At 73.6% G+C, this 56,382-nt stretch carries 52 protein-coding genes and 1 tRNA gene (2 of these 53 running past the window's edge); 21 read left to right on the top strand and 32 right to left on the bottom strand.

Annotated elements, in window-relative coordinates:
• The 3 genes from cbiQ to J5Y05_RS23630 form a co-directional block, all read left to right on the top strand.
• On the top strand, positions 1–352 hold the end of the coding sequence (gene cbiQ, locus J5Y05_RS23640; RefSeq protein WP_210875066.1) for a cobalt ECF transporter T component CbiQ. Its footprint begins 410 nt before the window's first position; the window shows 352 of its 762 coding nt (coding positions 411–762); the start codon falls outside the window, past its left edge; the stop codon is at positions 350–352.
• Positions 340–1,122: an energy-coupling factor ABC transporter ATP-binding protein gene (locus J5Y05_RS23635; RefSeq protein ID WP_210875065.1), complete on the top strand. Its 783-nt coding sequence runs from the start codon at positions 340–342 to the stop codon at positions 1,120–1,122. Before cbiQ ends, J5Y05_RS23635 begins: the two co-directional genes overlap by 13 nt.
• A 75-nt stretch (positions 1,123–1,197) precedes the next feature.
• Positions 1,198–2,370 carry a serine hydrolase domain-containing protein gene (locus tag J5Y05_RS23630; protein ID WP_210875215.1) on the top strand — a complete coding sequence of 391 codons (1,173 nt, stop codon included), beginning with the start codon at positions 1,198–1,200 and terminating at the stop codon, positions 2,368–2,370.
• A gap of 72 nt (positions 2,371–2,442) precedes the next feature.
• Here J5Y05_RS23630 and J5Y05_RS23625 read toward each other — a convergent pair whose 3' ends face one another.
• The 5 genes from J5Y05_RS23625 to J5Y05_RS23605 all read right to left on the bottom strand — a co-directional run bounded on the left by J5Y05_RS23625 (position 2,443) and on the right by J5Y05_RS23605 (position 7,392).
• Positions 2,443–2,718 carry a DUF1876 domain-containing protein gene (locus J5Y05_RS23625; RefSeq protein WP_210875064.1) on the bottom strand — a complete coding sequence of 92 codons (276 nt, stop codon included), beginning with the start codon at positions 2,716–2,718 and terminating at the stop codon, positions 2,443–2,445.
• A gap of 168 nt (positions 2,719–2,886) precedes the next feature.
• The gene (locus J5Y05_RS23620) at positions 2,887–3,732 is read right to left on the bottom strand and encodes an EamA family transporter (protein WP_210875063.1); all 846 of its coding nucleotides are present in this window, start codon (positions 3,730–3,732) and stop codon (positions 2,887–2,889) included.
• Complete coding sequence (locus J5Y05_RS23615; RefSeq protein ID WP_210875062.1) at positions 3,729–4,232, bottom strand: YbaK/EbsC family protein; 504 nt, start codon at positions 4,230–4,232, stop codon at positions 3,729–3,731. Before J5Y05_RS23615 ends, J5Y05_RS23620 begins: the two co-directional genes overlap by 4 nt.
• A 147-nt stretch (positions 4,233–4,379) precedes the next feature.
• Entirely contained in the window at positions 4,380–6,656 is a 2,277-nt protein-coding gene (locus tag J5Y05_RS23610) for an MMPL family transporter (RefSeq protein ID WP_210875061.1), read from the bottom strand.
• A gap of 133 nt (positions 6,657–6,789) precedes the next feature.
• Positions 6,790–7,392 (bottom strand): TetR/AcrR family transcriptional regulator, encoded by a 603-nt coding sequence (locus J5Y05_RS23605; RefSeq protein WP_210875060.1) that lies wholly within the window; start codon positions 7,390–7,392, stop codon positions 6,790–6,792.
• Positions 7,393–7,565: 173 nt separating this feature from the next.
• Here J5Y05_RS23605 and J5Y05_RS23600 point away from each other — a divergent pair, with 173 nt between their 5' ends.
• Entirely contained in the window at positions 7,566–11,099 is a 3,534-nt protein-coding gene (locus tag J5Y05_RS23600; RefSeq protein ID WP_210875059.1) for a S41 family peptidase, read from the top strand.
• 84 nt (positions 11,100–11,183) lie between these two features.
• Here J5Y05_RS23600 and J5Y05_RS23595 read toward each other — a convergent pair whose 3' ends face one another.
• The 4 genes from J5Y05_RS23595 to J5Y05_RS23580 form a co-directional block, all read right to left on the bottom strand.
• Positions 11,184–11,360: a hypothetical protein gene (locus J5Y05_RS23595; RefSeq protein ID WP_210875058.1), complete on the bottom strand. Its 177-nt coding sequence runs from the start codon at positions 11,358–11,360 to the stop codon at positions 11,184–11,186.
• A gap of 86 nt (positions 11,361–11,446) precedes the next feature.
• Positions 11,447–12,331 carry an SDR family oxidoreductase gene (locus tag J5Y05_RS23590; RefSeq protein WP_210875057.1) on the bottom strand — a complete coding sequence of 295 codons (885 nt, stop codon included), beginning with the start codon at positions 12,329–12,331 and terminating at the stop codon, positions 11,447–11,449.
• Positions 12,328–13,290 carry an alpha/beta fold hydrolase gene (locus J5Y05_RS23585; RefSeq protein WP_210875056.1) on the bottom strand — a complete coding sequence of 321 codons (963 nt, stop codon included), beginning with the start codon at positions 13,288–13,290 and terminating at the stop codon, positions 12,328–12,330. The genes J5Y05_RS23590 and J5Y05_RS23585 overlap by 4 nt, the downstream gene beginning before the upstream one ends.
• Positions 13,287–14,837: a flavin-containing monooxygenase gene (locus tag J5Y05_RS23580; RefSeq protein WP_210875055.1), complete on the bottom strand. Its 1,551-nt coding sequence runs from the start codon at positions 14,835–14,837 to the stop codon at positions 13,287–13,289. Before J5Y05_RS23580 ends, J5Y05_RS23585 begins: the two co-directional genes overlap by 4 nt.
• A gap of 131 nt (positions 14,838–14,968) precedes the next feature.
• Between J5Y05_RS23580 and J5Y05_RS23575 the strand changes: the two genes are divergently transcribed.
• The gene (locus J5Y05_RS23575) at positions 14,969–15,667 is read left to right on the top strand and encodes a MerR family transcriptional regulator (RefSeq protein WP_210875054.1); all 699 of its coding nucleotides are present in this window, start codon (positions 14,969–14,971) and stop codon (positions 15,665–15,667) included.
• A gap of 43 nt (positions 15,668–15,710) precedes the next feature.
• Here the strand turns inward: J5Y05_RS23575 and J5Y05_RS23570 are convergent, their stop codons facing one another.
• Positions 15,711–16,514: an exodeoxyribonuclease III gene (locus J5Y05_RS23570; RefSeq protein WP_210875053.1), complete on the bottom strand. Its 804-nt coding sequence runs from the start codon at positions 16,512–16,514 to the stop codon at positions 15,711–15,713.
• A gap of 67 nt (positions 16,515–16,581) precedes the next feature.
• Between J5Y05_RS23570 and J5Y05_RS23565 the strand changes: the two genes are divergently transcribed.
• Positions 16,582–17,067 carry a GNAT family N-acetyltransferase gene (locus J5Y05_RS23565; protein ID WP_210875052.1) on the top strand — a complete coding sequence of 162 codons (486 nt, stop codon included), beginning with the start codon at positions 16,582–16,584 and terminating at the stop codon, positions 17,065–17,067.
• A 37-nt stretch (positions 17,068–17,104) separates the two neighbouring features.
• Here J5Y05_RS23565 and J5Y05_RS23560 read toward each other — a convergent pair whose 3' ends face one another.
• The 3 genes from J5Y05_RS23560 to J5Y05_RS23550 all read right to left on the bottom strand — a co-directional run bounded on the left by J5Y05_RS23560 (position 17,105) and on the right by J5Y05_RS23550 (position 19,932).
• Positions 17,105–18,085 (bottom strand): alpha/beta fold hydrolase, encoded by a 981-nt coding sequence (locus J5Y05_RS23560; RefSeq protein ID WP_210875051.1) that lies wholly within the window; start codon positions 18,083–18,085, stop codon positions 17,105–17,107.
• Between the two features lie 171 nt (positions 18,086–18,256).
• The gene (locus J5Y05_RS23555) at positions 18,257–18,664 is read right to left on the bottom strand and encodes a DUF4259 domain-containing protein (RefSeq protein ID WP_210875050.1); all 408 of its coding nucleotides are present in this window, start codon (positions 18,662–18,664) and stop codon (positions 18,257–18,259) included.
• 98 nt (positions 18,665–18,762) lie between these two features.
• Positions 18,763–19,932, bottom strand: a complete 1,170-nt coding sequence (locus J5Y05_RS23550; RefSeq protein WP_210875049.1) for a nuclear transport factor 2 family protein — start codon at positions 19,930–19,932, stop codon at positions 18,763–18,765.
• Positions 19,933–20,027: 95 nt separating this feature from the next.
• On the opposite strand from J5Y05_RS23550, the gene J5Y05_RS23545 reads away from it, so the two are divergent.
• A complete protein-coding gene (locus J5Y05_RS23545; protein ID WP_247615191.1) occupies positions 20,028–20,960 on the top strand; it encodes a LysR family transcriptional regulator in 933 nt (310 codons plus the stop codon).
• 42 nt (positions 20,961–21,002) lie between these two features.
• Positions 21,003–21,212, top strand: coding sequence for a hypothetical protein (locus tag J5Y05_RS23540; RefSeq protein ID WP_307854058.1), 210 nt, complete (start codon positions 21,003–21,005; stop codon positions 21,210–21,212).
• 32 nt (positions 21,213–21,244) lie between these two features.
• Here the strand turns inward: J5Y05_RS23540 and J5Y05_RS23535 are convergent, their stop codons facing one another.
• The 9 genes from J5Y05_RS23535 to galU form a co-directional block, all read right to left on the bottom strand.
• Positions 21,245–22,525, bottom strand: a complete 1,281-nt coding sequence (locus J5Y05_RS23535) for a VanZ family protein (protein ID WP_210875048.1) — start codon at positions 22,523–22,525, stop codon at positions 21,245–21,247.
• Positions 22,526–22,890: 365 nt separating this feature from the next.
• Positions 22,891–22,964 (bottom strand) — tRNA-Ala (locus J5Y05_RS23530).
• Between the two features lie 60 nt (positions 22,965–23,024).
• Positions 23,025–24,248 carry a divisome protein SepX/GlpR gene (sepX, locus tag J5Y05_RS23525; protein ID WP_210875047.1) on the bottom strand — a complete coding sequence of 408 codons (1,224 nt, stop codon included), beginning with the start codon at positions 24,246–24,248 and terminating at the stop codon, positions 23,025–23,027.
• 3 nt (positions 24,249–24,251) lie between these two features.
• Positions 24,252–24,398: a hypothetical protein gene (locus tag J5Y05_RS23520; protein WP_210875046.1), complete on the bottom strand. Its 147-nt coding sequence runs from the start codon at positions 24,396–24,398 to the stop codon at positions 24,252–24,254.
• Positions 24,399–24,416: 18 nt separating this feature from the next.
• The gene (locus tag J5Y05_RS23515) at positions 24,417–25,091 is read right to left on the bottom strand and encodes a GNAT family N-acetyltransferase (protein ID WP_210875213.1); all 675 of its coding nucleotides are present in this window, start codon (positions 25,089–25,091) and stop codon (positions 24,417–24,419) included.
• A complete protein-coding gene (locus J5Y05_RS23510; protein ID WP_210875045.1) occupies positions 25,088–25,591 on the bottom strand; it encodes a MogA/MoaB family molybdenum cofactor biosynthesis protein in 504 nt (167 codons plus the stop codon). Before J5Y05_RS23510 ends, J5Y05_RS23515 begins: the two co-directional genes overlap by 4 nt.
• Positions 25,588–26,097 (bottom strand): cyclic pyranopterin monophosphate synthase MoaC, encoded by a 510-nt coding sequence (moaC, locus tag J5Y05_RS23505; RefSeq protein ID WP_210875044.1) that lies wholly within the window; start codon positions 26,095–26,097, stop codon positions 25,588–25,590. The genes J5Y05_RS23510 and moaC overlap by 4 nt, the downstream gene beginning before the upstream one ends.
• Before the next feature lie 85 nt (positions 26,098–26,182).
• Complete coding sequence (gene glp, locus J5Y05_RS23500; protein WP_210875043.1) at positions 26,183–27,538, bottom strand: molybdotransferase-like divisome protein Glp; 1,356 nt, start codon at positions 27,536–27,538, stop codon at positions 26,183–26,185.
• Between the two features lie 5 nt (positions 27,539–27,543).
• Entirely contained in the window at positions 27,544–28,446 is a 903-nt protein-coding gene (galU, locus tag J5Y05_RS23495; RefSeq protein ID WP_210875042.1) for a UTP--glucose-1-phosphate uridylyltransferase GalU, read from the bottom strand.
• Between the two features lie 92 nt (positions 28,447–28,538).
• Between galU and J5Y05_RS23490 the strand changes: the two genes are divergently transcribed.
• Positions 28,539–29,165, top strand: coding sequence for a 5-formyltetrahydrofolate cyclo-ligase (locus tag J5Y05_RS23490; RefSeq protein ID WP_210875041.1), 627 nt, complete (start codon positions 28,539–28,541; stop codon positions 29,163–29,165).
• 84 nt (positions 29,166–29,249) lie between these two features.
• Here the strand turns inward: J5Y05_RS23490 and J5Y05_RS23485 are convergent, their stop codons facing one another.
• Positions 29,250–32,054: a penicillin acylase family protein gene (locus J5Y05_RS23485; RefSeq protein ID WP_210875040.1), complete on the bottom strand. Its 2,805-nt coding sequence runs from the start codon at positions 32,052–32,054 to the stop codon at positions 29,250–29,252.
• 218 nt (positions 32,055–32,272) lie between these two features.
• Between J5Y05_RS23485 and J5Y05_RS23480 the strand changes: the two genes are divergently transcribed.
• The 6 genes from J5Y05_RS23480 to mscL all read left to right on the top strand — a co-directional run bounded on the left by J5Y05_RS23480 (position 32,273) and on the right by mscL (position 38,324).
• Positions 32,273–33,955, top strand: coding sequence for a potassium/proton antiporter (locus J5Y05_RS23480; RefSeq protein WP_210875039.1), 1,683 nt, complete (start codon positions 32,273–32,275; stop codon positions 33,953–33,955).
• Between the two features lie 314 nt (positions 33,956–34,269).
• Entirely contained in the window at positions 34,270–35,580 is a 1,311-nt protein-coding gene (locus J5Y05_RS23475) for an MFS transporter (protein WP_210875038.1), read from the top strand.
• 68 nt (positions 35,581–35,648) lie between these two features.
• A complete protein-coding gene (locus tag J5Y05_RS23470; protein WP_210875037.1) occupies positions 35,649–35,999 on the top strand; it encodes an FmdB family zinc ribbon protein in 351 nt (116 codons plus the stop codon).
• Between the two features lie 120 nt (positions 36,000–36,119).
• Positions 36,120–36,962: an S-methyl-5'-thioadenosine phosphorylase gene (locus tag J5Y05_RS23465; protein ID WP_210875036.1), complete on the top strand. Its 843-nt coding sequence runs from the start codon at positions 36,120–36,122 to the stop codon at positions 36,960–36,962.
• Positions 36,963–37,124: 162 nt separating this feature from the next.
• The gene (locus tag J5Y05_RS23460; protein WP_307854057.1) at positions 37,125–37,742 is read left to right on the top strand and encodes a hypothetical protein; all 618 of its coding nucleotides are present in this window, start codon (positions 37,125–37,127) and stop codon (positions 37,740–37,742) included.
• Positions 37,743–37,853: 111 nt separating this feature from the next.
• A complete protein-coding gene (mscL, locus tag J5Y05_RS23455; RefSeq protein ID WP_210875035.1) occupies positions 37,854–38,324 on the top strand; it encodes a large conductance mechanosensitive channel protein MscL in 471 nt (156 codons plus the stop codon).
• A 52-nt stretch (positions 38,325–38,376) separates the two neighbouring features.
• Here the strand turns inward: mscL and J5Y05_RS23450 are convergent, their stop codons facing one another.
• Entirely contained in the window at positions 38,377–38,553 is a 177-nt protein-coding gene (locus tag J5Y05_RS23450; RefSeq protein WP_210875034.1) for a hypothetical protein, read from the bottom strand.
• Between the two features lie 188 nt (positions 38,554–38,741).
• Between J5Y05_RS23450 and J5Y05_RS23445 the strand changes: the two genes are divergently transcribed.
• The 3 genes from J5Y05_RS23445 (at position 38,742) to J5Y05_RS23435 (ending at position 42,105) form a co-directional block, all read left to right on the top strand.
• A complete protein-coding gene (locus J5Y05_RS23445) occupies positions 38,742–40,010 on the top strand; it encodes a low temperature requirement protein A (RefSeq protein ID WP_210875033.1) in 1,269 nt (422 codons plus the stop codon).
• A gap of 39 nt (positions 40,011–40,049) precedes the next feature.
• Entirely contained in the window at positions 40,050–41,114 is a 1,065-nt protein-coding gene (locus J5Y05_RS23440; RefSeq protein WP_210875032.1) for a P1 family peptidase, read from the top strand.
• A 244-nt stretch (positions 41,115–41,358) separates the two neighbouring features.
• The gene (locus J5Y05_RS23435; RefSeq protein ID WP_210875031.1) at positions 41,359–42,105 is read left to right on the top strand and encodes a DUF6227 family protein; all 747 of its coding nucleotides are present in this window, start codon (positions 41,359–41,361) and stop codon (positions 42,103–42,105) included.
• A gap of 176 nt (positions 42,106–42,281) precedes the next feature.
• Here J5Y05_RS23435 and J5Y05_RS23430 read toward each other — a convergent pair whose 3' ends face one another.
• The 6 genes from J5Y05_RS23430 to J5Y05_RS23405 all read right to left on the bottom strand — a co-directional run bounded on the left by J5Y05_RS23430 (position 42,282) and on the right by J5Y05_RS23405 (position 50,492).
• Positions 42,282–44,429 (bottom strand): PTS fructose transporter subunit IIABC, encoded by a 2,148-nt coding sequence (locus J5Y05_RS23430; RefSeq protein WP_210875030.1) that lies wholly within the window; start codon positions 44,427–44,429, stop codon positions 42,282–42,284.
• Between the two features lie 175 nt (positions 44,430–44,604).
• Positions 44,605–45,552: a 1-phosphofructokinase gene (gene pfkB, locus J5Y05_RS23425; protein ID WP_210875029.1), complete on the bottom strand. Its 948-nt coding sequence runs from the start codon at positions 45,550–45,552 to the stop codon at positions 44,605–44,607.
• The gene (locus J5Y05_RS23420; protein WP_210875028.1) at positions 45,549–46,310 is read right to left on the bottom strand and encodes a DeoR/GlpR family DNA-binding transcription regulator; all 762 of its coding nucleotides are present in this window, start codon (positions 46,308–46,310) and stop codon (positions 45,549–45,551) included. The genes pfkB and J5Y05_RS23420 overlap by 4 nt, the downstream gene beginning before the upstream one ends.
• Positions 46,311–46,644: 334 nt before the next feature.
• Positions 46,645–47,283, bottom strand: a complete 639-nt coding sequence (locus J5Y05_RS23415) for a TetR/AcrR family transcriptional regulator (RefSeq protein ID WP_210875211.1) — start codon at positions 47,281–47,283, stop codon at positions 46,645–46,647.
• A gap of 947 nt (positions 47,284–48,230) precedes the next feature.
• Complete coding sequence (locus J5Y05_RS23410; protein WP_210875027.1) at positions 48,231–49,229, bottom strand: sigma-70 family RNA polymerase sigma factor; 999 nt, start codon at positions 49,227–49,229, stop codon at positions 48,231–48,233.
• 477 nt (positions 49,230–49,706) lie between these two features.
• Complete coding sequence (locus J5Y05_RS23405; protein WP_210875026.1) at positions 49,707–50,492, bottom strand: dioxygenase family protein; 786 nt, start codon at positions 50,490–50,492, stop codon at positions 49,707–49,709.
• Between the two features lie 155 nt (positions 50,493–50,647).
• Here J5Y05_RS23405 and J5Y05_RS23400 point away from each other — a divergent pair, with 155 nt between their 5' ends.
• Entirely contained in the window at positions 50,648–51,163 is a 516-nt protein-coding gene (locus J5Y05_RS23400; RefSeq protein ID WP_210875025.1) for a MarR family winged helix-turn-helix transcriptional regulator, read from the top strand.
• A 42-nt stretch (positions 51,164–51,205) separates the two neighbouring features.
• On the opposite strand, the gene J5Y05_RS23395 is transcribed toward J5Y05_RS23400, so the two are convergent.
• Together J5Y05_RS23395 and J5Y05_RS23390 are read right to left on the bottom strand one after the other, a co-directional pair.
• Entirely contained in the window at positions 51,206–52,744 is a 1,539-nt protein-coding gene (locus J5Y05_RS23395; RefSeq protein ID WP_210875024.1) for an MFS transporter, read from the bottom strand.
• Between the two features lie 263 nt (positions 52,745–53,007).
• Positions 53,008–53,679: a TetR/AcrR family transcriptional regulator gene (locus J5Y05_RS23390; RefSeq protein ID WP_210875023.1), complete on the bottom strand. Its 672-nt coding sequence runs from the start codon at positions 53,677–53,679 to the stop codon at positions 53,008–53,010.
• 572 nt (positions 53,680–54,251) lie between these two features.
• Between J5Y05_RS23390 and J5Y05_RS23385 the strand changes: the two genes are divergently transcribed.
• Positions 54,252–55,550: a M6 family metalloprotease domain-containing protein gene (locus J5Y05_RS23385; RefSeq protein WP_210875022.1), complete on the top strand. Its 1,299-nt coding sequence runs from the start codon at positions 54,252–54,254 to the stop codon at positions 55,548–55,550.
• Positions 55,551–55,599: 49 nt separating this feature from the next.
• Positions 55,600–56,382, top strand: the start of a protein-coding gene (locus tag J5Y05_RS23380; protein ID WP_210875021.1) for an IclR family transcriptional regulator domain-containing protein. Its footprint extends 927 nt past the window's final position; 783 of the gene's 1,710 nt are visible here — the first part of the coding sequence; it begins with the start codon at positions 55,600–55,602; its stop codon lies beyond the right edge, outside the window.

The following is a 56,382-nucleotide window of genomic DNA, read 5'->3' as shown; positions in this document are numbered from 1 at the left end:
CGGCCTGCAGCGGCTCCGGCTCCCCTCGCTGCTGGTCCAGATCGCCACCTTCATGATCCGCTACGGCGATCTGATCACCGACGAGATGCGGCGGATGCGGATCGCCCGTGCCTCGCGCGGCTTCGAGGCCCGGGGCGTGCGGCACTGGGGCGTCCTCGCCGCCTCGGCGGGCGCCCTGTTCATCCGCTCCTACGAACGCGGCGAACGCGTCCACCTGGCCATGGTCAGCCGCGGCTACACCGGTTCCCTGCCGGTGATCGACGAGGTGACCGCCTCCCGCGCCCAGTGGTCCCGCGCCCTCGCCCTGCCCGTCGCGGCCCTCGCGGTCTGTCTGCTGGGATGGACCCTGTGACCGACTCCGCGACCACCGCCGTGCCCGCCTCCCTCAAGGTCGCGGGCCTCGCCTTCGCCTACCCCGACGGGCACCAGGCCCTCTTCGGCGTCGACTTCCGCGTCGAGCGCGGCGAACGGGTCGCGCTGCTCGGCCCCAACGGCGCCGGCAAGACCACCCTCGTCCTCCACCTCAACGGCATCCTCACCCCCGGCGCCGGCACCGTCACGGTCGCCGGACTCCCCGTCGGCGCACGGAACATGGCGGAGATCCGGCGCCGGGTCGGCATCGTCTTCCAGGACCCCGACGACCAGCTCTTCATGCCCACCGTGCGCGAGGACGTGGCCTTCGGACCGGCGGCGGCCGGGCTCCGGGGCGCGGAGCTGGAGGCGCGGGTGGAGCGGGCGCTCGCCCTGGTCGGCATGGCCGGCTCCGGGAACCGGCCCCCGCACCACCTCTCCTTCGGCCAGCGGCGCCGGGTGGCGGTGGCGACCGTACTCGCCATGGAGCCGGAGATCCTCGTCCTGGACGAGCCCTCCTCCAACCTCGACCCGGCCTCCCGCCGCGAACTCGCCGACATCCTGCGCTCCCTGGACGTCACCGTCCTCATGGTCACCCACGACCTGCCCTACGCCCTGGAGCTGTGCCCCCGGTCACTGATCCTCTCCGACGGCGTGATCGCCGCCGACGGTCCCACCGCCGGGCTGCTGGGCGACGGCGAGCTGATGCGCGCCCACCGGCTGGAGCTGCCCTTCGGCTTCGATCCGCGGACGGTCGCCCCGCGCCCCTGAGGAATCGCCGGCCGGCCCGCGTTGTTGCTGCCTCTGTCGCAGGCGGCCGGGCGGGAAGGACACGGGGACGTGGAAGTGGACGTGCGGGGCACGGTGGACGAGGGTTTCGCGGGGGTCCGGGACGCCTTCGCCCGGAACTTCGCCGTCCTCGGGGAGCGCGGGGCGGCCGTCGCCGTCTACCGGGACGGGCGCAAGGTCGTCGACCTGTGGGGCGGCACGAAGGACGTCGACGGCACCGAGCCGTGGCAGCCGGGCACCGCGCAGATCATCCGCTCGGCGACGAAGGGCGTCGCCGCGGCCGTACCGCTGCTGCTGCACCGGCGCGGGGTGCTCGACCTGGACGCCCCGGTCGCCACCTACTGGCCCGGGTTCAAGGCGCACGGCAAGGAGCGCGTCCTCGTCCGGCACCTGCTGAACCACCGTGCCGGACTCCCCGTCCTCGACACCCCGCTCACCCCCTCGGAGGCGCTGGACCCGCTGCGGGGCATCGAGGCGGTCGCCGCCCAGGCACCCGTGTGGGAGCCGGGCACCGATCACGGCTACCACGCGCTGACCTACGGCTGGCTGCTGGACGGACTCGTCCGCCGGGCGGCGGACGGGCGGGACACGGGCGCGTGGGTCGCGGACGAGATCGCCGGGCCCCTCGGCGCCGGGCTGTGGCTGGGCCTGCCGCCCGCCGAGGAGGCGGCGGGCCGCGCCGGACGCGTCGGCCGCATCGAGGAACCCGAGCCCTCCGGCGGACTGCGGCTGCGCCCCAAGCGCTCCGTCTCCGAGGCCCACCGCGACCCGGGGTCGCTCACCCGCCGGGCCTTCACCGCCGTCTCCCCCTCCCCCGATCCGAACGACCCGGCTTACCGGGCCGCCGTCCAGCCCGCCGCGGGCGGCATCGCCACCGCCGACGGACTGGCCCGGTTCTACGCGGCCCTGATCGGCGAGGTCGGCGGCGTCCGGCTCTTCGACGCGGAGACACTCGCGCTCGCGCGTGCGGAGGAGTCGGCGGGCGCCGACCGGACCCTCGTCGTCCACACCCGGTTCGGCCTCGGCTACATGCTGCACGGCAGCGCGTCGCCGATGCTCTCCCCGGGCTCCTTCGGCCACCCCGGCAGGGGCGGCTCCCTCGGCTTCGCCGACCCGGAGTCGGGCATCGCCCTCGGCTACGTGACCAACGGCTTCCGCCGCACCGTCACCGCGGACCCGCGAGCACAGGCCCTGGTCAAGGCGGTACGGGCGGCGCTCGACGCGGGCTGAACGGGGCGGGCCGGCGCCCCTCGCGGACACCGGCCCCGCCGGGACCTGCCCGAACCGGGACGAGGCGGGAGATCAGACGTGGATGGGGTGGGAGATCCGCCCCGACGCCTCGTCGATCTCGCCGTGCGCCTTGGTGAGCAACTGCATCGCCAACTCGTTCAGCGCCCGCGCCCCGGCGACCTCCTCGCCGACGCGCGGCTGGTGGCTGTCGACCCGGTGACGGCTGGCGTGCCCGTGCCCACGGACCTCGGTGCCGTCGGGCAGGCGCACCATGGCGACGGCTCTGGTGTGCCGTTCGTCCTCCATGAACTCCATCTCGACGTGCCATCCCACCGTCGTGTGCATCATGACTGTTCACCTCCGGAAGACCTCCTTCCAGGGTGCGCCTCCCGAGCGCCCGGCGCAGCCCGCACCGGTCGGGGGCGTGCGGGTGCCGGTCGGGGGCGGGTGCCGGTGGGGGGCGGGTGCCGGTCGGGGAGGGCCGGTGCCGGTCGGCGCACCGCGCGCCCGTCCGGCTCACCCGGCGCGCAGCATCAGCCCGATCCCCACGACCAGCAGCCCGGCCGCCGCGATCCGGGGCCCGCCGAACCGCTCCCGGAAGAACACCGCCCCGATCGCCGCGCCGGCCAGGATCGACGACTCGCGCAGGGCCGCGATCGGGGCGAGGGGGGCGCGGGTCTGGGCCCACAGCACCAGGGCGTACGCGGTGACGGACAGGACCGCGCCGAGCAGGCCGAGGGCGGCGCTGGGCCGCAGCATCGGCCAGGCGGCGGCCCGGTGCCGGACCAGGAAGAAGACCGGCAGGACGGTGCCCTGGAGCGCCATCAGCCAGGCGATGTAGCCGAGGGAGGAGCCGGCGGCGCGGACGCCCAGCCCGTCGACGACGGTGTACGCGGCGATGGTCACGCCGGTCGCCAGCGCCGCGCCGATCGCCGCCCAGTCGGGCCGGCGCCCGCGCAGCCCCCACAGGGCGACGCCGGTCAGCCCCGCGCAGGAGAGCACGACGCCCGCGGCGGCCCAGCCGCCGGGCACCTCGTGGGCGAAGACGGCGGCGAGCAGGGTCACCAGCAGTGGCGCGGTGCCGCGGGCGAGGGGGTACGCCTGCCCGAAGTCGCCCAGCCGGAAGGACCGCATGAGCAGCGCGTAGTAGGCGAGGTGGATGCCCGCGGAGACCAGCAGGTACGGCCACGCGCCGGCCCGGGGCAACGCCGTGAACGGGAGCAGGGCGAGCCCGATCAGCACTCCCCCGCCCGAGATCAGCGTGAAGCCGGTCAGCTTGTCGGGGATGCGGTGCGCGATGGCGTTCCAGCAGGCGTGGGTGAGGGCGGCCAGCAGGACGGCTGCGGTGACGCCGGGGGTCACGAAGTGCGCTCGCGCACGTCCACGAGGGCGGCGCCGGCGGCGGTGATCAGCTCCTTGGGCTCCATCGGGAAGACCGTGTGCGGGTCGCCGGCGGCGGCCCAGACCACGTCGTGCGCGAGCAGGGAGCGGTCGGCGAGGACCCGGGTGCGGCTGCGGTGGCCGAAGGGCGGCACGCCGCCGATGGCGTACCCGGTCGTCTCCCGTACGAGGTCGGCCTTGGCCCGGGTGACCTTCCCGGCGCCGAGTTCCTCGCGGACCCGGTCCAGGTCGACGCGGGAGGCGCCGTCCATGAGGACCAGGACCGGGACACCGTCGGCGGCGAAGATCAGCGACTTGCAGATCTGGCTCAGCTCGCAGCCGATCGCGGCGGCGGCCTCGGCGGCGGTGCGGGTGGAGTCCGGGAAGCGGCGGGCCCGGCCGGCCAGCTCGCCGAGGCCGAGCGTGCGCAGGGCCTCGGCGAAGCGGGGGTGGGCGAGGGAGGTGCCGTCGGTCGTGGTCATGGACGGCACGGTAGCGGGGCGGGGGCGACTCGGGCGACCGAGTTGGCCAGGGCGCCCCGGTGGGGAGGAGACGGGAAGCCGGTGAGGGCCGTCCCGTCCCCACGGGGCCCTCACCGGCTGGTCTGCCGTCGGCGGCGGTGGCGCGCGTCAGACGCGGGCCGGCTCCCGGTCGCCGTCCGGGCCGACGGGACCGGGCTCGGCGGTGCGCAGCCCCTCGCCCTCGACGTCCACGTTGGGCAGCGCGCGGTCCAGCCACTTCGGCAGCCACCAGGCCCGCTTGCCCAGCAGGGCGAGGACCGCGGGGACGATGGCCATGCGCACGATGAACGCGTCGAAGAGGACGGCGACCGCGAGGCCGAAGCCGATCATCTTGACCATGGACTCGCTGGAGCCGATGAAGCCCGCGAAGACCGCGATCATGATGACCGCCGCCGCGCTGACCACCCGGGCGCCGTGCTGGAAGCCGGTGACCACGGCCTGGCCGGGCGACTCGCCGTGGACGTGGGCCTCACGCATCCGGGTCACGAGGAACACCTCGTAGTCCATGGCGAGTCCGAAGACCACGCCGACCATGAAGATCGGCATCATCGACATGACGGGGCCGGTCTCCTCGACGCCCATCAGCCCGGACAGCCAGCCCCACTGGAAGACCGCGACGACCGCGCCGAGCGCCGCCAGGACGGACAGGAGGAAGCCGAGCGCCGCCTTGAGCGGGACGAGGATCGAGCGGAAGACCACGATCAGCAGCAGGAAGGCCAGGCCCACCACCAGCACCAGGTAGGGCAGGAGCGCGTCGTTGAGCTTCTCGCTGACGTCGATGTTCATCGCGGTCGAGCCGGTGACCAGCACCTCGGCGCCGGAGTCGGCCTTGAGGGAGGTGCCCGCGTCGCGGATGGCGTGGACCAGGTCCTCGGTCTCGGTGGAGGACGGCTTGGAGTCCGGGATGACGGTGATCATCGCGGTGTCGCCGGCCTTGTTGGGCTGGGCCGGGGTCACCGCCATGACGTCCTTGAGGCCCTTGATCTCGTCGCCGACCTTGGTGAAGGCGTCCTGCGGGGACTTGCTGCCCTTGGCGTCGACGACGACCATCAGCGGACCGTTGAAGCCGGGGCCGAAGCCCTCCGAGAGCAGGTCGTAGGCCCGGCGCTGGGTGGTCGAGGTCGGCTGGGCGCCGTCGTCGGGCAGGCCGAGGGCGAGCGAGGAGGCGGGGATCGCGGCGGCGCCGAGGCCGATGACGCCCACCAGCAGGACGACGACGGGCCGGCGGATGACGAAGCGGGCCCAGCGGGTGCCCAGGTTGGGGCGAGCGGGTGCGGCGTCCGCACCCGGCGTCCCGCCCTCCGGCGTCTTCCCGCCCGGCGTCTTCCCGTCCGGCTTCCCGGCACCGCGGCGGCCCAGCAGCCGGCTCTTGGCACCGGCGGGCTTGACCTTGCCGCCGGCGTAGCCGAGCAGCGCAGGGATCAGGGTGAGGGCGATGAGGACCGCGATGGCGACCGTGCCGGCGGCGGCGACACCCATCTTGGTCAGCATGGGGATGTTGACGACCGCGAGGCCCACCAGGGCGATGACGACGGTGAGTCCGGCGAAGACCACGGCGGAGCCCGCGGTGCCGGCGGCCCGGCCGGCCGCGTCCTCGCGTTCGCGGCCCTCGGCCAGCTCGGCGCGGTAGCGGGAGACGATGAAGAGCGCGTAGTCGATGCCGACCGCGAGGCCGATCATCATCGCCAGGATGGAGGTGGTGGAGCCCAGCTCCAGCACACTGGCGAGCGCGGTGATCGTCGAGACGCCGATGCCGACGCCGATCAGCGCGGTGAGCAGCGGCAGTCCGGCCGCGATGAGCGAGCCGAAGGTGATGACGAGGACGACCGCGGCGACGGCGATGCCGATCACCTCGGTGGCGCCGGTCGCCGGGACCGCCTGGAGCGCGTCGCCGCCGATCTCGACGGTGAGTCCGGCGCTCCGGGCGCTCTGGGCGGCCTCCTGGAGGGCGTCCTTGCTGGAGTCGTCGAGTTCCATGCCGGGGGCGTCGTAGCGCACCGAGGCGTAGGCGACGGTGCCGTCCTGGCTGACGGCCTGGGACTGGTACGGGTCGGCGACCGCGACGACCTCGGAGCCGTCGGCCAGTTCGCCGACGGCCTTCTCGACCACGGCCTTGTTGGCCGGGTCGGTCATCTTCTGGTCCGCGGGCGCCTTGAAGACGACGCGGGCGGTCGCCCCGTCCGCGCTCTGTCCGGGGAAGCGCTGTTCCAGCAGGTCGAAGGCGCGCTGCGCCTCGGTGCCCGGGATGGAGAAGGAGCCGTTGCCGGCGGGTGGGGCCTGGGCGGCGCCGACCCCGGCGAGGGTCAGGAGCGCCACCCAGACGAGGGCGACGAAATGCCGTCGCCGAAAGGCGAACCGGCCGAGTTTGTAGAGGAACGTGGCCACGAGGACGTTCTCCCAGTCAGGTCGTGGGGTCTTCAGGGCAGGGGTGATCAGCCCGACGACGTTGGGGGATACCTCCCGTGCCCTGCGGGCTCGGCGAGGCGACGTCAGTGGGGGGCTTGTACTACGGGGTGGGTCAGGAGGTGGTGGGGACGCCGAGGGCGGGGAGGATCACGGCGTCGATGTAGGAGGACAGGAAGGCCCGGGTGGGCGGCTGGTCCTCCAGCAGGGTGCGGGTGGCGAACCCGCCGACCATCATGTGGACGAGGAAGTCCAGGGCGGGGCAGTCCGCTCTGATCTCGCCGCGCTCGACGGCCCGGTCCAGCACGCGCCGGAACTCCGTCATCTCCGGCTCGACGACCTGTTCCCGGAATGCCTGGCGCAGGTCCGGGTTCTGGTGGAGCGCCATGGCCACACCCCGCATCAGCGCGGAGTTCTGCTCCATGACGCAGTCGTCGTCACGGGAGGTCAGGGCGTGCAGGTCGCCGCGGAGCGATCCGGTGTCGATGTCGCCGATCTCGACGGGCTTGTCGTGCCGGATGGCGTTGACCACGAGTTCGGCCTTGCCGCCCCACTGGCGGTAGAGCGTGGCCTTGCTGGAGCGCGTGCGGGCGGCGACGGCGTCCATGGTGAGGGCGTCGTAGCCGACTTCGCGGAGCAGGTCGAGGACGGCGCCGTACAGCTCGGCCTCGCGTTCGGGAGTGATCCGGCTGCGGCGTGGTGCGGTGGCCCCGGCCATCTCGCTCTCCTCTCGTTCGGCGGTCGCTCGCTCCGCTGGAACGACACCGTTTCGTACACGACGACAGTAGCGCACCGCGCTAGCGAAACGAAACGGTTTCGTACGTGGCCTGGGTCACGGTTGTCGGTTACCCATAAGTTGCCGGGGCCCGGGGCGCGGCAAAGCATGGAGCGGTGAGTTATCTGCGCCTACCGCACCTGCACGGAGACCTGCTCTGCTTCGTCGCCGAGGACGACCTCTGGCTCGCGCCCCTCGACGGTCCGGGCCGGGCCTGGCGGCTCACCGTCGACCGCACCAAGGCAGGCCACCCCCGCTTCTCCCCCGACGGCCGGCGGATCGCGTACACGAGCTGGCGCAGCCTGGAGCCGGAGGTCCACGTGGTGCCGGTGGACGGCGGCCCCGGCCGGCAGCTCACCCACTGGGGCAGCTTCGACACCCGCGTCTGCGGCTGGACCCCGCCCGGTCCGGACGGCACCGCCGACATCCTCGCCGTCGCCTCGCACGGCGAGCCCTTCTCGTACCTGACCTGGGCCTACAAGGTCTCCCCCGACGGCGACCCCGGCCGCAAACTGCCCTGGGGGCCGGTCACCGACATCCAGTGCGCCGACCTCGACGGCCAGTGCCGCACGCTGCTCCTGACCGGCACCCCGCCGCACGAGCCGGCCGCCTGGAAGCGCTACCGGGGCGGGGCGACCGGCCGGCTCTGGCTGCACGGGCGGCGCCTGCTCCCCGGCCTCGGCGGGCACCTGCACTCCCCCATGCTCGTCGGCGGCCGGGTCGCCTTCCTCTCCGACCACGAGGGCGTCGGCAACCTCTACTCCTGCGCCCACGACGGCACCGACCTGCGCCGCCACACCGACCACGACGCCTGCTACGCCCGGCACGCGTCGAGCGACGGCACGCGGGTGGTGTACCAGTGCGCGGGCGACCTGTGGATCGTCGACGACCTCGCGCCCGACTCGCTGCCCCGGCGGCTGGACGTCCGGCTGAGCGGGCCGCGCGCCGGGCGGCGTCCGTACCAGGTGCCGGCCGCGCACCACGTGGGCGGGATCTCCGTCGACGAGACGGGCCGGGCGAGCGCCGTCGTCGTCCGGGGCAGCCTGTACTGGCTCACCCACCGCGACGGACCGGCCCGCACCATCGCGGACACCCCGGGGGTGCGGGTGCGGCTGCCCGAGATGCTGGGGGCGAGCGGCCGGGTCGCCTACGTGACCGACGCGGAGGGCGAGGACGCCGTCGAGATCGCCCACCTGCCCCGGGCGACCGGCGGCCGGGAGATGCGGCGGCTGGCCTCCGGGAAGCTGGGCCGGGTGCTGGAGCTGGTGTCGGACCCGGAGGGCGAACGGCTCGCCGTCGCCTCGCACGACGGACGGCTCCTGCTGCTCGACGTCGCGGACGACACCCAGGCCGCGGGACCGCCCTCCGGCACGGAGGGCACGGAGGGTACGGAGGGCACGGAGGGCACGGAGGGTACGGAGGACACCGAGGACACGGAGCGTACGGACGGCAGGGAGGGGGCGGAGGACCCCGGGGGCGCCGAGGACACCGGGGAGCCCGGGGAGGCCGGTCCGCTCGGTCCCGGCGGCGGGGTCACGGAGCTGATCCGCTCGGTCAACGGGCCGGTGCGGGACCTCGCCTTCTCCCCGGACGGGGCGTGGCTGACCTGGTCCCACCCGGGCATCGGCCGCTCGCTGCGCCAGATCAAGATGGCCCGCATCTCCGACGGGGACGCGCCGCTCGTCGTCGACGTGACCAACGGCCGCTTCGAGGACGAGAACCCGGTCTTCACCCGCGACGGCCGCTACCTCGCCTTCCTGTCCTGGCGCGGCTTCGACCCGGTCTACGACGTGCACACCGGCGACCTGTCCTTCCCGCTGGGCTGCCGCCCCTACCTCGTCCCGCTGTCGTCGGCGACCCCGTCCCCCTTCGCGCTGAACCCGGAGGGCCGGCCGGCCGCCGGGGGGCTGGACCCGGTGGAGGACGAGGGCGGCGAGGGCGGCGCGGTGACCGTGGAGACGGAGGGGCTGGAGGCGCGGGTGACGCCGTTCCCGGTGACCGCGTCCAAGTACTCGGCGCTGCACCCGGTCGCGGGCGGCGGGCTGGTCTGGCTGCGCTGGCCGATCTCCGGCGCGCTCGGCGAGACCTTCGCCAACCCGGACGACCCGAGCGAGCGGCCCACCCTGGAGCACTTCGGCCCGGCCAAGGCGAAGAAGTCCGAACTCGTCGCCCACCTCGACTGGTTCCAGGTCAGCGGCGACGGCAGCCGGCTGGTGGTGCTGGACGAGGGGGAGCTGCGGGCGGTGCCCGCCACCGAGCCCGGCGACGGCGACACCACCACCTGGATCGACCTGCGCCGCATCCTGCACCAGGTCGACCCGGCCGCCGAGTGGCGCCAGTCGTACGAGGAGGCGGGCCGGCTGATCCGGGCCTACTTCTGGGACCCGGGCATGTGCGGCATCGACTGGGACGCGGTGCTCGACCAGTACCGCCCGCTGGTCGAACGCGTCGCCTCCCCCGACGAGTTCGCCGACCTGCTCCGTGAAGTCCTGGGCGAGCTGGGCACGTCGCACGCCTACGTGTCCGCCGCCCGGCGCAACGAGGGCCCGGCCTCCTACCAGCGCTGGCAGGGCCTGCTCGGCGCCGACTTCCTTCCCCGGGACGGACGTTGGACGGTCAAGCGCATCCTGCCCGGCGACTCCTCGGACTCCCGGGCCCGCTCCCCCCTGGCCGGCACCGGCATCCGGGACGGCGCGGTCCTCACCCATGTCGACGGCCGTCCCGTGGACCCGGTGGCCGGGCCCTCCCCGCTGCTGGCGGGCGCGGGCGGGACGACGGTGGAGCTGACCTTCGAGCAGCCCGCCGCCCCGCCGCCCCCGGTCCGGGGCCTGCCGGACCTCCCCGGCAACCCGGAGGTCCCGGCGGCCACGGAAGGGGCGGAAGCCGCGCGGGCGTCCGGGGCGCCCCGGACGGCGGGGCCGCCGCGCCGGGTCGCGGTCGTCCCGCTCGTCGACGAACGCCCGCTGCGCTATCAGGACTGGGTCGCCAAACGCCGCGAGGTGGTACGGGAGTTGAGCGGCGGACGCTGCGGCTACCTGCACATCCCCGACATGGGCGGCTCCGGCTGGGCCCAGTTCAACCGCGACCTGCGCATGGAGGTGTCCCGGCCCGCCCTCATCGTGGACGTGCGCGGCAACGCGGGCGGCCACATCAGCGAACTGGTGGTCGAGAAGCTGACCCGCACCATCCTCGGCTGGGACCTGACGCGGGACGCCCAGCCGGTGTCGTACGCCTCCAACGCCCCGCGGGGCCCGGTGGTGGCCCTCGCCGACGAGGCGACCTCCTCCGACGGCGACATGATCACGGCCGCGTTCAAGCTGCTCTCGCTGGGACCCGTGGTCGGACAGCGCACCTGGGGCGGGGTGGTCGGCATGACCGGCCGGCACCGGCTCGGCGACGGCACGGTGATCACGGTGCCGATGAACGCGGCCTGGTTCGACGCGTACGGCTGGTCCGTGGAGAACCAGGGCGTCGCCCCCGACGTGGAGGCGCTGCGCACGCCGCTGGACTGGGCCGAGGGCCGCTACACGGTGCTGGACGAGGCGGTGCGGATCGCGCTGGAGCTGCTGGAGTCCGAGCCGCCGGCCTCGCCGCCCGACTACGGCGACGTACCGGACCGTTCCCGGCCGCCGCTGCCCCCTCGCCGGTAGCCGCCCCGGGCCCGGCCCACGCAGGCACGCGGAAGGGGCGCTCCCCGTGCGGCGGGGGGCGCCCCTTCGGTGCGGGACGGCGCGTCAGGCGTCGCGGTCCTGCGAGAAGCGGTCGTCCGCCTCGCGGCGCGAGGGCTGGTCCATCTCGTCGTCGTCGCGGCGGCCTCGGTCGCGCATCTGCTCCTTGGCCTGCTCCGCCCGCTGCTTGCCCTGCTGCTGCATGCGCTCGGCCTTGTCCTGGAACTGGTCCTTGATGCCCATGAGGGTCAACTCCTGTGCTGATCGGGGCCGGCCGGATCGGCCGGGCCCGATCAGATTCACACGGGCGGTGACCGCGCGCATGTCGATCAGTCACGCACCGTAGTGCGGTGCTTCTCGTCGGCCGCGCCGCCCGCCCCGACCAGTCCGGTGCGCATGCCGGTCAGCCGGTCTGCGAAGCGCCGCATCTCGCGCTGCCCGACGGTCCCGACGACCGCCGGCAGGCAGCCGCGCACGCCCTGCATGCCGCGCAGCCACCACTGTCCGTACACGTGGGCGGAGCGCCGCTCGATGCCCTCGACGAGGCGGTCGACGGCCGGGCCGAGCGGATACGTCTTGTTCGACGGCCAGGGCAGCCGCTGCCGCAACTCCCGCATCACGTCGTCCCGGTCGGCGCCGCGCACCATGTCGGTGTCGGTCCACGAGAGGTAGCCGACGCCGACCTTGACGCCTTGGTGCCCGACCTCGGCGCGCAGGCAGTGGGCGTACGCCTCCACACCGGACTTGGAGGCGCAGTACGCGGTCATCATGGGCGCGGGGGTGATCGCCGCGAGGGAGGCGATCTGGAGCAGGTAGCCGCGGCTGCGCAGCAGGGCGGGGAGGAAGGCGCGGGCGGTGACCGCGGAGCCGACCAGGTTGACCTCGATCACCCGGCGCCAGGACGCCGGGTCGGAGTCGGCGAACGGACCGCCGGTGGCGACGCCCGCGTTGGCGACGACGATGTCGATCCGGCCGAAGCGCTCCTCGGCCTCCTCGGCGACACGGGCCATGGCCTCGTCGTCGGTGACGTCCGCCTCCCAGCAGGCGCTCTCGCCGTGCAGCCGCCCGGCGACCTCCCGCAGGGCGTCCGGCTCCAGGCCGACCAGCGCGACGCGTACGCCGCGCGCGGAGAGTTTGCGGGCCAGCAGCTCCCCGACACCGCGCGCGGCCCCGGTGATGACGGCGACCCGTCCTTCCAGGTTCCCCCTGGTCATGCGTCCTCCTCGGCGGGTAGGGCCGGTTCGGCCGGGACGGCCGGCACGGCGGCCCTCGCGGGCAGATGGGCGGTGGCGAGGGCGCGCAGCGTCGAGGTGACGAGGTCGGGCGCCTCCACCGGGGTCATGTGGCCGACCCCGGGCAGTTCGGTGAGGCCGGTGCACCGGGGCAGGCGGGCGGCGAGCGCGCGGGCGTGCGCGGGCGGGGTGAGCCGGTCGGCGGTGCCGACGACGATCTCGACGGGCACGTCCAGCGCGGGCACCCGCTCGTCGAGGTCGAGCCGGTCCAGCACCCGCGACCAGGCGTGCCGCACGGTGCGCGGGCAGGCGTGCACGACGCGGGCGCAGGCGTCGACCATGTGGGGGGCCGAACCGGGGCCCATGGTCCCGTACTTGAGGATCGCGCGGGCGACGGGCGTGACCGGGCCGAGCGGGGCGCGGGAGCCGAGCACCCGCCGGGTGAGCCAGGTGCGGGCCCGGCCGGGCGGCAGCGGGAACAGGGTCGCGGAGGCGACCAGCCGCGAACCGCCGGTGCTGCACAGCAGGACGGCCGCGGCGCGGGTGCTCAGCGAGGGCCGGCCGGCGGCGGCCAGCACCGTCATGCCGCCCATCGAGTGCCCCCCGATCACGGCCTGTTCGCCGGGTGCGAGCACCGCCTCCAGGACGGCTTCCAGATCGTCGGCGAGGGCCTCGGTGCCGCACGCCGCGCTCGCCGGGCTGCGGCCGTGGCCGCGCTGGTCGTAGGCGATGACGCGGTGGTCGGCGGCGAGGGCGCGGATCTGGGCGGCCCAGAAGGCGGTGGAGCAGGTCCAGCCGTGCGAGAGGACGATCGCGGGGGCGCCCTCGGGGCCGTGTGTCTCGACGTGGAGCCGGGCCCCGTCGGCGGAGACGACGGTGAGTTCGCGGGCGGGGGCGGGCGGGGCGTAGGGCCCGTCGGCGGTGCGGGTCAGGCGGCTCACGCGCCCACCTCCACGCCCTCGTCGGCGCCGGGGGCGACGGAGTCGGCGGCGGAGGCGGGGGCGACGGCGGGCCGCAGCACCGCGTACTCGGCGAGGTCGACCCGCCGGGTCTCGCGCCGGAACTCGGCGGTGGTGCCGGGCCAGATGGTGGTGTTGCGGCCACTGGGGTCGAGGTACCAGCTCGTGCAGCCGCCGGTGTTCCACACGGTGCGCTCCATCCGCTTCTGCACCCGGTCGTTCCAGGCCCGTACGGCGGCGGGGCGGGCGTCGAGGGCCACCCGGCCGCCGAGGACGTCGAGTTGGCGCAGGTAGTCGGCCAGGTAGTTCAACTGGGACTCGATCATGAGGATCATGGAGGAGTTCCCCAGGCCGGTGTTGGGCCCGATGATCGTCATCCAGTTGGGGAAGCCGGCCGCGGCGGCGCCGCGCAGCGCCCGCATGCCGCCCTTCCAGGTCTCGGCGAGGGTGCGGCCGTCGGCGCCCACGACCCGGTCGGCGATGGGCATGTCGGTGACGTGGAAGCCGGTGCCGAAGACGATGGCGTCCGCCTCGGCCTCGGTGCCGTCGGCGGCGACCAGGGTGGAGCCGCGGACCTCGGCGAGGCCGGAGGCGACGACGTCCACGTTGGGGCGGGCGAGCGCCGGGTAGTAGTCGCTGGAGAGCAGGATGCGCTTGCAGCCGATGCGGTAGCCGGGGGTGAGCTTGGCGCGCAGGGCCGGGTCCTTGATGGCGGAGGCCATGTTGCGCCGGGCGATCCGCTCGACGAAGCCCAGTTGCCCGGGGTGCTTGGTGAACGCCTGCACCTGGAGTTCGCGGATGCCCCAGAGCAGTCCGCGGCGCAGCCTGGCGGTGACCGGCAGGGCCCGGTGCAGGGCGCGTTCGGCGCCGCCGATGGCCCGGTCCATGCGGGGCATGACCCAGGCGGGGGTGCGCTGGAAGAGGGTCAGCCGGGAGACGCGCGGCTGGATGGCGGGGACGATCTGGATGGCGGAGGCGCCGGTGCCGATCACGGCGACGCGTTCGCCGGTGAGGTCGTGGTCGTGGTCCCAGCGGGCGGAGTGGAAGACCTTGCCGGGGAAGGTGTCCAGGCCGGGGACGTCCGGGGTGCGGGGGTCGGAGAGCGGTCCGGTGGCGGAGACGACGACGTCGGCGGTGAGGTCGCCGCCCGCGGTCGTCAGCTCCCAGCGCAGTCGCCCGGGGTCCCACGCCATCCGCCGCACCTCGGCGCCGAAGCGCAGGTGGGGGCGGAGGCCGAAGGTGTCGGCGACGTGCTCCAGGTAGGCGCGGATGTGGGGCTGCCCGGAGAAGGTGCGCGGCCAGTCGGGGTGGGGCGCGAAGGAGAAGGAGTAGAGGTGGGACGGCACGTCGCAGGCGCATCCCGGATAGCTGTTGTCCCGCCAGGTGCCGCCCACGCTGTCGGCCCGTTCGAGGACGACGAAGTCGGTGATCCCCTCGCGGCGCAGCCGCACGGCGGCGCCGAGTCCGCCGAAGCCGGACCCGATCACCGCCACCCGTACGTGTTCTCGTGTCTGCTCGTGCCCGGCCATCCCGAAGCCTCCACGCGTCGCTGGAACCTTGCCAGTGAACACTGGCGCAATGGGAGCGTAGAACAGGGCCGTACTGATGGGTAGGGGGCGGGACGAGGAAAGTTACCGGCGGTACGACTTAAGGTCGGGGAGTGACCGAGAAGCGCGAATACCGCATGGAGGAGCTGGCCCGGCTGGCCGGCATATCGGTGCGCACCCTGCGCTTCTACCGCGAACGCAAGCTGCTCCCGCCGCCCCGCCGCGAGGGCCGTATCGCCTGGTACGACGACCACCACCTGGCCCGCCTGCGCACCGTCGCGGCGCTGCTGGAGCGCGGGCACACCCTGAACGGCATAGCGGAGCTGGCCGACGCCTTCGACCACGGCCGCGACGTCGGCGACCTGCTGGGGATGGGCGAGCCCACCGAGGAGACGCCGGTCCGCCTCACCCCGCAGGAGCTGGCGGAGCGCTTCGAGGGCGAGGTCACCCCGGAGAACCTGGCCGCCGCGATGGAGCTGGGGTACGTCGGCACCGACGGCGACCGGATCGTCCACATCAGCAACCGCCTGCTGGACGTCTCCTCGGCCCTGGTCCGCGAGGGCATCCCCCTCGCCGAGGTGCTCGACGCGGGCCGCCGGGTCCGCGAGCACGCCGACGCCCTGGCCGGACTCTTCGCCGACCTGGTCCTGCGCCACGCCCCCGACCCGGACCTGCACCGCCTGCGCCCCCTGGCCCGCAGCGTGGTGGAGGCGGAACTCTCCCTCGCGCTGGACCGCCGGATACGGCCGGCGGGCGGGGCGGGCGGTGGGGACGGGGCGGGCGACCGGCCGGGGACGCGCGACGACGCGTAGGGCGACGTACGACGAGAGGGAAGATCCCTACAGGTCGTGATCCCTACAGGTCGTAGACGACGGTGACGGGCGCGTGGTCGGACCAGCGCTCGGTGTGCGAGGCGGCACGCTCGACGTACGCCTTGACCGCGCGGGCGGCCAGGCCCGGCGTCGCCGCGTGGAGGTCGATGCGCCAGCCGGTGTCGTTGTCGAAGGCCCGGCCCCGGTAGGACCACCACGAGTAGGGCCCCTCGACGCCCGGGTGCAGGGCGCGCACGACGTCCACGTACCCGCCGTCGGCCGGGTCGAGGACCCGGCTCAGCCAGGCGCGCTCCTCGGGGAGGAAGCCGGAGTTCTTGGTGTTGCCGCGCCAGTTCTTGAGGTCGGCCTGCTCGTGGGCGATGTTCCAGTCACCGCAGACGACGACCTCGCGCCCGTCGGCGGCGGCCCGCTCGCGCAGTTCCTTGAGGTAGCCGAGGAAGGCGTCCATGAAGCGGATCTTCTCGTCCTGCCGCTCGGTGCCGACCTCGCCCGAGGGCAGGTAGAGGGAGGCGATCGTCACACCGGGCAGGTCCGCCTCGACGTACCGCCCGCTGCTCTCGAACTCCGCCGAGCCGAAGCCGACCCGGACCCGGTCGGGCTCGCGGCGGGTGTAGAGGGAGACGCCGGCGCGGCCCTTGTCGGCGGCGGGGACGTGCGTGACGTGCCAGCCCTCGGGGGTGCGCACGTGCTCGGGGAGCTGGTGCGGCTCGGCCCGCACCTCCTGGAGGCACAGCACGTCGGCCGGGGTGTCCGCGAGCCACTCCACGAAGCCCTTCTTGGCGGCGGCGCGCAGACCATTGACGTTGACGGAGGTCACGGTGAGCATCCCGGCACGATACCGGCACACTGGACGGGGTCCCGCTCCGGGATCGCATCGACCCACGGAAGGCAGCATGGACATCCGCCCGGTCCCCTTCGACCACCCCGACGCGCTGAAGCTCAACGACGAGGTCCAGACCGAGTACGACGTGCGCTATGGCGACGGCGGCGACGCCACCCACCTGAGCCCGTCGGACTTCACCCCGCCGAACGGGCTCTACCTCATCGCCTACGACGACAAAGGCGTCCCGGTCGCCTCCGGCGGCTGGCGCCGCCAGGACGCCAACGACGAGGGCAACCGCGACGGGGACGCGGAACTGAAGCGGATGTTCGTGATCGAGCAGATGCGCGGACGCGGCCTCGCCCGCCGCATCCTGGCCCTCCTGGAGGAGGACGCGCGCGCGGCGGGCCGCGTCCGCATGGTCCTGGAGACCGGCACGAAGCAGCCGGAGGCGGTCGCCCTGTACGCCTCCAGCGGCTACGCCCCCTGCGAGAAGTTCGGCTACTACCGCCACCACGAGGAGAGCCTCTGCTACGCCAAGCCCCTCCCCCGCCCCTGACCCGTGAGCCGGACGCGGCCCCCGTCACCCGGGGGCGTCAGGCGGGCAGCGCGGCGAGCCAGTCGGTCAGCAGGCGGTTGACCTCGTCGGGGCGCTCCTGCTGGACCCAGTGGCCGCAGCCGTCGAGGACGCGGGAGGTGACCAGGCCCGGCAGGGTGACGGGGTACGCCTCGATCGCGTCGGCCAGCCACGTCGTGGACGCGTCCTGGCCGCCGCCGACGAACAGGGACGGCTGGGTGAGGGGGGCGCCGTCGAAGGCGGCGAGGTCCTCCCAGTCACGGTCCATGTTCCGGTAGCGGTTGAGCGCCCCGGTCAGGCCGGTCCGTTCGAACTCCCCGGCGTAGACGTCGAGGTCCCGCTCGCCGAGCCAGCCGGGCAGCCGTCCGGCGGGGAACCGGTCCCGCAGCGTCCCGCCCCGGCCGACGAAGTGCGGGTCGGGAACGCCGGGCGCGGGCATGGTGTCGGCGGAGAAGGCCGCGTAGAAGCCCGCGAGCCAGCCGCGCACATCGGGTTCGATCTCGGCCTCGGCGCGGCCCGGCTCCTGGAAGTACGCGACGTAGAACTCCTCGTCCCCGCCCATCCGGGCGAAGACGTCGCCGGGGCGGGGCCCGCCGCGCGGGGTGTACGGCACGCTGAGCAGCCCCACCGCCCGGAAGACCTCCGGCCTGAGCAGGGCGGAGGTCGCGGCGATGGTCGCGCCCCAGTCGTGGCCGACGATCACCGCGGACTCCTCGCCGAGGGCGCGCACGACCGCGACGTTGTCCTCCACCAGGGCGAGCATCCGGTACGCGTCCACCTCGGCCGGCCTGGAGGAGCGGCCGTAGCCGCGGACGTCGACGGCGACCGCCCGGTACCCCGCCGCCGCGAGGGCCGGCAGTTGGCGGCGCCAGGAGTACCAGGATTCCGGGAAGCCGTGCACGAGCAGGACCAGCGGCCCCGTCCCCTGCTCCACGAGGTGGGTCCGGCCCGCCGGCGTGGACACCGACCGGTGTGTGATCTCCGTGACCTGCTGCGTCATGCGTGCCCTCCCGGACCGTCGGTCTGCCGCGCCTCGGAACGGCTCTCTTCCACCGTCCCCGCGGCTCGACACCGATCCTGCGGAAGGCGGCCCCGGAAAGACGACCCCGTTTGCCGTTCCGGCAAAACGGCGACGCGGCCGTGGTCGGCGGTGGTCAGGGAGCGGCCCGGATCACCCGGTCGCGGAACTCAGCAGCGCGCTCCGCAGGCCCCGTATCACCGCGTGCCAGGGCGCGGCGTCCGACTCCTCCCACAGCTCCAGCAGTTCGGACGGCTCGGTGACGACGCGGTCGACGGCTCGCACGGCAGGCTCACGCAGACCGGTGAGGTCGGGCAGAGGCTCCCCGGGCGCATAGGCCGAGTACGCGGGGTCTCCCCCGGGGCACTGCGCGGCGACGAGGGCGGCAGCGGCCACGGCCGCCTCGGCCTCACACGCGTCGAGGTAGCCCTCGGTGTCGATCACGGAGGTGAAGGCGGCGCGGACCAGGCCCTCCCGCTCCTCCGCCGCCGCGTCGTCGAGGCCGCCGCAGAAGTCCGCCGCGGTGTCGTTGTCGAAGGGTCCGACGTCCCAAGTGCCCATGGTCTCTCCCGTTCACGTCGCCGATCACCGCATCCTGACAGAGACCACTGACACCGCCCGTCTCCGAGCGGCGCCGGAACGATCCTTCCCCAGTGCCCTCAGGAATGGCGGTGATAAGCCTTGTTGGCGATGCGCCAGCAGCCGTCACCGGCGCGGGCCAGCAGGAAGAGGTCGGTGAACGTGTCCGCCCCGTGCGAGAGGGTCATGGTCGCGGTGGCGACGGTGCCGTGGACGTCGACGGCGTCGACGCGGCGGGAGCGGGCCGGTTCGTCCGCGGCCGGCCGGCCGGTGAAGAGAGCGCAGTACTCGTCCAGGCGCCACGAGACGAACGCGCCCTCGCGCACTCCCTCGATGTGCGCGGTGGGCAGGAACGCGTCACGGAAGTGGGCGGGGTCACCGGTGGCGTGTCCCCGGACGTACGCGTGGAGCGGTTCGAGCACGGCGTCCTCGACGCCGGGGACGGTGGCGGCGACGGCGATGTCGGCCTCCGGACCGGCGGGGGTGTCGCCCAGACCGGCCGCGCCGCGCAAGGGCGTGTTCGACGCGGCGGCCAGCAGCGCCATGTCCTTGGCCAGCGCGCCGAGGGTGAATTCGGCCGCCCCGGCGGACGGCGGGTCGGTGAGGAAGGGACGTTTACGGGCCACCAGCCCGCCCGGTTGCCCGAGTTCGAGAACGTCCAGCACCTCGGCACGCGGCAGGCCCAGCGCGTCGGCCTGCCGCAGTGAGTCGCGCACCGCGAGAACGGCCCCGGCGAGGCTGTGGTTGGCGACCAGCTTGAGCGCGGCGGCGGTGGAGGCGTCGTCGACGCGTCGCACGGTGCCGAGCGCCTCCAGCACCGGCCGGACCCGGTCGAGCGTGTCCTGCCCGGTGGCGGCGAGAATCCGCAGGGTGCCGGCGGTGGCGGCCGGCACGGAGCCGAGCACGGGCGCGTGGACATAGGACGGGCCGATTCGCCGGGCCAGTCGCGCCGCCTCGGCGGGGGCGATCGTGCTCGTGTTCAGCACGACCGTGTCCGTACGCAGCGAGCCGCGGACCGCGTCGAGGACCTGCCGGCAGGCGGCTCCGTCGAAGAGCGACAGGAGCACGAGGTCGGCCTTGGCCACGGCGGCGCCCGGATCGCCGGTCACCGTGAGGGCCGCCGAGGCGCGTCCGGAGCGAGTCCAGCCGACCACGTCCCAGCCCTGGGCGGCGAGTCGGGAGGCGAGCGCGGCGCCCATGCGCCCCAGGCCGAGGACGGCGAGGGTGTGCGGCGTGTGAGGTGGGGTCATACCCGCCACGGTGGCGCGTCCCGAGGGCTGCGACAAGCGCAAGTTTCGCAGGCCGGCCCTGCGATCCCCGCATACCACCCGCCCATACTGGAGCCATGGAACTGACCGTGTGGCGGACCTTCGTGACCGTGTGCCGCCTCGGGTCGCTGTCGGCGGCGGCCACCGAGCTGAACCACACCCAGTCGGCCGTCTCCCGGCAGATCGCCGGGCTGGAGCGGCAGATCGGCGTTCCCCTGGTGGACCGCCACGCGCGCGGCGTACGCCCGACCGCCGCCGGGGAGGCGTTCCGGCGCCATGCCCTGACCACGCTCAACGAGGCCGACCGCGCGGTACGCGCCGCACGAGACGTCCACGACGGGTCGGCCGGTCGGCCGCTGGCGGTCGGCGCCACCCCCTCGCTGGCCTCCGGGATCGTCCCCGAGGCCATCCGGGGCCTGCTGGAGCGGGCGGGGTCCATGCGGTGGAGCCTGGTCCCCGGCCTGAGCGCGCAGTTGCACCGGCGCGTGATCGCCGGTGACCTCGACATCGCCGTGGTCACCGACGCGCCGCCGGGGCTGCCCCATGACCCGCACGTCGACCGGCGGTTCGTCGGCCTGGACGAGATGGTCGTCGTCCTGCCCGTCGGCCACCCGCCGGCCGGGCGCGGCCCGGTGCGCATCGAGGCGCTGGCCGACCAGACCTGGGTCGAGGACAACGACGGCTCGGCGGCGCTCCTGCGCCGGCACGCCGCCCGCGCCGGGGTCGACGCCCGCATCGACCTCACGGCGGCCGACCTGCCCGGCAAACTGGCCCTGGTGGCGACCGGTCACGCCATCGCGCTGATCCCCGGGGTGCTGACGTGCGCGCTGCGCACCGACGTCACCACAGTGGGGCTGGTCGATCCCCCGACCCGGGGCATCTACACCATCACCTCCCGCCACGCCCCCCACCCCTGCACGGAGCCCTTCCACGCCCAGCTCACCAGAACATTCACCGTGCCCCGTCCGTCCCACACCCCCACCGAGACGATGGCGCGAGAACGGTCCTGACCCCACGGGACGGGGGAGGAAACGGCCTTGATTCTTCGCGGGGTGCTCGCGCTGCTCATCGGAGGGGGCTTGCTGGTGATCGCCCGCGACTACCGCAACGTCGCCCTGTGGGTCTGGGATTGGCCGGACGTGGTGGTCACGCGCAGGTCCCGACGGGGGACGCCCTGGAAGAGCCCGGACCACATGCGCTTCGGGTTCGGGATCGCGGGAGCCGTGTTCGTGATCCTGGGCCTGGTGGCTCTGGCAAGCTGACAGCCCGGCCACCCGACCCGCTCGGCGGCCGGTCAGTCTTGGCGCTGCACCATCTGCCCTGACACGGCGTCAAGGTGTACGGCGACGACGCCCCCAGGCTCTGTTTCTCCCTCGCCGCTCATGTTGACGACCCAGACAGGACGCCATTCCCTGTCGACTTCCTGAGCGACCAGGAATACGGGACTGCCTGCCTTGAGGCCCGTAAGCTCCTCTGCCCGACGTTCCGCCGCGGCCTGGTCGAGCTCTGGCTCAGGCAGCTTGGGATCGGCGACAAGACGGGTCGCCACTCCCACGATACGGCCGGACGACGTGACCGTGATATCCAGGCGCATGGGCATCATGATGCCGTCCACGTGACGACGGTAGCTCAGGACGTACGGAGCCTTGCCCTTCGCAACAGGCTCAAAGGTGACCTCACTGCCCTTTGTCTCATCCGGATACCATCGCGCCGCAAATTCCTCGGCAGCGGACCTGGATTGCCCGGAACTCAGAGAACCCTCGTCGTCCTCGTAGTCAACGGAAAACAGGCTCTCCATTTTACGCTGAGGCCACAAGGCCGTCAGATTCCCCTTGTCGGTGACGATCTCAACCTTTCCGGGAAATCCATGAATCGCTTCCTGTTGCCGCACTCGAACGACCTCCGCCTGCTCTCCGTACACTTCCGCCGCCGCGCTCCGGGCCCACGCGTCCTGCTCGCTCGTGGCCGCGACGAATTCCGGTCCGCCGTACACAGGAGGGATGCCGAACCAGAAAATGGCGCCGATCACGACCCCACCGACACCGAGGAACCGGCCGCCGGTCCATACGTCACGCCAGGTGAACAGCGGGCGATGGCGCCTGAGCGCCAGCCAGGCGGTGCCGCACAGCACACCGGCAACGACACCGAGGGCGTTCGCCTCCAGGTCGGAGTAGCTGCACGACCGCCCGATGGACAACAGCGCCTGAAGCATCTCGACGCCGGCGGTCAACAGCAAGCCACCCGCGAGTACGGCGGTCGGCCGGCGGAATGCGCAGACTCCGAAGAAACAGACGGGGACGAAGAGCAGTACGTTCAGTTGCCCTTGAGTCGTGGACAGAACTCCCCTGAGCGAGGGCCCGATGTAGCAGACGACCCCCATTCCGGCGTCCCCCATCCCGCCCGGCAGGAGCGTCACAGCCAGGACCCCCAGCAACGAAAGGGACCAGAGGGTGGCCGCGACCACCGGCCACTTCTTCGCCCGAGCCAACAGCACCACAGGCACGGCGATCAAAACCGCCGCAACCAGAAAAACAGGGACGAGATCCGCCACGGCCCCGATCGACGCTTCAATCATGATGTCTTTCGCTCGCCAAACGTAAAACCACACCCAAACCGGGACACCCCCTTGAGGCACCCCCGCCTCATCATGCACGCATCAACAAGCTTCCAGAGCCAGGGTCCGACTGCGGGAGTTCGCGATGAGGTGGGGCATCAGATCCACGGCCACACCCACTCGGTCCACAACCAGGCCGAGACCGAGGCCGCGAAGCCGATGGGCCGGTCTCTGGCCGCTCGCCCGCCCGACAACCCGCCAGACCTGACACGCCGCCACCCCGAACAGCCGTCGAGCGACCCCCGAAACGACGAAGATCCCGTCCGATCTTGCAATCGGACGGGATCTCGTCACTGCCCCTGAGCAAGCTCAAGAACCGTCGTATGTGGACCTGTGGGGATTTGAACCCCAGACCCCCTCGATGCGAACGAGGTGCGCTACCAGACTGCGCCACAGGCCCTTGCGACGAGTGAAACTTTAGCACCCCGGGCGGCGTGCTCAAAAATCACTTCCCCGGGGGCTACTCGTTGGCCGCGCGGGGCCGGTCGCCGTCCTCGTACTGGTCGAAGAGGGGGGTCCGGCCGCGCTCGCGGGAGCGGCGGGCGGAGGCGGCGCGGCGGGCACCGCTGCGGCCGGGGTCCTCCGGGCGGTCCTCGGCGGAGGCGGGACGGTCGGCCTCCGCGGCGAGCCCGGCGCCCGCGCCCGCGTCCCGTTGCTCCGGCGGTACGGCGCTGGAGCGGGCCGAGCTCCAGGCGTCCGGCCCGGCGAGGTCCACGTCGGGCGTGGCACGGGGGGCGACCGGCGCGGTCACGTAGGTGGGCAGGGGCACCGGGACGGGGTCCCAACTGTCGCCGCCCTGGCCGGGACGCCGCTGCCGTTCGCGCTGCTGGTCGACCCACTCGGCGTGGTCGGTCTGCTCCACCAGGGCCCGCCGGTCGGCGGCGAGGGCGGAGAGGCCGGGGTCGGATTCCGCCTCGGGCTGATCGTCCGGCTCGGCGGCGTCGGCGGAGGCCATCGGGTCGAGGGGGGTGCGGCGGCGAGCTCCGCGTTCGCGCAGCCGCTGCGCGGCGACCTCGGCCTGCCGGCGGTCCATCTGGAAGGCGAACCGGCGGCGCTCCTGGGTGCGCAGGTAGACGATGTACGCGCTGAGCAGTACCGCGGGCACGCCGGGCGCCCACAGGAAGGCGAGTCCGCCCACGGCCGCGACGACCGAGCCGGCGGTGAAGGCGAGGAAGAGCACCACAGTGGTGCGCCGACGGCGTGCGAGCACCTTCGAGCGCCGGGCGCGTGCGACCTCGGCGGCCGAGTGCGCCGAGGGCGCCGCGGGCTGCGCGCGGCGGCGGGCCGGTGCCGGGCCGGGCTCGGGACGGCCGGTCCGTACGGGGGCGGGTTCCGCCTCGGCCGGCTCGGGCCGTTCCGGGGCGGGCGCCGGGGCGCCGGGCCGGTCGCGGCGGAGGGTCCGGGACACGGCGAACTCCCGGACGTCCACCGCGCCGGCCCCGGCGTCCGGGGCGGGCGCGTCGGAAGCCGGTGCGGGGGGCTCCGCCTCGTCGGCGGAGCGCGCCCGGTCCTTGGCGTACCGGCGCTCCATGCCCGCCCGTCCGGACAGCAGCCGGATGGCGGTGCTGAAGCGTTCCGTCGGACGGGCCTCGTTCAGCTCGTCCTGCCTACGGAGCCACATCGGCACCAAGTAGGCGGCCCAGGCCCCGACGATGACTGCGTAGATGAGGCCGCTGCTGCTCACGCCTCACACGGTAGAGGGGTTTACCTGAGGCCATCCGCCAATTGAGCCGGTGTGTCGCACGATCTGGCTGATATTTCGAACTTTTTTTGTGACCGATGCGATCAGCCGACCGGCAATGCCGTGAATTTCCCACTTCGGGATGATCAGCATGGAGTCAATTTCGAACACCTATTCCATTCCGGGGCCCGGGTGTGCGGCATTCCCCGGCGAGTTCGGCAGGTGCGGGGCGTCGTCCCGGCCGCCCGCCCGCCGCCGGCGCACCAGACCGTCGGGCACCTCCTCGGCGGTGAGGGCGTACACGAGATGGTCGCGCCAGGCCCCGTCGATGTGGAGATAGCGCGGTCGCAGCCCCTCCTCGCGGAATCCGAGCTTCTCCACGACCCGGCGGCTGGGCCGGTTCTCCGGGCGGATGCAGACCTCGACCCGGTGCAGTCCGACGGTGCGGAAACAGTGGTCGACCACCAGCGCCACCGCGGTCGGCATCACCCCGCGCCCGGCGACCGCCTCGTCCACCCAGTACCCGACGTGACCGGAGCACATCGAGCCCCAGGTGATCCCGGCCACCGTGAGCTGCCCGGCCAGCCGCCCCCGGTACTCGATGACGAAGGGCAGCATCCGGCCCGCGTTCGCCTCCGAGCGCAGGTGCCGCACCATCTGCCGGTAGGTCGGCCGGTGGACGATGGGGCCGGCCGGGCCGGGCGGCGGGATGGTCGCCTCCCAGGGCCGCAGCCAGTCCCGGTTGCGCCGGTTGACCTCGCGCCAGGCCCGCTGGTCACGCAGCCGTATCGGCCGGAGGACGACGTCGCCGTCCCTCAGCTCCGCGGGCCAGGAGGGGCCGTTCAGCTCGCACCCCCGGCGCTGCCCGAGTCCGGGTGGTCACCGCCGCGCAACTGGTCCACCGCGTGTGTCAGCACGGGCTCCAGCACGGCGAGGCCGTCCTTCACCCCGCCGGTGGAACCCGGCAGGTTCACGATGAGCGTCCGGCCCGCCACCCCGGCCACTCCCCGGGAGAGCACCGCCGTCGGCACCTTCTCGCGCCCGTGGGCGCGGATGGCCTCGGCGATGCCCGGCACCTCGTGGTCGATCACCGCCCGGGTCGCCTCCGGCGTGCGGTCGGACGGGGACAGGCCGGTGCCGCCGGTGGTGACGATCACGTCGTACCCGGCGGCGGCGCCCTCGCGCAGCGCCTCGCGCACCGGCTCGCCGTCGGGGACGACCCGGGGGCCGTCGACGGTGAAGCCGAGCCCGGACAGCCGCGCGGCGACCAGCGGGCCGCCGCGGTCCTCGTAGACCCCGGCCGCCGCCCGGTCGGACGCGGTGACCACCAGGGCGCGGTAGCTCATGACCGGCTCCAGTCGCCCGAGGCCCCGCCGGTCTTCTCCTCCACCCGCACGTCCGTGATGACCGCCCCCTTGTCGACCGCCTTGACCATGTCGATCACGGTGAGCGCGGCGACGGAGACCGCGGTGAGCGCCTCCATCTCGACGCCCGTGCGGTCTGTGGTGCGCACCGTGGCGGTGATCTCCACCGCGTCGTCCGCGACCGACAGGTCCAGTGTCACACCGGAGAGGGCCAGGGGGTGGCAGAGCGGGACGAGGTCCGGGGTGCGCTTGGCGCCCATGATGCCCGCGATCCGGGCGGTGGCCAGGGCGTCGCCCTTGGGGACGCCCTCTCCGCGCAGCAGCTCGACGACGCGGGGCGCGACGAGGACGCGTCCGCTCGCGCGGGCGGTGCGCGCGGTGACGTCCTTGCCGGAGACGTCGACCATGCGCGCGGCGCCGGCGGCGTCGATGTGCGTCAGTCGGTCCTGTGGGCGCGTGTCCGGCGCCTGGGGGTCGTGCGTGCTCATGCTCTGTGGCGCTCCCGGTCGGGGCCCGGCGGCGCGGTGCGCGCGGGCCTGCTGTGCGCGACACGGTACCGCCAACCGGGGGTGGTCAGCGGAGCAGGACCACCTCGACCTCGGCGCCGGGCTCGACGGCCTCGACGTCCTCGGGGACGACGATCAGCGCGTCGGCCCGCGCGAGGGCGGCCACCAGGTGGGAGCCGGCGCCGCCGACCGGGGTGGCCGTGCCGTCGGCGCAGGTCGCGCGGAGGAACTGGCGCCGGCCCCGGGGCGAGGTCAGCGCCTTCTCCGCGGCCAGCGTGGCGGTGGTCCGCGGCCGGTGCACGTCCGGCAGGCCCATCAGGGTACGGATGGCGGGGCGGACGAAGAGCTCGAAGGAGACGTACGAGGAGACCGGGTTGCCGGGCAGGGCCAGCAGCGGGGTGTGGTCGGGGCCGACGGAGCCGAAGCCCTGGGGCTTGCCGGGCTGCATGGCGAGCTTGCGGAAGTCCACGCCGCCGCCGGGCTCGTCCTCGTCCCCGACGTGGGCGAGGGCCTCCTTGACCACGTCGTACGCGCCGACGCTGACCCCTCCGGTGGTGACCAGCAGGTCGGCGCGGACCAACTGGTCCTCGATGGTGGAGCGCAGGGTGTCGGCGTCGTCGGCGACGGCGCCGACGCGGTAGGCGATGGCGCCGGCGTCGCGGGCCGCCGCGGTGAGGGCGAAGCTGTTGGAGTCGTAGATCTGGCCGTGGGCCAGTTCCTCGTCGGGCTGGACGAGTTCGCTGCCGGTGGAGAGCACCACGACTCGCGGGCGCGGGTGCACCCGGACCCGGCCGCGGCCGATGGCGGCGAGCAGCGAGATCTGCGGCGGGCCGAGCACCGTGCCGGCCTCCAGGGCGAGGTCGCCGGCCCGCACGTCGTCGCCCGCCGAGCGCACATGGGCACCGGGTCCGGCCGGGCGGTGGACGAGGACCTGGCCCTCGGCGCCCTCGGGGGCCAGGCTGCGGGCGCGCATGCCGTCGACGGGGCCCCCGCCGAGGCCCCCGTCGGTCCACTCGACCGGGACGACGGTCTCGGCGCCGGGCGGCAGCGGGGCGCCGGTCATGATGCGCGCGGCCTGGCCGGGGCCGACCCGCAGTTCCTCGGCGGCCCCGGCGGCGACGTCCCCGACGACCTCCAGGGCGGCCGGGTACTCCTCGCTCGCGCCCGCCACGTCGGCGACGCGGACGGCGTACCCGTCCATGGAGCTGTTGTCGAAGGGGGGCAGGGAGACCGGCACCGTGACGTCGTCGACCAGGACGCACCCCTGGGCGTCGAGCAGGTTCAGCTCGATGGGCTCCAGGGGGCGGACGGTGGAGAGGATGTCGTCCAGGTGGTCCTCCACCGTCCACAGTCCGCCGGCGCCCGGGGTGTGGTCCGGGCCCCCGCGGTCGTGGCCGGCGGCACGGTGCTCGGCGCTGCTCAACGTCCTTACATCTCCTCGGCTACGTAACTGCGGAGCCAGGTCCGGAAGTCCGGGCCCAGGTCCTCACGTTCGCATGCGAGGCGGACGATGGCACGCAGGTAGTCGCCGCGGTCGCCGGTGTCGTAGCGGCGGCCCTTGAAGACGACGCCGTGCACCGGGCCGGCGACCTTCTCGTCGGCCGCGAGCTGCTGGAGGGCGTCGGTGAGCTGGATCTCGCCGCCGCGGCCCGGCTCGGTGGTGCGGAGTATGCCGAAGATGCCCGGGTCGAGGACATAGCGGCCGATGATGGCGTAGTTGGAGGGGGCCTCGGCCGGGTCGGGCTTCTCGACGAGCCCGGAGACCTTGACCACGTCCGAGTCGCCGGTGGCCTCGACGGCGGCGCAGCCGTAGAGGTGGATCTGCTCGGGCTCGACCTCCATGAGGGCGACGACGCTGCCGCCGTACTGCGCCTGGACGTCGATCATGCGCTGGAGCAGGGGGTCGCGCGGGTCGATCAGGTCGTCGCCGAGCAGGACGGCGAAGGGCTCGTCGCCGACGTGCGGGGCGGCGCAGAGCACGGCGTGGCCGAGGCCCTTGGGGTCGCCCTGGCGGACGTAGTGGATCATCGCCAGGTCGCTGGACTCCTGGACCTTGGCCAGCCGGCCGGCGTCGCCCTTCTTCTGGAGGGCCGACTCGAGTTCGTAGTTGCGGTCGAAGTGGTCCTCCAGGGGGCGCTTGTTGCGGCCCGTGACCATGAGGACGTCTCCGAGACCCGCGGACACGGCCTCTTCGACCACATACTGGATCGCCGGCTTGTCGACGACCGGCAGCATCTCCTTGGGAGTCGCCTTGGTGGCCGGGAGGAACCGGGTTCCGAGGCCCGCTGCGGGGATGACAGCCTTGCTGATCCTGGGGTGGGACTGAGTCATGCCCGCCACCCTATCCGGTGAATTCCGGGGCCCTTCCCGGGTCCGGGACACCGGTCCGGGACAGGGTCACGACAACGGTACGGGAGCGAGCCGTGAGCGGTACGAGGGGTGCGGACGGGTCCGGGAAGCGGGCGCTGCGACGGGCGTTGCTCGCCGCGCGGGAGGCGCTGGAACCGGGCGAGGTGGAGGCCGCGGCCGGGGAGCTGGCGGCCCGTGCCCTCACGCTGCCGGAGCTGGCGGGGGCGCGTTCGGTGGCGGCGTACGTCTCGGTGGGCGCCGAACCGGGCACGCTCGCGCTGCTGGACGCGCTGCGCGCCCGGGGGGTGCGGGTGCTGCTGCCGGTGCTGCTCGCCGACAACGACCTGGACTGGGGCGCCTACACGGGGCCCGGCTCGCTGACGCGGGTGCGGCACGGCGGGCGGATGGAGCTGTGCGAACCGTCCGGGGAGAAGCTGGGGCCGGAGGCGGTGACGGCCGCGGACGCGGTGCTGCTGCCGGGGGTGGCGGTCGACGGGCGCGGGATGCGGCTGGGGCGCGGGGGCGGCTCCTACGACCGGGTGCTGGCCCGGCTGGAGCGGGCGGGGGCCCGCCCGGCGCTGCTGGTGCTGCTCTACGACGCGGAGGTCGTCGAGCGGGTCCCGGCGGAGCCGCACGACCGGCCGGTGGACGCGGTGGTGACGCCGTCGGGAATCCGGCGGTTCCCGATGTCCCGGGAATGAGAGAAGGGCCTCCACGCGCGTGGAGGCCCTTCCCGTACCGCTCTGTGGCCGCCCCCGGGGGGCCGGCCGGCGTGTCGCCGTCGCTCAGGGCTTGAGGACCAGCGTGTCGCCGGTGCTCTTGTCGACCGCGTCCTTCGAGAAGGACCAGGGGAGCAGCTTGCCGTCGGCCCACTTGCCGGTCTGGTCGGTGTAGTGGGCGCTGAAGGCGTGGCCGGAGGCGCCGGTGAGGTTGATCCAGCGGGACTTGTCGAGGTCGCCGAGGTTGACCACCATCCGCATGGACGGCACCCATACGACCCCGTAGCCGCCGGCCGCGTTCCAGCCGGTGGCGTTGACCGCGGCCTCGCCGCCGCTGAGCTTCCACGGGCCGCGGTTGAGGGCGTACTTCAGGAAGCCGGGGCCCTCGGTGCCCAGGGTCTGGTTCTTGAGGAACAGGCGGTGCAGCCGGCCCCAGTTCCAGGTGTCGATGTCCTTGCCGAGCTTGGCGGTCAGCTCCCAGCGGGCGTCGACCATGGCCCGCTTGAACAGGTCGTCCCGGTTGTCGGCGGCCTCGCGGGTGCCGGAGACCGGCGTGGACCACCACTCGCTCTTCGGGTCGTCCATGAGCGTGCGGACCACCTCGAACCAGCGGTCGCCGCCGTCCGGCTGGGCCTGGTCGGCGTCGCGCTGGCCGCACTCGCGGACCTTGTTGGTGGGGTCGGCGGGGCCGGTGGTGTTGACCGGGTCGACCCACAGGCACTGGCCCTTGACCCGCAGCTCCTTGGGGAGCTTGTTGCCGAAGGCCAGCTTGAGGATGTTGCGCCACACGGAGTTGAAGTAGGCGGCGGCGGCCGAGTCGGCCTCCTGGGTGTAGTCCCAGCCCTCCAGCAGGCGCTGCGCCTGGCGGACGTCCTTGTCCTCGACGTCGATCTTCAGCAACTGCGGCACGAGCAGCTTGGCGATCTCACTGCTGTTGTCGATCTGCATCTGGCGCATGTCGTCGGTGGAGATCTTGCCGCCGTCCTTGATCTTCTGCTCGATCAGGGAGTTGATGCGCTGGCTGCGGGTGCCGTAGCCCCAGTCCGTGGTGAGGGTGTGGGGGTAGGCGTCGGGGCCGATGACGGCCTGGTTGGCGGTGACGATGTAGCCGCGGTCGGGGTCGTACTCGTACGGCATCTCGTCCGCGTCGAGGTACTCGCCGGTCCAGCGGTACTTGGGGTCCCAGCCGGGGACGGGCAGCGAGCCGTCGTGGCCCTCGGCGCGCACCGGGACCTTGCCGGGCAGGGTGTAGCCGATGTGGCCCTCGGTGTCGGCGTAGACGAGGTTCTGCGAGGGCACGTCGAAGAGCGCGGCGGCCTCGCGGAAGTCGTTCCAGTTCTTGGCGCGGTCGATGGCGAAGACGGCGTCCATGGTGGTGCCGGCCTCCAGCGCGGTCCAGCGCAGGGAGATGCCGTAGCCGTCGCCGCGGTCGGGGGCGAGGGTGTCGACGGTGGCCTTCTTGCCGACCTTGACCAGTTCGGCGTCGCGGTCGGAGAGCAGCGGGCCGTTGCCGGTCTCGCGGACGACGATCTTCTTGGCGGGGCCGCCGGCGACCTTGATGGTCTCCTCGCGGGTCGTGAAGGGCACCACCTTGCCGTCGTACTGGTACCCCTCGCCGGTGATCTTCTCCAGGTAGAGGTCGGTGACGTCGGCGCCGGAGTTGGTCAGGCCCCAGGCGATGTCGCCGTTGTGGCCGATGACCACGCCGGGCATGCCCGCGAAGGTGTAACCCGACACGTCGTACTGGCACTTGGCGGAGACCTCGCGGCAGTGCAGGCCCATCTGGTACCAGACGGACGGCAGCGCCGGCGAGAGGTGCGGGTCGTTGGCGAGCAGCGGCTTGCCGGTGATGGTGTGGTCGCCGGAGACGACCCAGGAGTTGGAGCCGATGCCGTCGCCGTTCACGCCGACGGCGGTGGGCAGTCCGGACAGGACCTCCTGGAGCCCGGCCAGTTGGCTCTCCAGGGCGCCCGCCGCGCCGGCCGGGAGACCGGTGCCGGTGCCGGTGCCCGTGCCGGCCGGGAGACCGGTGCCCGTGCCTGTGCCTGTCCCCGTACCCGTACCGGTACCGGTACCGCTCGCGCCGCCGTCGTACGTCCCGGTCAGCTCGTCGTAGCCGCCCTCCTGGACGATCGCCTTGTTCCGGCCGAACGGGTACGCCGGGTACAGGTCGGCGATCTGCTTCGGGCCGAGGCGGCTGGTCATCAGGGCGCGGTCGATCTCGTCCTGCATGTTGCCGCGCAGGTCCCAGGCCATCGCCTTCAGCCAGGCGATCGAGTCGACCGGCGTCCAGGTCTGCGGCGTGTAGTCGTTGGTGAAGCCGAGCGCCGCGTACTCCAGGGAGATGTCCGCGCCGTCCTTGCCCGCGAGGTAGGCGTTGACGCCCTTCGCGTACGCCTGGAGGTACTTCTTCGTGGAGTCCGACAGCGTCTCGTCGTACTCCTTCTTCGCCACCCGGTGCCAGCCCAGGGTGCGCAGGAAGGCGTCGTTCTTGACCTGGCCCTTGCCGAACATCTCCGACAGGCGCCCGGCGGTCAGGTGGCGGCGCACGTCCATCTCGTAGAACCGGTCCTGCGCCTGGACGTACCCCTGCGCCATGAACAGGTCCTCCTCGGAGGACGCGTAGATCTGCGGGACGCCGTACCCGTCGCGCTTCACGTCGACCGGCCCCGACAGCCCCTCCAGCGTGAGCGAGCCCGTGGTCTGCGGGAAGGACGCCCGCACGGTGCCGACGGACCAGTACGCCCCGTAGGCGAGGCCGCCGATGAGGGCCAGGACCAGGACCAGGACGAGCAGGCGCGCTTTGCGCCCCTTCTTCCTGCCGGACTTGACGGGCTGCTGGCCCGTGGTGGCGGTGGTGTTGGGGGGCATCGCTGTCCTTGCTGTCCTAACACGAGCGGCAGGGGCGGGCTGTGCTTCGTACTGAGCGCTGGAGCAACTGTAGGCGCAGGGCGTGCTCCCCCTTGACGCGGAGTCGGGTACCGGCACGCACGGGCGTTCGATCATGCCAACCCTCGCGTCAAGAAAGCGTCAAGAGTTAGGTAAGGTAACGAAGTAGTCGTCCGCGGGGTCCCTCGGCTTCGTGTGCCATGTACGTGCCTCAGGCCCGCCGTCGTACGGGCACTGTGCACCAGGGAAGGATTCGGCCGCTGACTGTCCACGACCTCAACCAGCTTCTGCTCGTCTGCTCGCTGGTCCTGCTCGTCGCCGTCGCGGCGGTGCGGATCTCCTCGCGCAGCGGGCTTCCCAGCCTGCTCATCTACCTGGCCATCGGCATCGCCATGGGCCAGGACGGCCTAGGCCACATCCGGTTCGACCGGCCCGAGCTGGTCCAGGTCATCGGGTACGCGGCCCTCGTGGTGATCCTGGCCGAGGGCGGCCTCGGCACCAAGTGGAAAGAGATCCGGCCGATACTCCCGGCCGCCTCCGCGCTGGCCCTGGTGGGCGTCGCGGTGAGCGTCGGCGTGACCGCGGCCGGCGCCCACTACCTGACGGGGCTGGAATGGCGCCAGGCACTGATCATCGGTGCGGTGGTCTCCTCCACGGACGCCGCGGCCGTCTTCTCGGTGCTGCGGAGAATCCCCCTGCCCGCGCGCGTGACGGGCACCCTGGAGGCCGAGTCCGGCTTCAACGACGCCCCGGTCGTCATCCTCGTCGTCTCCTTCTCCATGGCCGGGCCGATCGAGCACTGGTACGTGCTGCTGGGCGAGATAGCGCTGGAGCTGGCCATCGGCGCGGCCATCGGGCTCGCGGTGGGCTGGCTGGGCTCCTGGGGGCTGCGGCACGTGGCCCTGCCCGCCTCCGGCCTGTACCCCATCGCCGTGATGGCCATCGCCGTCGCCGCCTACGCGACCGGCGCCATGGCCCACGGCAGCGGCTTCCTCGCCGTCTACCTGGCCGCCATGGTCATGGGCAACGCGCGCCTGCCGCACTGGCCCGCCACCCGCGGCTTCGCCGACGGCCTCGGCTGGATAGCGCAGATCGGCATGTTCGTGCTGCTGGGCCTACTGGTCACGCCGCACGAGCTGGGCGACGACATCCTCCCCGCCCTGATCATCGGGCTGGTGCTGACCATGGTGGCCCGTCCGCTGAGCGTGGTGCTGTGCCAGACGCCGTTCCGGGTGCCGTGGCAGGAGCAGGCCCTCATGTCGTGGGCGGGGCTGCGCGGCGCGGTGCCCATCATCCTGGCGACCATCCCGATGGTGGAACACGTCGGGGGCAGCCGCCGGATCTTCAACATCGTCTTCGTGCTGGTCGTCGTCTACACCCTGGTCCAGGGCCCGACCCTGCCCTGGCTCGCCCGTCTGCTGGGCCTCGGCAAAGGCGAGGAGACCGCCGACCTCGGCGTCGAGTCCGCGCCCCTGGAACGGCTCCGCGGGCACCTGCTCTCCGTCACGGTCCCCGAGGGCTCCCGCATGCACGGCGTGGAGATCAGCGAACTGCGGCTGCCGGCCGGGTCCGCCGTCACCCTCGTGGTCCGCGACGGCACCTCCTTCGTGCCGCTGCCGACGACGGGGCTGCGGCGCGGGGACGAACTCCTCGTGGTCGCCACCGACCCGGTCCGCGACGCCGCGGAGGCGCGGCTGCGCGCGGTCGGCCGCGGCGGCAAGCTCGCCGGGTGGCTGGGGACGAACGGGGCCGGCGGCTCCGGCGGGGCCGGCGGCCCGGGTGGCAGGGGCGGTGGTGCCGGTGGTGCTGGTGGCGCAGGAGGTGTCGGAGGTGCCGGTGGGACGAGCAAGGCGCGTCGGCGGGCGGGCGGGCCCGTGGGGTGAGGGACGGGTGCCGGCGGGGCCGCCGGGCCGCCCGCCGGGTCACGGTGCTTGGCTTGCGGGAGCGGGGGTCGGCGGAGCGCGCGTGCTCGCTTTCACAGGTGCCGGCCGGCCCTTCCCCTGTACGATAAAGGCGGCACCAGATCGAACCAACTCTGCCTGACGCAGAGCTGGCGCGACCGTATGGCGGCCGGAACGCCCCCTTCCGCACCGGGCTCCGGTATCTACCGCAGTCCGCGCAAGAGGACAGCTCTCGGCGCTCCCCGGTGGCCGCCACGACGGGGACCGCGCTACCAGGCGGCGGAAAGGCACGGACCGTGGCAGCCGCGGTCACCCCGTCGAAGAACCCATCGGAAGGCACCCCGGGCACACCACCCGCCCGTCCCGGCTACGGCCGGCTCCTGCGCACGCGCGGGGCGTGGACCTTCCTGCTCCCGGGCTTCGCCGCCCGTCAGCCCTTCGCCATGCTGACGATCTCCATCGTGCTCCTCGTCCAGCACACCACCGGCTCCTACGGCGTCGCGGGCGCCGTCGCCGCCACCACCGGCGTCTCCATGGCGCTCTGCGCGCCCTACGTCGGACGGCTCGCCGACCGGTACGGGCAGCGCGCCGTCCTGGTCCCCGGCGTCCTCGTGCACACCGTGGCCGGACTCGGCCTGACAGCCCTCGCCCTCGCGCACGCGCCCCTGTGGGCCCTGTTCGCGGCGGCCGTCCCGACCGGCGCCTCGGTGCCGCAGATCGGGCCCATGGTGCGTGCCCGCTGGGGCGCGAAGCTCAAGGGCTCGCCGCTGATGAGCACCGCGGCGGCCTTCGAATCGGTCACCGACGAGCTGACCTTCGTCCTCGGCCCGCTGCTGGCGACCGCGCTGTGCACCGGCGTGACCCCGGCCGCCGGCCTGGTCGCGGAGGCCGGGCTGACCCTCGTGGGCGGCCTGCTGTTCGCCGCCAGCCGCAGCACCCAGCCGGCCCCCGGCCGCACCGGGGACGGCTCCACGCGCGTGCCGCACGCCTCCGCCCTGCGGGTGCCCGGTGTGCGCGTGCTGATCGCCGCCTTCCTCGGCATCGGCGCCGTCTTCGGCGGCATGCAGGTCTCCCTCGCCGCCTTCACCGAGTCGATCGGCCAACCCGGCCTGAACGGCGTCCTGTACGGCGTCTTCGCCGCCGGCAACATGCTCTCCGGCCTCGTCTGCGGCGCGCTCGCCTGGAAGGCGGCCCCGCACCACCGCCTCCTCGTCGGCTACACCGCCCTGGCGCTGACCGCCTCGGGCCTGTGGGCGGCCCACTCGGTGCCCGTGCTGGCGGGGCTGGGACTGCTGGTCGGCGTCTGCGTCGCGCCCGCCCTGGTCACCGGGTACACCCTGGTCGACAGCCTGGTGCCGGCCGGGGCGCGCACCGAGGCGTTCACCTGGCTCACGGGGGCCGTGGCGCTCGGGCAGGCGACGGCCGTCACGGTCGCCGGGCAACTGGAGGACCGCCTCTGGGACGGCGCCGGGTTCCTGGTCCCGGCGGGCGGCACGCTGCTCGCGCTGGCGGTGCTGCTGACCTTGCGGTCCTGGCTGGCGGGGCCCTCGCGGGGGCGCACCGTCGCACGTGGTGTCGGTCACCGCGCGCCTGCCGCAGTGGACTGATCCCCCGGAATACGTCACTATGGAGCGTCGTTAGCACTCATCGAGTGAGAGTGCCAGGAGGAACAACAGTGCCGACCTACCAGTACCAGTGCACCGCCTGCGGCGAGGGCCTCGAAGCGGTGCAGAAGTTCACCGACGACGCCCTGACCGAGTGCCCGAGCTGCCAGGGGCGCCTGAAGAAGGTGTTCTCGGCGGTCGGCATCGTCTTCAAGGGCTCCGGTTTCTACCGCAACGACAGCCGCGGCGGCTCCTCGGGCAGCTCCACCCCCGCGAAGTCGCCCGCCGCGTCGTCCTCGTCGTCGTCCTCGTCGTCGTCCACCTCGGCGTCGTCGGGTTCGTCCGCCGGCTCCTCCGGTGCTTCCTCCGGCTCCGGGTCGTCGTCCTCCAGCAGCTCCAGCGGGAGCACGACCGCCGCGTAGAGCCGCCCGCTCTCCTCGGGTCCCCGTCGTCACCGGACGACGGGGACCTCGGTGTTTGCGCTCCCGGTGGGTGCCCGGCGGGCATTCCCGGATGCCCGGGTCGGCCGTTAGGGTGCGGGCATGGCGAACACGGTGAGTGCCGAGATCGGCGTGATCGGCGGCTCCGGCTTCTACTCGTTCCTCGACGACGTGAGCGAGGTCGAGGTGGACACGCCGTACGGGCCGCCCAGCGACTCGCTGTTCGTCGGCGAGATCGCGGGCCGGCGGGTCGCCTTCCTGCCCCGGCACGGCCGCGGCCACCATCTGCCGCCGCACCGGATCAACTACCGGGCCAACCTGTGGGCCCTGCGCGCCGTCGGCGTCCGCCAGGTGCTCGGCCCCTGCGCGGTGGGCGGCCTGCGTCCCGAGTACGGTCCGGGCACGCTGCTGGTGCCCGACCAGTTCGCCGACCGGACCAAGTCCCGGCCCTCGACGTACTTCGACGGCATGCCGCTGCCCGACGGCACGTTGCCCAACGTGGTGCACGTCTCGCTCGCCGACCCGTACTGCCCCGCCGGCCGGACGGCCGCGCTGAAGGCGGCCCGGGGGCGGGACTGGGAGCCGGTGGACGGAGGCACCCTCGTGGTGGTCGAGGGGCCGCGCTTCTCCACCCGTGCCGAGTCCCTGTGGCACCGGGCGCAGGGCTGGTCGGTGGTGGGCATGACCGGCCACCCGGAAGCGGCCCTCGCCCGTGAACTGGAGCTGTGCTACACGTCCTTGACCCTCGTCACCGACCTCGACGCGGGCGCGGAGAACGGCGACGGCGTCTCGCACGACGAGGTGCTGCGGGTCTTCGCCGCCAACGTGGACCGGCTGCGGGGCGTCCTGTTCGACACGGTGGCCGCGCTGCCGGCGGAGGCCGAGCGGGACTGCGCGTGCGGGCGGGCCCTCGGCGGCATGGACCCGGGGATCACCTTGCCGTAGCGGGGCGCGGGGCGGCCGTCGGGGCCGTTGGACCGGGCGGAACGCCCCGTTCGGGTGGGGGAGTTATCCACAATCCGTCGGTCGTCCACGGGCGCCGGCGGGGCGCGGCGCGAAGCCTCATCGTGGGGACACCAGCCGATCTCACCGCAGGTGGTGCTCACCGTGTCTTCCACGTCTCCTACCTCTCCTTCCGCCGCCCTCCCCCGGGAGGTCCCGGTCACCTTCCGCACCGGCGCCCCCGCCGTCGCCCTCCCGCCCCCTCCGCCCGGTACGGACACACCGCCCACCGGCGAGGTGCCGCCCTTCGCCCCGGTGCGCGTGCGCGGCGGACTGCTCGGGCCACGCCGGCTCCTGCGGCACCGGCGGCGCCTGGTGGCGGCCGGGCTCGCGGTCACCGCCGCGTCGCTCGTCGCGGCGGGCGCGCGGCCGGGCACCCAGGCGCCCGAGGAGGCGCGGGCGCGGGCCCGTCCGGTGGCGGACCGGGTGCCGGAGGGAGCGCCCGGCGCGCTGGTGACGGCTCCGGTACGGATCGCCGATGCGGCCACGGTACGGCTGCTCCGGCCCGGCGACCGGGTCGACGTGGTCGCGGCCGGTCCGGACGGCACGGGCACGGGGACCGCGGTCCTCGCGCGCGGGGCGCGGGTGGCGAAGGTGCCGGAGCCGGTGCCCGGGGCGGTCGCCGGGGACGGGGCGCTGGTCGTGCTCTCGGTGCCCCGCGACACCGCCCACCGGCTGGCCGGCGCGGGGACCTTGTCACGGTTGGCGGTGATTCTTTGCTGACGCTGTCAAGTCACTCTTTCGAGGGGTGCGATTGGACAGGACGGCCCAAGGCTGACGTAGGTTGCGAATCGTTTTGTTCGCCGATCTGTTCATGCGAGGAGTGCTACCGAGGTGAGCGAGAAGAAGGAACCGAACATCCTGGACGGCTTCAAAGCCTTCCTGATGCGCGGAAACGTCGTCGATCTGGCGGTCGCGGTGGTCATCGGCGCCGCCTTCAGCGACATCGTCAACTCGGTGGTGAAAGGCATCATCAACCCGCTGGTCGGCGCGTTCGGCACGCAGAACCTGGACGGCTACAGCTCGTGCCTGAAGGGCCGGTGCACCGGCTCGGGCGACACGGCGACCGGGGTGCAGATCCTCTGGGGTTCGGTGCTCGGCGCCACCCTGACGTTCCTGATCACGGCGGCCGTCGTCTACTTCCTGATGGTCCTGCCCATGTCCAAGTACCTGGCCCGCCAGGAGGCCCGCCGGAAGGCGAAGGAGGGCACCCAGGAGGTCATCGAGGTCTCGGAGCTGGAGGTCCTCAAGGAGATCCGCGACGCGCTGATCGCGCAGCGCGGCTCGGGCCACGACCGGGAGTGACACCGGCGGCCGGCCGGGCCGCCCGCCCACGGCGGGCACCGGTCCGGCCGGCTCAGAGGTGGTGCGGCGGCTTCTCGTCGAGGAAGCGCTTCAGGTCGGCCGCGCCCCCGCCCTCGGTCCGCTCGCCCCACCCGCGGTCGGTGTCGTCCGAGGACTGCTGGTCCAGCGGGTCATCGAAGACCAGGCCGGGCCGGGGCCCACTCGACTCGGATGCGGAGACGCTACTCATACCCCCAGAGTACGACCCCCGCACACACCATCCGACGCCCCCGCACGAGCCACCCTGCCGGGGGACCCCGGCAGGCCGCCGCCAAACGGCGCGGGCCTGCCCCCGGACGGCGCCACGCTGCTCCCCGTGGTGGACGCGGCCCCGCCGTCCGCAAGCACGTCCGCTCCCCGTCTGCTGTGCTGGGAGTCATGACGTCCGGTCCCCCGCCCGCCGCCACCCCGCCCGGCTCCCCGGGCCCGTCCGGCCCGTCCGGCCCATCTGGATCGGCCGGCGGTCACCGCCCGCTGCGCCCGCTCACCGCACGGGACCGGCACGAGCCGCACCGGGTCTCCTCCCCGCTGGAACTCCTCTTCGACCTGTGCTTCGTCGTGGCCGTCGCCCAGGCGGGCGCCCAGTTGGTGCACGCGGTCTCCGAGGGGCACACCGGCGAGGGCATCCTCAACTACGCGATGGTCTTCTTCGCCATCTGGTGGGCCTGGATGAACTTCACCTGGTTCGCCTCCGCCTACGACAACGACGACGTGCTCTACCGGGTCATGACCCTGGTGCAGATCGCGGGCGTGCTGGTGCTGGCGGCCGGGATCTCCCGGGCCTTCGCCGGCCACGACTTCCTGGCGGTCTGGCTGGGCTACGTCATCATGCGGATCGCCATGTCGGCGCAGTGGCTGCGGGCGGCCCGCGGCGCGGCGCCCGCGGAGCGCCTGATGGCCCGCAGATACGCGGTCGGGGTGCTGGTCTGCCAGATCGGATGGCTCGGCCTGGTGCTCCTGCCGCAGGGCGGCCGGCTGTGGCTGTTCCTGGTGATGGCGCTGCTGGAGATGTGCGTGCCGCTGATCGCGGAGTGGCGGCACCCCTCCTCCTGGCATCCGCACCACGTCGCGGAGCGGTACGGCCTGTTCACGATCATCGTGCTCGGCGAGACCATCGCCGCGGCCACGGTGGCGGTGAAGTCGGGCATCGACGAGCACGACGCGCTGCACGAGGTGCTGCCCATCGCGGTGGGCGGGCTGCTGATCGTCTTCGCCGCCTGGTGGATCTACTTCGGGGTGCCCATCCACGGCCGGCTGCGGTCCAGCCGGGAGGCGTTCCTGTGGGGGTACGGCCACTACCTGGTGTTCGCCTCGGCGGCGGCGATCGGCGCGGGGCTGGAGGTGGCCGTGGACCACGCGGTCGGCAAGGAACACGTCTCGGCCCTGGCGGCGTCCGCCGCGGTGACGCTGCCGACGGCGCTGTACCTGCTCACGGTGTGGGTGCTGCACTCGCGCCACTTCAAGGCCGGCATCTCCCAGCAAGTGGTGCTGCCCATGGCCGCGTTGCTGGTGATCTGCTGCACCTTCCTCGGGGACCTGGCGGTGCTCGCGGCCGGGGTCGTGCTGGCCGTCGCGGTGGCGTCCGAGGTGGTGCTGAGCGCCCGCCGGGGCGCCGCGCGCCGGGGCCCGGCGGCGCCGGCCGCCTGATACCGGCGGGGACGCGGCCCGCTGGACGACACTGTCGGCATGACAGTGGACGCGGTGACGGACGTGGCGGGCGTGCGGGTCGGACATGCGACGCGCAGCGGTGACGGATGGCTCACGGGCACCACGGTGGTGCTCGCGCCGGAGGGCGGCGCGGTCGCCGCCGTGGACGTGCGCGGCGGCGGTCCCGGCACCAAGGAGACCGACGCCCTGGACCCGCGCAACGTGGTGCAGAGGGTCGAGGCGGTCGTCCTGACTGGCGGCAGCGCCTACGGGCTGGACGCGGCGTCCGGGGTGATGTCGTGGCTGGAGGAGAGGGGGCGCGGGATTCGCGTCGGGCCGGACCCGGCGCACGTGGTGCCGGTGGTACCCGCCGCCTGCGTCTTCGACCTGGGGCGCGGCGGCGACTTCCGGGCCCGGCCGGACGCGGCCACCGGGCGGGCGGCGGTGGAGGCCGCCCACGCGAGCGCGCCCGGCGCCCCCGTGGCCGAGGGGTGCGTCGGGGCCGGTACGGGAGCCGTGGCCGGGACCCTGAAGGGCGGGGTCGGCACGGCGAGCACGGTGCTGGACTCGGGGATCACGGTGGCGGCGCTGGTGGTGGCCAACGCGGCGGGGTCCGCGCTGGACCCGGAGACCGGCGTGCTGTACGGGGAGCTGTTCGCGGGGCGGCGGGTGACGTACCCGGCGCGGGAGGTGCACGAGGCGGCGCGGCGGCGCCTGGACGAGGTCGCGGCGCTCAACGCCCCTCCCCCGCTCAACACCACCCTCGCCGTGGTCGTCACGGACGCGGACCTGTCGCGGGCGCAGGCCCAGAAGCTGGCCGGCACGGCGCACGACGGCATCGCGCGCGCCGTCCGCCCGGTGCACCTGCTCACCGACGGGGACACGGTCTTCACCCTGGCGACCGGGCGGCGCCCGCTGGAGGCCGGGCAGCCGCTCGCGCTGAACGAGGTGCTGGCGGCGGGCGCCGACGTGGTGACGCGGGCGATCGTGCGCGCCGTACGGGCCGCCGCCCCGGTGGAGGGACCGGGCGGCGCCTGGCCGTCGTACGGGCTGCTCTACGGCGCGGGCGACGGGGCCGGCGACCGCGCGGGCGAGGCCCCGTAGCGGACGGGCCCGGGGCCCGCGAAGCGGCGGGGAGGAGTGCCGGGCCGGGAACGGGGCATGCTGTAGGGCAATCCAAGAGGGGTGCCGGCAGGGTTTTTTGACGGTCCATCGGGTCCCGCGGAAACTTTTCGCGTGGGCGGCGCGTTTTTCGAGCAGGCGTTTTCCCGGTTCCGGGGTACGACGTCCGACCGAGGGGCTACGGTATGCACCCACAAGGTGACATGCAGCAACGCCGGGAGAAACCTTGAGCGTTCCGTACGACACGGCAGCGTACGAACCACCCGAGTCGCCCGAGTCTCCGGAGGAGCACCTCGCGCGACTGCTCGGCCGCGCGCTGAACTCGTTCGAGCTGCCCGACGAGACGGTGCGGCGGGTGGAGGGCGCGCTGGCGTACGACGACTCGCTGCACTCCGCGCACCACAGCGCGGGTCTGCACCGGGAGACGTACCGGCACACGTGGCTGCTGGCGGACGGTTCGGCGCTCACCCTCTGGGAGCTGGTCCACAACACCGCGCCGCACGGCGCCCCGCAGCACGAGGTGTACGTCGACGAGGAGGAGGCGCGCGCCGCCACCGCCCGGCTGGCGCTGCCGCCGGACTCACCCGGTTTCGAGCTGCCGCTGCCGGTGCGGTTGTCGCCGGTCCCGGCGCCCCGGCACACGTACGTGTCCGACGGATCGGCGGATCACGCGCGCCGGCTGCTGCGCCGTGCGGAGAACGCGGACCGTCCGGGTCCGGAGATCGCGGCCCTGCTGGCCACGGCGTCGGCGCACCGGATCACGCAGGCGTTCGGCGGACCCGGCCGCGCGGGCCGGGGCCGGCTCAGCATCTCGCTCTACGAGCACGCCTTCCTGCTGGGCGACGGTGTCGAGATCTCCCTGTGGGAGGTCGAGCACACGGCGACGCCCGACGGGCGCCACATGTGCGAGGTGTACGTCAGCGAGGACGTGGCCCGGCGGACGATGGAGCGGCGCGCGGCCCGGGTCATCTGAGGCTGCCGGCGCCCCGCCCGTACGTGACGGCGAACGGCTCCGGGCCGGGCCCTCGAAAGGGTCCCGGCCCGGAGCCGTATCCGTGTCGGCGCCTGTGACCGTGCCGGTGTGGCTGCGCCGGTGTGGCTGTACCGATGTCGCCGTGCCGGTCCAGCCGTGCCATCAGGCGCCGGGTGTCACACGGTGACCGGCTGCTGGGCCTCGCGGGCCGGGTCGGCCGCCGCGTCCCCGGCGCCCGGGGCGACGGCGGGGGTGCTGCGGCGCAGGCCCTTGAGGAGGACCACCAGGCCGGTGGTGACGCAGACGCCGGCGGCGATGGCGACCAGGTAGAGCAGCGGGTTGCCGATCAGCGGGACCACGAAGATGCCGCCGTGCGGGGCGCGCAGCGTCGCGCCGAAGGCCATCGACAGCGACCCGGTGAGGGCGCCGCCCACCATGGAGGCGGGGATCACGCGCAGCGGGTCGGCCGCGGCGAACGGGATGGCTCCCTCGGAGATGAAGGAGGCGCCGAGCACCCAGGCGGCCTTGCCGTTCTCGCGCTCGGTGGCGTTGAAGAGCTTGCCGCGCACGGTGGTGGCCAGGGCCATCGCCAGCGGCGGGACCATGCCGGCCGCCATGACCGCCGCCATGATCTTCATCGCCGAGTCGCTCGGGCTGGAGACCGCGATGCCGGCCGTGGCGAAGGTGTAGGCGACCTTGTTGACGGGCCCGCCGAGGTCGAAGCACATCATCAGGCCGAGCAGCGCGCCGAGCAGGACCGCGTTGGCGCCGGAGAGGCCGTTGAGCCAGTCGGTCATGCCCTGCTGCGCGGAGGCGATGGGCTTGCCGATCACCACGAACATCAGGAAGCCGACGATCGCCGAGGAGATCAGCGGGATCACGACCACCGGCATGATGCCGCGCAACGCCGCCGGGATACGCAGCCGTTGGATCGCCATCACCACCGCACCGGCGATCAGACCGGCCGCCAGACCGCCGAGGAAACCGGCGTTGATGGTGAGCGCGATCGAACCGCCGACGAAGCCGGGCACGATACCGGGCCGGTCGGCCATGCCGTAGGCGATGTAACCGGCCAGGACCGGCACGAGGAAGCCGAAGGCCACGCCGCCGATCTGGAAGAGCAGCGCCGCCCAACTGTCCGCCTGCAACCAGGCGAAGTGCTCCATCACGGACGGGGCCTTGTCGACCTCGTAGCCGCCGATGGCGAAGCCGAGGGCGATGAGCAGACCACCCGCGGCGACGAACGGGACCATGTAACTGACGCCGGACATCAGCCACTTGCGGAGCTTGGTGCCGTAGCCCTCGCCGCCCTCGCCGGTGCGCTCGACGGGCGTGGTGCCCGGGGCGGCGGCCGAGGTGACCTCGCCGCGCGCGGCCTTGTCGCGGACCTCGGCGATCAGTTCGCCGGGCCGGTTGATGCCGGCCTTGACGCCGGTGTCGACGGTGGGCTTGCCGGCGAAGCGCTCCTTGTCGCGCACCGGCACGTCGTGGGCGAAGATCACGCCGTCCGCGGCATCGATCACCGCCGGGTCGAGCCGGGTGAAGCCGGCCGAGCCCTGCGTCTCGACGACGACCTCGACGCCCGCCTCGCGGCCCGCCTTCTCCAGCGACTCGGCCGCCATGTAGGTGTGCGCGATGCCGGTGGGGCAGGAGGTGACGGCGACGATACGGAACGGACGCCCGGCGCCCGCGGACGCAACCTCGGCGGTCCCGGCGCTCGGGCCGTTCTCGCCCTTCCCGGGTGCGGCGGTGGTGGCCGTGGCGGGGCCCGCGGAGGCCGCCGCCGGCCCCGCCACGGAGTCCTCGGAGGCACCGGAGGCGGAGCCTGCGGCGTCTCCCGTGCCCTCCGCGCCCCCGGCCGGGGACGGTTCCGTCGCCGGGGACTCGTCGCCGCGGATCAGGGCCGCGGCGGCCTCCGCGTCGTCCACCGACCGCAGCGCGGAGGTGAAGTCGGCGTTCATCAACTGCCGGGCCAGCGAGGAGAGGATCGTCAGGTGGGCGTCGTCCGCGCCCGCCGGCGCGGCGATCAGGAAGATCAGGTCGGCCGGACCGTCCGCCGCTCCGAAGTCGATGCCGCGCGCGCTGCGCCCGAAGGCGAGCGTGGGCTCGGTGGCGTGCTCGCTGCGGCAGTGCGGGATGCCGATGCCGCCGTCGAGGCCGGTCGGCATCTGCGCCTCCCGGGCCGCGACGTCGGCGAGGAAGCCCTCCAGGTCGCTCACGCGGCCCTGGGCCACCATCCGTTCGGCGAGGGCACGTGCCGCCGCTTCCTTCGTGTCGGCGGACAGGTCGAGGTCGACCAGGTCCGCGGTGATCATCTCGCTCATCGCGGGCTCCTTCGCTCGCGTATCGCCCGGAACGTGGGGTGGTGGGCGGGGGTGGGGACGGGGGTACTGCGGTGGGGGACGGGGCGGGCCCCGGCCGGGGCGCCGGGATCGGGGAGGGACAGGGGGGAGGCAAGGGTCACGGGGGCGGACCGGGACCGGTCCAGGGTCCGTCGGCTCATGGCACCGGCTCCGTCAGCGGACGGTCGACGGGGACGCGGGCCGTGACGGTCACCGCGGCCGGGTCCAGATCGGCCGGCGTCGGCATCACGCTGCCGGGGAGCTGCACCGCGGCGGCGCCGTGGGCGACGGCGGAGGCGAGGGCCTGCGGGCCGGCGCCCCCGGCGACGAGGAAACCGGCGAGGGAGGAGTCCCCCGCGCCGACGTTGCTGCGTACGGCGTCCACGCGGGCGCTGCCGTACCAGGTGCCGGTGTCGGACACGAGCAGTTGCCCGTCGGCCCCGAGGCTGGCCAGGACGGCGACCGCGCCCAGTTCGCGCAGTTCCTCGGCGGCCTTGACCGCGTCGCCGATGGTGGCGAGCGGACGGCCGACGACCTCGGCGAGTTCCTCGGCGTTGGGCTTGACCACGTCGGGGCGCTCGCCCAGCGCCTGGCGCAGTGCCGGCCCGGAGGTGTCGAGGGCGATACGGACCCCGGCGGTGTGCGCCCGCGCGACCAGCTCGGCGTACCAGGAGGGGGCCAGGCCGCGCGGGAGGCTGCCGCAGCAGGCGATCCAGTCGGCGTCGTGGGACTGGCGGCGGACGGTGTCGAGGAGCAGTTCCCGTTCGGCCTCGGTGAGTTCGGGGCCGGGGGCGTTGATCTTCGTCAGGACGCCGTCGGCCTCGGCGAGGGCGATGTTCGAGCGGGTCGCCCCGGTGATCGGCACCGGCGCGACCTCGATGCCCTGCGCGTCGAGCAGGTCGGCGACGAGGGCGCCCGGTGCTCCGCCCAGCGGCAGGACGGCGACCGTGCGCCGGCCGGCGGCGGTGACCGCGCGCGAGACGTTGACGCCCTTGCCGCCCGGGTCGACGCGCTCCCCGGTGGCCCGGACCACTTCGCCCCGGTCGAGGGAGGGCACCTCGTAGGTGCGGTCCAGGGAGGGGTTGGGGGTGACGGTGAGGATCATGCTCGTACCACTTCCGTGCCGTCGCGCTCGATGGCGGTGGCGTCTTCCGGGCTCAGCCCGCTGTCGGTGATCAGCAGGTCCACGTCGCCCAGGCCGCCGAAGCGGGCGAAGTGCTCCTGGCCGTGCTTGGAGGAGTCGGCGAGCAGGACGACCCGGCGGGCGGAGGCGACGGCGGCCCGCTTGACCGCGGCCTCGGCGAGGTCGGGGGTGGTCAGCCCGTGCTCGGCGGAGAAACCGTTGGCCGCGAGGAGCACCACGTCGGCGCGGATCTCGCTGTAGGCGCGCAGGGCCCAGGCGTCCACGGCGGCGCGGGTACGGTGCCGGACGCGTCCGCCGACCAGATGGAGCTGGATGCCGGGGTGGTCGGCGAGGCGGGCGGCGATGGGCAGGCTGTGGGTGACGACGGTGAGCGCCGCCTCGGGCGGCAGGGCGGAGGCCAGCCGGGCCACCGTGGAACCGGCGTCGAGGATCATCGTGCCCTCGGCGGGCACCTCGGCCAGGGCGGCCTTGGCGATCCGGTCCTTCTCGTCGGCGGCGGTGGTCTCGCGCTCGGCGAGGTCCGGCTCGAAGTCGAGGCGTCCGGCCGGAATGGCGCCGCCGTGCACCCGGCGGAGCAGCCCGGCGCGGTCGAGGGCCTTCAGGTCGCGGCGGATGGTCTCCGCGGTGACCTGGAACTCCTCGGCCAGCGACACCACGTCGACCCGGCCGCCGTCCCGGGCGAGCCGGAGGATCTCCTGCTGTCGCTCGGGTGCGTACATGCCCCTTCACCTCCGACTTGTGCCCGAACCTGTGACTTCACTGGGAGAGTACGTCCCATTTTCCGGAAAGTAAATACGTAAACAGAAGTGAACGGACCCAATCGGGCACGAGTGGGCACGGCGATCTCCGGGCAGGACAACGCCCCGCGCGGGCCGCGCCAACACGGACGGGACAGCGCGGAGCAGGGCAGGACTGGGCATGACCGGGCAGGACCAGGCGGTACGCAAACGACGGGAATCGGCAACAATCGGACAGGAAGCCGCACGCGAAGGCCGTCGATGGGCAGGAAGTCACACGGGGAACGGCAGGGCAGTACCGGAACGGCGGTGTCGGCTACGCCCTCCGGGTGCCGTCCCCGCCGTCCCCGCCGTCCTCCCCGCTCCCCCACTCCTCCCAGGGGAAGTGCCGCAGCACCTCCAGGTTGCGCAGGGCCGCGTCCAGGGGGCCCGGCGTCGCCTCGGGAGCGGACGCCCAGTGCTCGACGGCGACCCGGACCGCACCGCTCGCGGTGGCGGCGGCGAAGCGCAGTCGCGGGGAGTCCGCGAGGCGCGCGGCAACGTTGTCGTCACCCCGCGCCGGCCGCGCGGCCAGGGCCTGCGCGAGGGTGCGTTCGGCGGTGTGGCAGACGTCGGCCCACACCCTGCGCAGCGCCGGGCTCTCCTCGGCGAGGCGGATCAGGGCGCCGGCCCACTTCCAGGAGGACGCCGAGACACCGGCGCCGGGCGTGAGGGCGTGCCGGGCGGCGTGCGCGAGGGCCTGCGGCGGGGACAGTTCGGCCGGCGCCGTGCGCACCGCCTCCGCCCAGCGCTGCGCGCCCAGGGCGTAGAGGGGGGCGACGGCCTCTTCCTTGGTGGCGAAATACCGGTAGAAGGTGCGCGGCGCGACACCGGCCGCCTTGGCGATGTCCTCGGCGCGGGTGGCCCGCAACCCCTGCCCCACGAAGAGACGGGCCGCGACGCGGGCGATCTCCATCCGGGTCTCGGCCTTGCGCCGCTCGGCCAGCGACGGGGCCCGGGGTCCGGGCGCGGTGACGGTGGCGGTGGCGGTGGCGGCTTCCGGACCGCCGGCGGGCCCCGGACCGGTGACGGGCCCCGGACCGGTGACGGGCCCCGGACCGGTGACGGGCCCCGGACCGGTGACGGGCTCCGGACCGCCGGCGGGCTCCGGATCAGTGACGGTTTCGCTTTGCGGACCGGTGGTGGGGTGGGTCGCGCGGGTGGTCCTCACGTCGGCAGGCTATGCCCCTGTGGCAGAATCTGCCATCCGGCGGGCCACCCCGGGGTTCAGGTCCGGGGTGCCCCGCCTTCCACCCGCCCGCCGCCCCCGCGGCCCCCGTCACCTCGCCGTTCGTGCCGGAAATACGCACGAAAAGAGCCGGGCCGCCGTGCCCAGGGGGAGGGGCACCGCGGCCCGGCTCGGGGAAGTCCCGGCGCCGGGGGGGAGTACGTCGGGACGTGGTTCGGGGTGTCCGGAAGTCCGGGTGGTCGTGAGGTTCGCGCGCCCGGCCGGGGCCCGGCGCCCACGGGCTCGGGGGCCGGGCGCGGGACGGAACGGTCGGGCGGGCGCGTACGGGTGGATCGGTCGCTCAGGCTTACGGGCGTGCTCATCAGGCGCTTCCGGCGCGTGCCGGCGTACTCGGGTGTGCTCGCCAGGTGTACGGGCGCACCCGCAGGGGCGGGGTGCACGGGCAGGGCGGCTCGGGTCTTCGGGCCGTGTCCGGCCCATGACCCGGATCGATCCCCACGGAACGGATCTGAGGGGATCGGATCTGAGGGGACCTGAGGGGATCGGAAGGGTTCGGTTCGGGTCGAATCGGAGGGCCCGGAGTTCTTGTTCCCGGGCCCCGGCCGGTTGAAGCGGCGTTACACGGCCATGTTCGGATGCCCTTCCGGGCACCCGTCAGGCCGTGGCGGCCGTGGTCACGCGGCGGCTTCGAAGCCGGTGTCGTGGGCCAGCTTCTTCAGCTCCAGCAGCGCGTGCTTCTCGATCTGGCGGATGCGTTCGCGGGTGAGTCCGTGTTCCTTGCCGACCTCGGTCAGGGTGCGCTCCCGGCCGTCGTCGATGCCGTAGCGCATCTTGATGATCGAGGCCGTGCGCGGCTCCAGGCGGCCGATCAGGTCGTCCAGTTCCTCGCTGCGCAGGAGCGTCAGCACCGACTGCTCGGGCGAGACGGCGGAGGTGTCCTCCAGCAGGTCGCCGAACTGGGTCTCGCCCTCGTCGTCCACCGCCATGTTCAGCGAGACCGGGTCGCGGGCCCAGTCGAGCACGTCGACGACGCGCTCCGGCGTGGAGCCCAGCTCGGCGGCGATCTCCGCGGGCTCCGGCTCACGGCCGTGCTCCCGGTTGAACTCGCGCTGCACGCGCCGGATGCGGCCCAGCTCCTCGACGAGGTGGACGGGGAGCCGGATGGTGCGGGACTGGTCGGCGATGGACCGGGTGATGGCCTGGCGAATCCACCAGGTGGCGTACGTCGAGAACTTGAAGCCCTTGCGGTAGTCGAACTTCTCGACCGCGCGGACCAGGCCGGCGTTGCCCTCCTGGATGAGGTCGAGGAGCGGCAGACCGCTGCGGGGGTAGCGGCGCGCGACCGCGACGACCAGGCGGAGGTTGGAGCGGATGAACACGTCCTTCGCGCGCTCGCCCTCCCTCTCCAGCGCCTGGAGTTCCTCACGGGTGGCGTCGGTCCCGGTCTCCTCGTAGCCTGCGAGTATCTGCCGTGCGAACACACCCGCCTCGATCGTCTGGGACAGCTCGACTTCCTTGGCGGCGTCGAGCAGCGGGGTCCGGGCGATCTCGTCGAGGTACATGCCGACCAGATCGCGGTCGGCGAGTTCGCCGCCGTTCGCGCGGACGCTGGTTGCCGCGCCGCTGGTCCGGCCGGTGGCGGACTGACGACGGGCGACGGCACGGGTTGCCATGCGTGCTCCCTTGCGATGGTGGTTCAGCGGGTGGTCCTTCGGACGTGGGGCACTGTGCGGAACGCCTCCGGTCTGCTCTGCTCCGGAACTCTCCTCGGGTGCCCTGCATCCGATGGAAACAACGACTGGAATCCGGACAGAATTCCCAACCCGCCCCCCGATTTTTCTGATCATGCAGTACCCTGTCGAACCGCAGGCGTCCGGCACCCTCACCGGAAGGGGCGGACGGCCAGGTCAGACGGCGGATGTGCGATACTCCCGCGACCCGCCGGCCCCGGGGCGGAGCCCCCGATGAGACTCCCGTCACGTGCTCCGGCACCCCTCCCCCACGGCCTCCCCCCCACGGCCGGACGCCTCGCCACGAGAACGCTCCTGCCCCACCAGACGGTTCCCGCCGCCGAGAGGTTGCCGGAACCACCGCCCGACGGCGGAACGCGGGCGGCGGGGCACCCGGCCCGCCCCACCGCGTGTCGGCACTCAGCCGAACTGCACCGACCGCTTGGCCAGCCCCATCCAGAAGCCGTCGATCACCGACCGCCGCAGGTCCAGCTCACCGGCCGCGTCCGCCGCGCCCATCGTCACGAAGAGCGGGGCGAAGTGCTCGGTGCGCGGGTGGGCCAGCAGCCCCGCCGGGGACTTGTGGGCGAAGTCCAGCAGCCCGTCGACGTCCCCGTCCTCCAGCGCGCGCCGGCCCCAGTCGTCGAACTCGGCGGACCAGGACGGCACCCCGGCCTGGCGCAGGGCGGCCAGGTTGTGGGTGAAGAAGCCGGAGCCGATGATCAGCACGCCCTCGTCGCGCAGCGGCGCCAGCCTGCGGCCGATCTCCATGAGCCGTACCGGGTCGAGGGTCGGCATCGAGACCTGGAGGACCGGGATGTCGGCGTCCGGGTACATCTCGACCAGCGGGACGTAGGCGCCGTGGTCGAGCCCCCGGTCGGGGACGTCCTGCACGGGGGTGCCGGGGGCGCGCAGCAGCTTGCGCACCGAATCGGCGAGTCCGGGGGCGCCGGGGGCCTCGTAGCGCACGCCGTAGTAGTGCTCGGGGAAGCCCCAGAAGTCGTAGACGAGCGGGACGGTCCGGGTGGCGCCGAGGGCGAGGGGCGCCTCCTCCCAGTGGGCGGATACGACGAGGATCGCGCGCGGGCGCGGCAGGCCGGCGGACCAGGCGGCGAGTTCGCCGGGCCAGACGGGGTCGTCGGCGAGCGGCGGGGCACCGTGACTCAGGTACAGGGCGGGCATGCGCTCCTGGGTGGCGGCGGACATGGCGGCGACTCCCTCCTCGGACGTACGGGGCGTACGGCGCGTACGGGACGTACAGCCGTGACCCCCTCATACGGATTACTTGAATTCTCAAGCTATACCCCGAGAGTACGCCGGTTTTGTTTAACGTTCAAGGAGCTGTCTCGTAGAGTGGACGCATGAACAGGGCACCCGGAAACCCTCCCGGCCAGGAACCGCGCTGGCTGACCGCCGAGGAACAGCACGTCTGGCGCTCCTACATCCAGGCCAGCACCCTCCTGGAAGACCACCTCGACCGCCAGCTCCAGCGCGACGCCGGCATGCCGCACGTCTACTACGGGCTCCTCGTCAAGCTCGGCGAGTCGCCCCGGCGGCGGCTGCGGATGACGGAGCTGGCCCGGTACGCGAAGATCACCCGCTCCCGCCTCTCGCACGCCGTCGCCCGCCTGGAGAAGAACGGCTGGGTGCGCCGCGAGGACTGCCCCTCCGACAAGCGGGGCCAGTTCGCCGTGCTCACGGACGAGGGGTACGAGGTGCTCGCCCGGACCGCGCCGGGGCACGTGGACGCCGTACGCCAGGCCGTGTTCGACCGGCTCACCCCGGAACAACAGAAGTCCCTCGGCGAGATCATGCGGATCGTCGCCGAGGGACTGGAACCGGGCGGGACCGGCGCCGACCTGCCCTGGCTGCGCTGAACAAAACGTTCCTCGCGGCCCCGGGCGGGCCGGCGCCGTGGATCAGTGGGCGACCACCGGCACCGCCGGCTCGCCCTCGGCCGCGCCGGCCGGACCGCCGGAGCCCGCGACGGCACCGCGGCCCGGACGGCCCGCGTCGACGAGCGTGAGGGCGATCAGGGCCGCGGTGACCAGGATGCCGACGGCGAACCAGATGGCGCTGGTGTAGCCGTGCACCATGCCCTCCAGCCGGACCAGTTGCCGCTGCGGCTCGGAGCCGGCGCCGCCGATCCGGTCCGCGACGTAGGACGTGGTGGCCGAGGCGGCGATGGTGTTGAGCAGGGCGGTGCCGATCGCGCCGCCCACCTGCTGGGAGGTGTTGACCATGGCGGACGCGACCCCCGCGTCGCGCGGCTCCACGCCCTGGGTCGCCAGGGACATGGCCGGCATGAACGCCGTGCCCATGCCGAGCCCGAGCAGCAGCATCGCGGGCAGCAGTACGGAGGTGTACGAGGAGTCGATCTCCATCCGGGTCAGCAGCAGCATGGCGAGGGCGGCGACCAGGAAGCCGGGGCCCATCAGCAGCCGGGGCGCGACCCGGGTCATCAGCCGGGCGCCGATCTGGGTGGAGCCCGTGATCATGCCCGCGACCATCGGCAGGAACGCGAAGCCCGTGCGGACCGGCGTGTAGCCCTTCACCACCTGGAGGTAGTAGGTCAGGAAGAGGAACAGGCCGAACATGCCGATGACGGCGAGACCGAGGGAGAGGTAGATCCCGGCGCGGCTGCGCTGGGTGATCACGCGCAGCGGCAGCAGCGGTGCCTTCACCCGCGACTCGACCGCCACGAAGGCGAGCAGCAGCACGGCGGCGCCGACGAACATGCCGACGGTGACCGGGTCGCCCCAGCCCTCGGACTCGGCGCGGGTGAAGCCGTAGACCAGCGCGACCAGGCCGAGGGTGGAGAGGACCACGCCGGGGATGTCGAGCGGGGAGCGGTTCCGGCCGCCGCGCGGCTCGTGGACGACGAGGTAGGCGCCGATCGCCGCGACGATGGCGAACGGGATGTTGACGTAGAACGTCCAGCGCCAGTCCAGGTACTCGGTGAGGAATCCGCCGAGGATCAGTCCGACGGCGCCACCGCCGCCGGCGATCGCCCCGTAGATGCCGAACGCCTTGGCGCGTTCCTTGGCGTCGGTGAACATCACGGCGAGCAGGGAGAGCGCGGCGGGCGCGAGCAGGGCGCCGAAGACGCCCTGGAGGGCGCGGGCGCCGAACATCATCATCTCGTTGGTGGCCGCCCCGCCCAGCGCGGAGGCGGCGGCGAAACCGGCCAGACCGGCGAGGAAGGCCCGCCGGCGGCCCCACAGGTCGGCGACGCGCCCGCCGAAGAGCAGCAGCCCGCCGAAGGCGAGGGCGTAGGCCGTGACGACCCACTGCCGGTTGCCGTCGGAGATGCCGAGGTCCTGCTGGGCGGAGGGCAGGGCGATGTTCACGATGGTGGCGTCGAGGACGACCATGAGCTGGGCCAGCGCGATGAAGACGAGCGCCTTCCAGCGTCCGGCGTCCGGGACGCCGGGGGCCTTGACGGCTGCTTCTGACATGGGGGTACCCACTTCGGGACTTCGTGACGGAAAGAGACAGGTAAGCGCGGCGAAACGCCGATAAGCAGATAAAACGGCTGGACGGTGTCGCGCGGTCGGCGGAGGGGTGTCGGAGGTCGTCGGTCAGGGGCTGCCGGGGCCCGGACGGAGGACTGTCAGGCGGCTGCCGTCCGGTCGGCCGGGGCAGCCAGGTCGGCCGGGTCAGGCCGGTCAGGCCCGTCAGGCCGGCCCGCGGTCTGCCACGCGGCCGTCGGCGGGGTCGGTCAGCGGCGGCTCGGCGGACAGGAGTCGGCGGGGCCGCGCAGGTCGGCCACGGTCGTGGCGGTTCCCGGGAGGACCGAGCGGGCGGGTGCCCGCAGCCCGTCCAGGAACAACTGGAGATGGCGGTGGACGAAGCGGTCGACGCGGACGCAGTCCGTCCCGGCCGGGGGCCGGCTGAGCTGCGCCACGGCGATCATCAGGTCGCCCACGTCCACGTCGGGCCGGAGCCGGCCGGCCTCTCTCGCCCGCTCCATGATCTCCGCGACGAGTCCTTCGACCCGCTCGCGCGCGGCCTCCAGGTCGGGATGGTGCTGGTCGAAGGTGCCGGCGATCATCGGGCACAGGGCGCTGATCCGCTCGTCGGCGGCGGCGTGCACGAAGCGTTCCAGCGCCTCGAAGGCGTCGCCGGTCTCCGCGAGCGCGGAGCGGGCCGCCCGCGCCGTACGGTCCATCACCGAGCAGACGACCTCGCGGACGAGGGCGTCACGGTCGGGGAAGTTGCGGTACACCGTGGCGTTGCCGACCCCGGCGCGACGGGCGACCTCGTCGAACGGCACGTCGGCGCCGTACTCGACGAACATCTCCCGGGCGGCGGCGACGATCCGCTCCCGGTTGCGCAGGGCATCGGCGCGTGGCCGGGACGCCTTGCGGTGCGCGGGTGCGGCGGTCGACACGGGGCTGCTCCTCGGATGATGCGGGGGTCTCGGTGGCTCGGTGACCCGGTGGCTGGGTGGCTTGGCGGTTCGGTGGCTGGGCGGTTCGGTGGTTCGGTGGCCTGGCGGTTCGGTGGCTGGGCGGTTCGGTGGTTCGGTGGTTCGGCGGCTGGGCGGGTTGTCGGGTTGTCGGGCTCTGACCGGTGGGGCCGGCGAGCCAGGTCGGGTCCGCCGGTCGTAAGGCTCGTGATCCACGGCCCCCGATCCCTGGCCCGCGACCCCTGGCCCCCGGACCCCTGGCCCACGATCCACGGCCCGCGATCCGGGGAGGGAATCCCCGTTTCACTCGGACACGGGTCTAAACGGGGAACCGTTCCCCGGATATTTCCCCTCCGCCGCCCTCTTTCCAGTGACCCGCATCACACCCCACCCCGCCCCCGCCCCCTCCGCGCCCCGACACTCCCCCGACCGGCGACTACCGCCCGGTAACCCACGTTCAGCCCCTCCAACGCGCGCCCCCGCACCCCCCGGCAGAGGGTGAGCGCAAGGGTGCAGTCGGTGACGTGCGGCTGCCGTGGGTCCGGGAGGTGCGCATGCGGCCGCAGGTGCAGGTGCAGCCGCCGAGCCGGCGGATACGCCCTCGCCGTCCGGCCGCCCTCGCGGCGGTCACCCTCCTGACCCTCGCCGTCAGCACCTCGGCCGGCACCGGCCCCCTCGTCCCGGGCACCACGACGGCCGGCCCCGGCCCCGCCACCCTCTCCCGCACCTCCGCGCACGGCCCCTGTCTGATCAGCGGCGGCTCCGAGATCCAGATGTCCGAGGGCGTCCCGACCGCCGCCGGCTACTCCCGCTCCACCGGCACCGTCCGCGCCCTCAACCTGATGATCGACTTCTCGGACGCGCCCGGGGAGGGCAAGGCCCTCGACCGGTACGCCGAGTTCTTCCCGCAGACCCGCGAGTGGTTCGCCACCAGCTCCTACGGCCGGCTCGACTACCGCCCCGACGCTCCCCTCCCCGAGTGGCTGCGGATGCCGAAGCCGTTCGCCGAGTACGGCATAGAGCGCGGCGCCCCCTTCGACCCGGGGTACCGGGAGCTGATCCAGGACCTCGTCTCCGTGGCCGACGCCAAGGTGGACTTCCGCGCCTACGACCTGCTCAACGTGCTGGTCACCCCGAACGCGGGCCCCTCCGCGCTGGACACGGTCCTGTCCGTCACCTTCGCCGGCAACGCCGAGGCACCGGTGGCCGACGGCGTCCCGGTGGCGAACGCGTCCTTCGTCTACTCCCGCCAGGACGACGGTTCCGGTTCCTACGACCGCACCGGCTACCGGGTGCTGCCGCACGAGAACGGCCACGTCTTCGGCCTGCCCGACCTCTACACCCAGGAGGGCGGCGGCGCGGTCGGCCACTGGGACATCATGAGCGAGGACTGGGGCGCCAACAACGACCTGCTCGGCTGGCACAAGTGGAAGCTCGGCTGGCTGGACGCCTCCCAGGTGCACTGCGCCTCCGCGCCCGGCTCGACGGAGTACACGCTGACGCCGCTGGCCCGCAAGGGCGGCGACAAACTGGTCATCGTGCCGCTGGACGGGAAGTCCGGGTACGCCGTGGAGCTGCGCACCCGCGAGGGCAACGACGAGGCGGTCTGCCGGCCCGGCGTGCTGATCTACCGGGTCGACGCGGACGTGGACACGGGGATGGGACCGGTGACGGTCTACGACTCCCGCCGCAACAGCGGAGGCTGTACCCGCAGCCCCAACGTCCACGCCGAACTCTCCGACGCCGCCTTCACCCCGGGCGAGACCTTCAAGGACCCGGGCCGGGGCATCACGATCAAGGTGACGAAGGCGGACCTCAAGGGCGACCACGAGGTACGGGTCACCCGGCGGTGAGGCTCCCGGACTACCGTAGCCCTGCCTCACCCGCCGTACCGGAGAGCCGATGCCCGCCAAGACCACGAACGACGCCGCCCGCGACGAGGGCGCCGCCGCGCCGGCCGAGGCGGCCACGACGCTCACGCGCGCCCAGGCGGCCACCCCCGCCCGGGGTGTCACGCCCGCCGAAGCCGTCACGCCGCTGCTGCGCGGGATCGCCGTGCTGCGGGAACTGACCGAGGCGGACGCCACGCTCAGCGCGAGCGGGCTGGAGAAGGCCACGGGACTGGCCCGGTCCACCGTCGACCGGATCACCGCGACCCTCGCCCGGATGGGATACGTCCGCCTGGACGGCCGGGACGTCACCCTCGCCCCCCGCCTGATGGAGCTGGGCAACGCCTACCTGGCCGCCCTGCGCCTGCCCGCCCTGCTCGGCGCCCGCGCCGACGCCCTCGCGGACGCCCTGGACGAGTCGGTCTCCCTCGCGGTCGGCGACCGGGACGGCATCCGCTTCATCCACCAGGCCACCCGCCGCCGGGCGATGTCCCTGAGCTTCCGCATCGGCGACCTGCTGCCCGCCGAACGCACCGCCCCGGGACCGCTGTTCGCCGCCGAGTGGAGCGAGGACGACTGGCGCCACTGGCGCGCACGCAGGGCCGCCGACCCGAGGGACCACACCTTCCCCGCCGTACCGCCCCGCGAAGCCCCCATGCCGGACGGGGAGTTCGAGCGGCGGGCGGCCGAAGCGGCGTCCCGTGGCTGGGCGTTGGACGACGAGCTGATCGAACCGGGCCTGGTCGCCGTCTCGGCGCCGGTACGGGACCCGGGCACCGGCCGGGTGGCGTGCGTG

It is taken from the genome of Streptomyces tagetis (assembly GCF_018069565.1).
GTDB classification, from domain to species: domain Bacteria; phylum Actinomycetota; class Actinomycetes; order Streptomycetales; family Streptomycetaceae; genus Streptomyces; species Streptomyces tagetis.
The sequence above is the reverse complement of the archived record's forward strand: the minus strand, read 5'-3'. Positions and strand labels throughout refer to the sequence as shown.

Coding starts and splice junctions, on each gene's coding strand:
- J5Y05_RS23635 (WP_210875065.1), top strand. CDS start 340: ATGGACCCTGTGACCGACTCCGCGACCACCGCCGTGCCCGCCTCCCTC.
- J5Y05_RS23625 (WP_210875064.1), bottom strand. CDS start 2,718: ATGATGCACACGACGGTGGGATGGCACGTCGAGATGGAGTTCATGGAG.
- J5Y05_RS23615 (WP_210875062.1), bottom strand. CDS start 4,232: ATGACCACGACCGACGGCACCTCCCTCGCCCACCCCCGCTTCGCCGAG.
- J5Y05_RS23605 (WP_210875060.1), bottom strand. CDS start 7,392: ATGGCCGGGGCCACCGCACCACGCCGCAGCCGGATCACTCCCGAACGC.
- J5Y05_RS23595 (WP_210875058.1), bottom strand. CDS start 11,360: ATGGGCATCAAGGACCAGTTCCAGGACAAGGCCGAGCGCATGCAGCAG.
- J5Y05_RS23590 (WP_210875057.1), bottom strand. CDS start 12,331: ATGACCAGGGGGAACCTGGAAGGACGGGTCGCCGTCATCACCGGGGCC.
- J5Y05_RS23580 (WP_210875055.1), bottom strand. CDS start 14,837: ATGGCCGGGCACGAGCAGACACGAGAACACGTACGGGTGGCGGTGATC.
- J5Y05_RS23570 (WP_210875053.1), bottom strand. CDS start 16,514: ATGCTCACCGTGACCTCCGTCAACGTCAATGGTCTGCGCGCCGCCGCC.
- J5Y05_RS23565 (WP_210875052.1), top strand. CDS start 16,582: ATGGACATCCGCCCGGTCCCCTTCGACCACCCCGACGCGCTGAAGCTC.
- J5Y05_RS23560 (WP_210875051.1), bottom strand. CDS start 18,085: ATGACGCAGCAGGTCACGGAGATCACACACCGGTCGGTGTCCACGCCG.
- J5Y05_RS23555 (WP_210875050.1), bottom strand. CDS start 18,664: ATGGGCACTTGGGACGTCGGACCCTTCGACAACGACACCGCGGCGGAC.
- J5Y05_RS23550 (WP_210875049.1), bottom strand. CDS start 19,932: ATGACCCCACCTCACACGCCGCACACCCTCGCCGTCCTCGGCCTGGGG.
- J5Y05_RS23545 (WP_247615191.1), top strand. CDS start 20,028: ATGGAACTGACCGTGTGGCGGACCTTCGTGACCGTGTGCCGCCTCGGG.
- J5Y05_RS23535 (WP_210875048.1), bottom strand. CDS start 22,525: ATGATTGAAGCGTCGATCGGGGCCGTGGCGGATCTCGTCCCTGTTTTT.
- J5Y05_RS23520 (WP_210875046.1), bottom strand. CDS start 24,398: ATGCTGATCATCCCGAAGTGGGAAATTCACGGCATTGCCGGTCGGCTG.
- J5Y05_RS23510 (WP_210875045.1), bottom strand. CDS start 25,591: ATGAGCTACCGCGCCCTGGTGGTCACCGCGTCCGACCGGGCGGCGGCC.
- moaC (WP_210875044.1), bottom strand. CDS start 26,097: ATGAGCACGCACGACCCCCAGGCGCCGGACACGCGCCCACAGGACCGA.
- galU (WP_210875042.1), bottom strand. CDS start 28,446: ATGACTCAGTCCCACCCCAGGATCAGCAAGGCTGTCATCCCCGCAGCG.
- J5Y05_RS23485 (WP_210875040.1), bottom strand. CDS start 32,054: ATGCCCCCCAACACCACCGCCACCACGGGCCAGCAGCCCGTCAAGTCC.
- J5Y05_RS23480 (WP_210875039.1), top strand. CDS start 32,273: ATGTACGTGCCTCAGGCCCGCCGTCGTACGGGCACTGTGCACCAGGGA.
- J5Y05_RS23465 (WP_210875036.1), top strand. CDS start 36,120: ATGGCGAACACGGTGAGTGCCGAGATCGGCGTGATCGGCGGCTCCGGC.
- J5Y05_RS23450 (WP_210875034.1), bottom strand. CDS start 38,553: ATGAGTAGCGTCTCCGCATCCGAGTCGAGTGGGCCCCGGCCCGGCCTG.
- J5Y05_RS23445 (WP_210875033.1), top strand. CDS start 38,742: ATGACGTCCGGTCCCCCGCCCGCCGCCACCCCGCCCGGCTCCCCGGGC.
- J5Y05_RS23440 (WP_210875032.1), top strand. CDS start 40,050: ATGACAGTGGACGCGGTGACGGACGTGGCGGGCGTGCGGGTCGGACAT.
- J5Y05_RS23430 (WP_210875030.1), bottom strand. CDS start 44,429: ATGAGCGAGATGATCACCGCGGACCTGGTCGACCTCGACCTGTCCGCC.
- pfkB (WP_210875029.1), bottom strand. CDS start 45,552: ATGATCCTCACCGTCACCCCCAACCCCTCCCTGGACCGCACCTACGAG.
- J5Y05_RS23420 (WP_210875028.1), bottom strand. CDS start 46,310: ATGTACGCACCCGAGCGACAGCAGGAGATCCTCCGGCTCGCCCGGGAC.
- J5Y05_RS23415 (WP_210875211.1), bottom strand. CDS start 47,283: ATGGAGATCGCCCGCGTCGCGGCCCGTCTCTTCGTGGGGCAGGGGTTG.
- J5Y05_RS23410 (WP_210875027.1), bottom strand. CDS start 49,229: ATGGCAACCCGTGCCGTCGCCCGTCGTCAGTCCGCCACCGGCCGGACC.
- J5Y05_RS23405 (WP_210875026.1), bottom strand. CDS start 50,492: ATGTCCGCCGCCACCCAGGAGCGCATGCCCGCCCTGTACCTGAGTCAC.
- J5Y05_RS23400 (WP_210875025.1), top strand. CDS start 50,648: ATGAACAGGGCACCCGGAAACCCTCCCGGCCAGGAACCGCGCTGGCTG.
- J5Y05_RS23395 (WP_210875024.1), bottom strand. CDS start 52,744: ATGTCAGAAGCAGCCGTCAAGGCCCCCGGCGTCCCGGACGCCGGACGC.
- J5Y05_RS23385 (WP_210875022.1), top strand. CDS start 54,252: ATGCGGCCGCAGGTGCAGGTGCAGCCGCCGAGCCGGCGGATACGCCCT.